A 55,000-nucleotide genomic window follows, 5' to 3' on the forward strand; every position below is an offset into this window, starting at 1 on the left:
TTGGAACATTTAGAAAACCTATGGAATGCCGTCCTTGCCCAAGCTGAACAGAAAATCTCGAAACCGAGCTTTGATACTTGGCTGAAATCAACAAAACTTCTTGCACATAGTGGCACAAAAGTGACGATTTCCGCGCCTAACTCTTTTGCCCGCGATTGGCTTGAACAATACTACATCCATATGATTACAGGAATATTAAACGAGTTAACTGGAGAGGATCTAGTCATTAATTTTGTTGTCCAGAAAGATCAGGCCGCAGATGACTTTGAACTACCGCCCCCAATTACTCAAGCAAAATCAAGTGAACACCATGACATTACCCCAGGTATGCTCAATCCGAAGTACACATTTGATACATTCGTTATTGGTTCCGGTAACCGCTTTGCCCATGCAGCGAGCTTAGCTGTAGCGGAGGCACCTGCAAAAGCTTACAACCCGTTCTTTATTTATGGGGGGGTAGGTTTAGGAAAAACTCACTTAATGCATGCAATTGGACATTATGTAAAAGAACACAATCCGACAGCAAATGTCGTCTATTTATCATCCGAAAAATTCACAAATGAGTTTATTAACTCAATCCGTGATAATAAAACAATCGATTTTCGAAATAAATACCGCAATGTTGATGTACTGCTAATAGATGATATTCAGTTTTTGGCTGGTAAGGAATCGACACAAGAGGAATTCTTCCATACATTCAATACACTGCATGAAGAATCAAAGCAGATTGTCATCTCAAGTGACCGTCCTCCAAAGGAAATTCCAACTTTAGAGGATCGTTTGCGTTCACGCTTTGAATGGGGATTAATTACTGATATTGCACCACCTGATTTAGAAACGCGTATAGCGATTTTACGTAAAAAAGCAAAAGCAGACGGACTTGATATTCCGAATGAGGTCATGCTTTATATTGCCAACCAGGTTGATACAAATATTCGTGAACTTGAAGGGGCATTGATTCGCGTTGTGGCCTATTCATCCTTGGTAAATATGGATGTTTCGCCTGAACTTGCTGCGGAGGCTTTAAAAGATATTATGCCAAATTCAAAACCGCGCATGATTTCTATTTTGGATATTCAGACAGCAACTGGGGAGCATTTTAGTATTCGACTGGAAGACTTTTCGGCAAAACGCCGTACAAAATCCATTGCTTTCCCAAGACAAGTTGCGATGTACTTATCTCGTGAGTTAACCGATTTTTCTTTGCCGAAAATTGGTGAAGAGTTTGGAGGCCGTGATCATACAACAGTGATCCATGCCCATGAGAAAATCTCTTCTTTACTTAAAACAGATCAGCAGCTTCAGCAGGATATTAAACAAATTCGTAGTATGTTAGGTAAATAAACTCTGTGTATAACTTTATCTTTTTCACACAAGACTATTCACAACTTATCAACATGTGGATAGCGCTCTCTACCTGTGTAAAATGGGGGTTATCCACAAATTCACAGGCCCTATTACTATATCTATTAATATCTTTAAATAAATAATTAATTATATAAGAGAGGTAAACTAATGAAATTTACTATTTTACGTGATCGTCTTTTAGCAGGATTAAACGATGTAATGAAAGCTGTAAGTTCTAAAACGACGATCCCTATTTTAACGGGGATTAAAATCGATGTTACAAACGAAGGTATGACGTTAACTGGTAGTGATGCAGACATTACAATCCAGACATTCATTCCTGTAGAAGAAAATGGCGAACAAATTATGGATATTACACAAACAGGCTCTATTGTGCTACAAGCTCGAATGTACAATGAAATTATCCGTAAATTGCCTACTAATGAAGTAGAAATCGAAATTACAAACGGCTATGCAACAATCATTCGATCAGGTAAATCAGAGTTCCATCTTATCGGCTCAGATGCAACGGAATATCCACAGTTACCTGAAATTGCTGCTGACCGCCAATTTACGATTCCAACAGATTTATTAAAGTCAGTTATTAGAGAAACTGTATTTGCTGTAGCGACATCGGAAAGCCGTCCGGTGTTGACAGGTGTAAACTGGAAAGTCGAAGGCGATGCATTAATATGCGTTGCGACGGATAGTCACCGTTTAGCTCGTCGTAAAGTGAATCTTGAAAATTTACCAAATGATATTACTTCAGTCGTAATTCCAGGTAAAAGCTTAAATGAATTGAACAAAATTTTAGAAGACACAAATAATCCTGTTCAAATCGTACTGACAAACCAGCATGTATTATTTAAAACAGATGATGTCCTGTTCTTCTCTCGTCTTTTAGAAGGCAATTACCCGGATACATCACGTTTAATTCCGGAAGAGTTTAAAACAATGATTACGATTAACGGAAAATCTTTATTGCAGGCAATTGACCGTGCTTCACTTTTAGCTCGTGAAGATCGCAATAATGTCGTTCGTTTTGAAACACTGGAAAATCAAACAGTCGAAATTTCATCAAATTCACCTGAGATTGGTAAAGTTGAAGAGCAGATCCAAGTGGAAAGCTTAGAAGGTGAAACATTAAAGATTTCATTTAGTGCGAAATATATGATGGAAGCCTTAAAAGCGATTGATGGACAAGATGTAGTAATTGAATTTACAGGTGCAATGCGCCCGTTCATCTTACGTTCTGTTGCAGATGATGCAATACTGCAATTGATTTTACCGGTACGTACTTACTAAAATTCAATAAAAATTCTAGAAGGAATGGTCTTAACTTGCTATTGAGACCGTTCCTTTTTTACTTATGAACAATTTTTAGGTATGATAGAATGATAAGACTTTATTTAAGTGGAGGATGAATTACGTTGAATGAATTAGTAATTGATACAGAATATATAACGCTTGGTCAAGCGCTGAAAATGACAGATGCAATTAGCTCTGGCGGTATGGCAAAGTGGTTTTTAAGTGAACATGAAGTGTTTGTAAATGGAGAAGTGGAAGATCGTCGGGGGAAAAAACTGCGTCATGGAGATGTAATTAATATCCCTGGTGTAGGACGTTACAAAATTGTCGATGCATTTATTCAAAACGGAGAAAATTAATACATGAACATCGAGCGCTTGCAGCTAACAAATTATCGTAACTATGAATCGTTAACACTGGATTTTTCAGATAAAATTAATGTTTTTATTGGGGAAAATGCTCAAGGAAAAACAAATGTAATGGAATCAATCTATGTACTAGCGATGGCCAAATCTCATCGTACCGTGAACGATAAAGAATTAATACGTTGGGATGCGGATTATGGTAAAATAGAAGGTGTGGTAAATAAGCGTTACGGTGGCGTTCCTATCGAATTGACGATTTCAAAAAAAGGCAAAAAGGGCAAAATCAATCATCTTGAACAGACGAAACTAAGCAATTATATCGGACAGATGAATGTAGTAATGTTTGCACCGGAAGATTTGAATATCGTAAAGGGCAGCCCCCAAATTCGCCGAAGATTCATCGATATGGAAATCGGACAAATTTCCCCTGTTTACTTACATGATTTACTAACATTCCAAAAGATTTTGAAACAACGTAATCATTTATTAAAAAAGAATGCGGGAAAACAATCACTCGCATCTGATGTGATGTTTGATATTTATACAGAACAATATGTGCAGGCGGCAATTCAAATTATCCGTAAAAGATTTCAGTTTATCGAGCTTTTACAAGATTGGGCCGAACCGATTCACTTTGGCATTTCGCGAGGATTAGAAAAGCTTGTCATAAAATACCGTCCTGTAACGGGGATGGAAGCAAGCTGGACTGCCGAAGAAATGGTTGATTACTTAACAAAGAAACTAGAAGAAGTGAAACAGCGTGAAATTGAAAGAGGTGTAACACTTATCGGTCCTCATCGGGACGATCTGCAGTTTTTTGTCAATGATTATGATGTTCAAGTATACGGCTCACAAGGGCAGCAACGCACAACGGCATTATCTTTGAAACTTGCCGAAATTGAACTTATCAAACAGGAAACGAAGGAAACTCCGATTCTTTTATTGGATGATGTTTTATCTGAATTGGACGATTACCGCCAATCACATTTATTAAATACAATTCAAGGTGAAGTCCAGACATTCGTTACAACAACGAGTGTAGAAGGTATTCACCATGACACAATACAGCACGCAAAATTGTTCCATGTCACACAAGGAACAATTGAGCAACCATAAGTGCATTGAAATACGTAATTAAGAAGCATACTGATAGTTATGAAAGAGTAGGTGAACAATAGTGGCTTTAGAAGATAATAAAGTCCAGCAATCTTATGATGCGGATCAAATACAAGTATTAGAAGGATTAGAGGCTGTTCGAAAACGTCCTGGTATGTATATTGGTTCAACAAGTTCAAAAGGATTGCACCATTTAGTTTGGGAAATTGTTGATAATAGTATTGATGAAGCGTTAGCAGGTTATTGTACAGGAATCACAGTAACAATTGAACAAGACAATTGGATTCGCGTAGAAGATAACGGTCGTGGTATTCCCGTAGATATTCAAGAAAAAATGGGTATGCCTGCTGTTGAAGTAATTATGACAGTACTTCACGCCGGCGGTAAATTCGGCGGCGGAGGCTATAAAGTATCAGGTGGTCTTCACGGTGTTGGTGCTTCTGTAGTAAATGCATTATCGAGCCAGACGGTTGTTCAAGTACACCGCGATGGTAAAATTCATGAAATCATTTTTGAGCGCGGTCAAACAGTTCAAAAATTAACGGTCATTGGTGAAACAGACCATACAGGTACAACAACTCGATTTAAAGCTGACAGCGAAATCTTTAAAGAAACAACAGTTTATGAATACGATATTTTAGCGACACGTATCCGTGAATTGGCCTACTTAAATCGTGGCATCAGCCTTACGATTGCAGATGAGCGCATCGGACAGGAACGTTCTGAAACATTCCACTTTGAAGGTGGTATTCGTGAATATGTTGAGCATATAAACGAAAATAAAGAACCTATCCATGTACCGATTGATGTGTTAGGCGAAAAAGAAGGCATTACAGTTGAAATTGCTATGCAGTATAATGCAGGCTTTAGCTCAAATATTATGTCCTTTGCAAACAACATCAACACGTATGAAGGCGGTACGCACGAATCAGGCTTTAAAACTGCCTTAACACGTGTTATTAACGACTATGCCCGCAAAGCAAACTTGATTAAAGAATCGGATGCCAACCTTACAGGCGAAGATGTTCGTGAAGGTTTAACGGCAATCGTGTCAATAAAACACCCGGAACCTCAATTTGAGGGTCAAACAAAAACAAAACTTGGAAACTCTGAAGTAAGTCAGATTACAAATGCTTTATTCTCAGACGGATTTGAACGTTTCCTGCTTGAAAATCCATCGGTTGCACGCCAAGTTATCGAAAAAGGTACAATGGCGGCACGTGCGCGTGTAGCAGCGAAAAAGGCCCGTGAATTTACACGTCGTAAATCTGCACTGGAAGTTTCAAGTTTACCAGGTAAATTAGCAGACTGTTCTTCGACAAACCCTGCTGAATCTGAGATTTATATCGTAGAGGGTGACTCTGCCGGTGGATCTGCTAAGTCAGGCCGTGACCGTCATTTCCAGGCGATCTTACCACTGCGCGGAAAAATCCTTAACGTTGAGAAAGCACGCTTGGACCGTATTTTATCTAATGCCGAAATTCGTGCGATGATTACAGCATTCGGTACTGGTATTGGAGAAGAGTTTAATTTAGAAAAAGCACGTTATCACAAAATCGTAATTATGACGGATGCCGATGTCGATGGTGCACATATTCGTGTACTATTGCTTACGTTCTTCTTCCGTTTCATGCGTCCATTAATTGAAGCGGGTTATGTATATGCCGCAAAACCACCGCTTTACCAGGTGAAACAAGGGAAACATGTTGAATACTGCTACTCAGATCAGGAGTTAGAAGATATTTTAAACCGTCTGCCGAAGTTACCAAAGCCTAATGTACAGCGTTATAAAGGTTTAGGAGAAATGAATGCAGCACAATTATGGGATACAACAATGGATCCAGAGCACCGTACTTTAATTCGAGTAGAATTGGATGATGCAATTGAAGCGGATAAAATTTTCGATCACTTAATGGGTGATGAAGTTGCACCTCGTCGTGATTTTATCGAAGAAAATGCAGTATACGTGCAAGACTTGGATATTTAACATCCTTCAGCGGGTTTTAAACACCCGCTAAAGGATGCAATTATGCTTGGACATAATTGATTAGTTAGTGCAATTGGAAGGAGGTCCTTATTTTGTCTGACATTCAGCATGGACATATTGAATCTAGAAATATTACAACAGAAATAAAATCATCTTTCCTAAGCTATGCGATGAGCGTTATCGTTTCGCGTGCTTTACCAGACGTGCGTGATGGACTTAAACCAGTACATCGACGTATTTTATTTGGTATGCAGGAGCTAGGAAATACATCGGATAAACCATATAAAAAGAGTGCCCGTATCGTTGGGGACGTAATGGGTAAATTCCACCCTCACGGTGACTCATCAATTTACGACGCAATGGTACGTATGGCGCAAGATTTCAGCTACCGTTACATGTTAGTCGACGGCCATGGTAACTTTGGTTCAGTTGATGGCGACGGTGCCGCAGCAATGCGTTATACAGAATCACGTATGTCAAAAATCGCGATGGAAATGTTGCGCGATATTAACAAAGATACGATTGATTATGGACCGAACTATGATGGCAGTGAAAATGAACCTTTAGTATTGCCGGCGCGCTATCCGAATCTATTAGTTAATGGTGCTTCTGGTATCGCAGTAGGTATGGCTACAAATATTCCACCACATCATCTTGGAGAAACGATTGATGGTGTATTAGCAGTAGCAGATAATCCAGGCATTACGACAGAAGAGCTAATGGAAATCATTCCAGGTCCTGACTTCCCTACAGGGGGAATTATTCTAGGGCGCAGCGGTATTCGCCGTGCATATGAATCGGGCCGTGGTTCACTGACAATTCGGGCTAAAGTAGAAATTGAACAAGCTTCAAACGGCAAAGAGACAATTCTAGTGCACGAATTACCATATCAAGTAAACAAAGCAAAACTAATTGAAAAAATTGCCGAGTTAGTACGCGACAAAAAAATTGATGGCATTACAAATTTACGTGATGAATCAGATCGTAATGGTATGCGTATCGTCATTGAAGTGCGCCGTGATGCAAATGCAAATGTCGTACTGAACAATTTGTTTAAGCAAACAGCAATGCAATCAAGCTTTGGTGTAAATATGCTTGCGCTAGTTGATGGACAGCCAAAAGTATTAAGTCTAAAAGAAGTGCTTTATCATTACTTAGAACACCAGAAAGTAGTTATTAAACGTCGTACTGCATTCGAGCTTCGAAAAGCAGAGGAACGTGCACATATTTTAGAAGGTTTACGTATTGCGCTTGATCATATTGATGAAATTATTTCTATTATCCGAGCTTCTCGCAGTGGTGAAGAAGCAAGACCTCAATTAATGGAGCGCTTTAATTTATCTGAACGCCAGGCACAGGCAATTTTAGATATGCGTCTTGTGCGTTTAAGCGGATTGGAACGTGAAAAAATTGAGGCTGAGTACCAGGAACTTCTAAAGTTAATCGATGAATTAAAAGCGATTTTAGCTGACGAAGCAAAAGTAGTCGAAATTATCCGTACAGAAATGACGGATATTAAAGAGCGTTACAGTGATAATCGTCGTACAGAAATTACAGCTGGCGGCCTAGAAATGATTGAAGACGAAGATTTAATTCCTCGTGAAAACTCGGTACTGACATTAACACATAACGGGTATATTAAACGTTTAGCTGCAAACACGTATCGCTCACAAAAACGTGGTGGCCGTGGTGTGCAAGGTATGGGGACGAATGAAGATGACTTCGTAGAACATTTATTATTCACTTCTACACACGATACAATTCTTTTCTTCACCTCAAAAGGGAAAGTATTCCGTGCAAAAGGATATGAAATTCCGGAGTTCGGTCGCCAAGCGAAAGGACTGCCAATTGTAAACTTATTAAATATCGATAAAGGTGAGCATGTTACTGCAATGATTCGCGTAACAGAGTTTAAAGAAGATGCTTACTTTATCTTTACTACAAAAACAGGGGTAACGAAACGTACACCTGTTGATCAGTTTGCAAATATCCGTACAAATGGTTTAATCGCCATTACATTACGTGAAGACGATGATTTAATTTCTGTTCACTTAACGGATGGCACAAAGGAAATTATTATCGGAACAAGCGATGGTATGTTAGTACGATTTAAAGAGGACGATATTCGTTCTATGGGTCGTTCAGCTGCCGGGGTACGCGGTATTAAACTCCGTGAAGGTGACTTTGTAGTAGGAATGGAAATTCTTGAGCCAGGTCAGGAAATTTTAGTTGTCACTGAAAATGGTTACGGTAAACGTACACCTGAATCTGAATACCGTTTACAAAGCCGTGGCGGGTTAGGTCTTAAAACGATGCAAATTACTGATAAGAACGGTAAAATGTGCGCGGTAAAGGCTGTGGATGGATCAGAAGACATTATGTTAATTACGATTAATGGTATGTTAATTCGTATGGACGTAAATGATATATCTGTAATTGGCCGTAGTACACAGGGGGTTCGTTTAATCAGACTTGCTGAAGGCGAATATGTAGCAACTGTTGCGCGGGTGAAAAAAGAAGATGATGCTCCGGATGATGATGAAGAAATCGATTCTGAAACTGAGGGAGAGTCAAATTCAGCTATAGAAGAGTAATTTAAAAAGTAATCTAGTTAGTTTAGACTATCTAGATTACTTTTTTTGGTTGTAATTTATTTCCCATTCGTTATAATTAACGTTAATATGAAAAAATTAGTAGTTATTTAGAAAGAATAAATCATTTAATGAGAATTTATTCTTACTTAATAACCAAAAACGAGCTTAAGGGGTTGTGAAATTGGAAGCAATATTGATAAGAGTTGGGGAATTGCGATTAGGTAAAGTAATTGCTGAAGATATTTTTGCCAATACACAATATCCGATTATCTATAAAAATACAAAAGTAAAACCAGAGCATTTACGCGTGTTTGAATTATTTAATTTAAAAACAGTATTAGTACATAATGAAATCAAAGTTGAAGAAACCGAGATAATTGAAGAAAAGTTAGATAATCCCACAGTAGCAATACCGATTCAGCAATCTACAAGTTTCGAAAAATCTTATCTTGATGGAATGGGACAATTGAAAAAGGAATTTTCAAATTGGGAAGCCGGCGGAAGAGTAGATCTGGCAAAGGTAAGAAACATAATGATTCCTTTAATGGATAAGGTTTTAGAAAATCGCTCTTATATATTTGATCTGAATAGTTATTCGAATGCAAAGGATTATTTATACCATCATTGTATTGCTACAGGATTAATAGCTGCGGTCATTGCTAGGAAAATGGGATATGAGCGAGGGGATACAATTCAGCTGGCTATCGCCGGAATGTTGGCGGATAGTGGAATGTCGAGAATTCCTTCACGTATACGGGATAAGAAAAGCGTTTTAACAGAATCCGAATTTGGGGAAGTAAGAAAACATCCTTACTATAGTTACTTACTAATTAAAAACGTAACAGCTATAAAGGATATTATGAAAGTAGCTGTTTATCAGCACCATGAACGTTTGGATGGCAGCGGTTATCCAAAAGGTGATCGTATCGGATCTATTTCGATCTTTGCCCAAATTATTGCGGTAGCAGACGTATTCCATGCGATGACCAGTGAACGTATGTATCGTTTAAAACAATCTCCTTTTAAAGTAATCGAGATGATTAAGGAAGAGGATTTTGGAAAGTTTGATATTAAAGTTGTTCAAGCTTTAATGAATATTGTCGTTGATTTACCAATAGGAACGAAAATTGAGTTATCGAATTTAGAGCTGGGTGAAGTAATGTTCAACAATAAATATTCACCTACACGTCCACTTGTAAAATTAACACGTACAGGAGAAATTGTAGATCTTTCTTCTAATAGAAGCTTCTATATTTCACGTGTCATTACTCAAGGATATAAATCGAACTAATTAATCGTTAGGGGGTTGTTTCTTTACTTAAAGAAATGACCCCTTATTAAATTAGTTTTGCCTGGATAAATTAACTCAAAATAAAAATAGAAAATCATTCAATAAAGTGTTGACGATTTGAAAATCAAATGTTATTATATTAAAGGTCCTTACAAGATAACATCTTTTGAAAGATAAATATTGAAAAAGTGTTGACTTAAGTTAAAGGGTAGTGTAGCATAGTAAAAGTTGTCGCATGAAAGAGAAATGCTTCAATAGCAAAAAGACTTTTCGTTAAAAAGTGTTGACAAATAACGCGGAATAATGATAAGATATAAAAGTTGTCACCGAGGCAACACAATGAACCTTGAAAACTGAACAAGCAACGTTAATGAAACAAGCTTCTTAAATGAAGCAAACAATAGATTCCAACTTCTAACGAAGTTGGATCGCTAGCAAAGCAAATGAGCTTTCAAACTACTTTTATGGAGAGTTTGATCCTGGCTCAGGACGAACGCTGGCGGCGTGCCTAATACATGCAAGTCGAGCGGGAATTTTATTGGTGCTTGCACCTTTAAAATTTTAGCGGCGGACGGGTGAGTAACACGTGGGTAACCTACCTTATAGATTGGGATAACTCCGGGAAACCGGGGCTAATACCGAATAACACTTTTTAACACATGTTTTGAAGTTGAAAGACGGCATCTCGCTGTCACTATAAGATGGACCCGCGGCGCATTAGCTAGTTGGTGAGGTAACGGCTCACCAAGGCAACGATGCGTAGCCGACCTGAGAGGGTGATCGGCCACACTGGGACTGAGACACGGCCCAGACTCCTACGGGAGGCAGCAGTAGGGAATCTTCCACAATGGACGAAAGTCTGATGGAGCAACGCCGCGTGAGTGAAGAAGGATTTCGGTTCGTAAAACTCTGTTGCAAGGGAAGAACAAGTAGCGTAGTAACTGGCGCTACCTTGACGGTACCTTGTTAGAAAGCCACGGCTAACTACGTGCCAGCAGCCGCGGTAATACGTAGGTGGCAAGCGTTGTCCGGAATTATTGGGCGTAAAGCGCGCGCAGGTGGTTCCTTAAGTCTGATGTGAAAGCCCCCGGCTCAACCGGGGAGGGTCATTGGAAACTGGGGAACTTGAGTGCAGAAGAGGATAGTGGAATTCCAAGTGTAGCGGTGAAATGCGTAGAGATTTGGAGGAACACCAGTGGCGAAGGCGACTGTCTGGTCTGTAACTGACACTGAGGCGCGAAAGCGTGGGGAGCAAACAGGATTAGATACCCTGGTAGTCCACGCCGTAAACGATGAGTGCTAAGTGTTGGGGGGTTTCCGCCCCTCAGTGCTGCAGCTAACGCATTAAGCACTCCGCCTGGGGAGTACGGTCGCAAGACTGAAACTCAAAGGAATTGACGGGGGCCCGCACAAGCGGTGGAGCATGTGGTTTAATTCGAAGCAACGCGAAGAACCTTACCAGGTCTTGACATCCCGGTGACCACTATGGAGACATAGTTTCCCCTTCGGGGGCAACGGTGACAGGTGGTGCATGGTTGTCGTCAGCTCGTGTCGTGAGATGTTGGGTTAAGTCCCGCAACGAGCGCAACCCTTATTCTTAGTTGCCATCATTCAGTTGGGCACTCTAAGGAGACTGCCGGTGATAAACCGGAGGAAGGTGGGGATGACGTCAAATCATCATGCCCCTTATGACCTGGGCTACACACGTGCTACAATGGACGGTACAAACGGTTGCCAACCCGCGAGGGGGAGCTAATCCGATAAAACCGTTCTCAGTTCGGATTGTAGGCTGCAACTCGCCTACATGAAGCCGGAATCGCTAGTAATCGCGGATCAGCATGCCGCGGTGAATACGTTCCCGGGCCTTGTACACACCGCCCGTCACACCACGAGAGTTTGTAACACCCGAAGTCGGTGAGGTAACCTTTTGGAGCCAGCCGCCGAAGGTGGGATAGATGATTGGGGTGAAGTCGTAACAAGGTAGCCGTATCGGAAGGTGCGGCTGGATCACCTCCTTTCTAAGGATTTTTCGGAATCATTCCCTTGGGGAATGAAACATTAACGGTTGCTGTTCAGTTTTGAAGGTTCATTCTTAAATGAATGGAACACTTCAAAACACTCGTTCTTTGAAAACTGGATAAAACGACATTGAAAGCAATAAATCAAATTTCTATTTTATAGATTTTTAAACAAGTCAAGCAATTGACGTGTAAACTTAAATCTTGGATTATATCCAAGTGTTAACTTTTGGTTAAGTTAATAAGGGCGCACGGTGGATGCCTTGGCACTAGGAGTCGATGAAGGACGGCACTAACACCGATATGCCTCGGGGAGCTGTAAGTAAGCTTTGATCCGGGGATTTCCGAATGGGGGAACCCACTATCTTTAATCGGATAGTATCTTCACGTGAATTCATAGCGTGTTGAAGACAGACGCAGGGAACTGAAACATCTAAGTACCTGCAGGAACAGAAAGAAAATTCGATTCCCTGAGTAGCGGCGAGCGAAACGGGAAGAGCCCAAACCAAAGAGCTTGCTCTTTGGGGTTGTAGGACACTCTATACGGAGTTACAAAAGAATGAACTAGACGAAGCGACTTGGAAAGGTCCGCGAAACGAGGTAAAAGCCCTGTAGTCAAAAGTTCATTCCCTCCAGAGTGGATCCTGAGTACGGCGGAACACGTGAAATTCCGTCGGAATCCGGGAGGACCATCTCCCAAGGCTAAATACTACCTAGTGACCGATAGTGAACCAGTACCGTGAGGGAAAGGTGAAAAGCACCCCGGAAGGGGAGTGAAATAGATCCTGAAACCGTGTGCCTACAAGTAGTTAGAGCCCGTTAATGGGTGATAGCGTGCCTTTTGTAGAATGAACCGGCGAGTTACGATTACGTGCGAGGTTAAGTTGAGAAGACGGAGCCGCAGCGAAAGCGAGTCTGAATAGGGCGAATTAGTACGTGGTCGTAGACCCGAAACCAGGTGATCTACCCATGTCCAGGGTGAAGGTGAGGTAACACTCACTGGAGGCCCGAACCCACGCACGTTGAAAAGTGCGGGGATGAGGTGTGGGTAGCGGAGAAATTCCAATCGAACCTGGAGATAGCTGGTTCTCTCCGAAATAGCTTTAGGGCTAGCCTCGTGATTGAGAATACCGGAGGTAGAGCACTGTTTGGACTAGGGGGGCATCTCGCTTTACCGAATTCAGACAAACTCCGAATGCCGGATATTTATACACGGGAGTCAGACTGCGAGTGATAAGATCCGTAGTCAAGAGGGAAACAGCCCAGACCACCAGCTAAGGTCCCCAAGTAATCGTTAAGTGGAAAAGGATGTGGCGTTGCTTAGACAACCAGGATGTTGGCTTAGAAGCAGCCATCATTTAAAGAGTGCGTAATAGCTCACTGGTCGAGTGACGCTGCGCCGAAAATGTATCGGGGCTAAACGATTCACCGAAGCTGTGGATGCATACTTTGAGTATGCGTGGTAGGAGAGCGTTCTAACAGCGTTGAAGTCTGACCGGAAGGACTGGTGGAGCGGTTAGAAGTGAGAATGCCGGTATGAGTAGCGAAACATGGGTGAGAATCCCATGCACCGTATGACTAAGGTTTCCTGAGGAAGGCTCGTCCGCTCAGGGTTAGTCGGGACCTAAGCCGAGGCCGATAGGCGTAGGCGATGGACAACAGGTTGATATTCCTGTACCACCTCCTCACCGTTTGAGAAATGGGGGGACGCAGTAGGATAGGGTAAGCACGCCGTTGGTTGCGCGTGTTCAAGCAGTAAGGCGTGTATGTAGGCAAATCCGCATACTATAACGTTGAGCTGTGATGACGAGCTCGTATGAGCGAAGTTCCTGATTTCACACTGCCAAGAAAAGCCTCTATCGAGGTGAGAGGTGCCCGTACCGCAAACCGACACAGGTAGTCGAGGAGAGAATCCTAAGGTGTGCGAGAGAACTCTCGTTAAGGAACTCGGCAAAATGACCCCGTAACTTCGGGAGAAGGGGTGCTTCTTTGGGTGCATAGCCTAGAGAAGCCGCAGTGAATAGGCCCAGGCGACTGTTTAGCAAAAACACAGGTCTCTGCAAAACCGTAAGGTGACGTATAGGGGCTGACGCCTGCCCGGTGCTGGAAGGTTAAGAGGAGCGGTTAGCGCAAGCGAAGCTGTGAATTGAAGCCCCAGTAAACGGCGGCCGTAACTATAACGGTCCTAAGGTAGCGAAATTCCTTGTCGGGTAAGTTCCGACCCGCACGAAAGGCGTAACGATCTGGGCACTGTCTCAACGAGAGACTCGGTGAAATTATAGTACCTGTGAAGATGCAGGTTACCCGCGACAGGACGGAAAGACCCCGTGGAGCTTTACTGTAGCCTGATATTGAATTTTGGTACAACTTGTACAGGATAGGTAGGAGCCAGAGATCTCGGAGCGCCAGCTTCGAAGGAGGCGTCGGTGGGATACTACCCTGGTTGTATTGAACTTCTAACCCATGCCCCTTAGCGGGGTAGGAGACAGTGTCAGGCGGACAGTTTGACTGGGGCGGTCGCCTCCTAAAAGGTAACGGAGGCGCCCAAAGGTTCCCTCAGAATGGTTGGAAATCATTCGTAGAGTGTAAAGGCATAAGGGAGCTTGACTGCGAGACCTACAAGTCGAGCAGGGTCGAAAGACGGGCTTAGTGATCCGGTGGTTCCGCATGGAAGGGCCATCGCTCAACGGATAAAAGCTACCCCGGGGATAACAGGCTTATCTCCCCCAAGAGTCCACATCGACGGGGAGGTTTGGCACCTCGATGTCGGCTCATCGCATCCTGGGGCTGTAGTCGGTCCCAAGGGTTGGGCTGTTCGCCCATTAAAGCGGTACGCGAGCTGGGTTCAGAACGTCGTGAGACAGTTCGGTCCCTATCCGTCGTGGGCGTAGGAAATTTGAGAGGAGCTGTCCTTAGTACGAGAGGACCGGGATGGACATACCGCTGGTGTACCAGTTGTCTTGCCAAAGGCATCGCTGGGTAGCTATGTATGGACGGGATAAGTGCTGAAAGCATCTAAGCATGAAGCCCCCCTCAAGATGAGATTTCCCATTACGCAAGTAAGTAAGACCCCTGAAAGACGATCAGGTAGATAGGTTCGAGGTGGAAGTGCGGTGACGCATGCAGCTGACGAATACTAATCGGTCGAGGACTTAACCACATTTTATTGCGCAATTCAATGAAACGTTTATCCAGTTTTGAAAGAATGAAATTCTTTCATAGTGAAGTGATGATGGCAAAGAGGTCACACCCGTTCCCATACCGAACACGGAAGTTAAGCTCTTTAGCGCCGATGGTAGTTGGGGGCTTCCCCCTGTGAGAGTAGGACGTCGCTTCGCACATGTAAACCCACTGAGAAATCAGTGGGTTTTTTGTTATAAAATACTTATTTTCCCTCCTTAAGAAGAAAACCGCAGATAATACAATATTCCGAATTATTTTATTTTTTAAAGAATCTTGACAGTGATGTCCCTCGGAGGTAACCTTACAATAATATTCTTTTATAAATAGGAGGCATTCTTAACAATGTGGGAAACAAAATTTGCTAAAGAAGGTTTAACATTTGATGATGTACTATTAGTACCAGGACACTCTGAGGTGTTACCGAAAGATGTTAATTTGTCTGTAAATCTAACTGACAGCATTAAGTTAAACATTCCGTTGATCTCTGCAGGTATGGATACTGTAACCGAATCGAAAATGGCAATTGCAATGGCTCGACAAGGTGGAATTGGTATTATTCATAAAAACATGAGTATTGATGAACAAGCAGAAGAAGTCGAGAAAGTAAAACGCTCTGAAAACGGCGTTATTACAAATCCTTTCTTCCTTACACCAGAACATCAAGTTTTCGATGCAGAGCATTTAATGGGCAAGTACCGCATTTCAGGTGTCCCTATTGTAAATAACATGGAAGATCAGAAGTTAGTTGGTATTATTACAAACCGTGATTTACGCTTCATTTCAGATTACTCATTAAAAATCGATGATGTAATGACAAAAGAAGATTTAATCATTGCTCCTGTAGGAACAACTTTAGAAGATGCTGAGAAAATTCTTCAGCAATATAAAATTGAAAAGTTACCGATTGTTGATGAAGCAGGAAAGCTAACTGGCTTAATCACAATCAAAGATATCGAAAAAGTAATTGAGTTCCCAAATGCAGCGAAAGACAGCCATGGCCGATTAGTTGTAGGAGCGGCGGTTGGTGTTTCTAAAGATACAATGATGCGTATTGCGAAGCTAGTGGAAGCGCAGGTGGACATCGTTGTAATTGATACAGCACATGGTCATTCTCAAGGCGTTTTAAATACAATTAAAGACATTCGTGCAGCTTACCCGAACTTGGATATTATTGCAGGGAATGTTGCAACAGCTGAAGGAACACGTGCATTATTCGAAGCTGGTGCCGATGTTGTAAAAGTGGGGATCGGTCCTGGTTCTATTTGTACAACTCGTGTTGTAGCTGGTGTTGGTGTACCACAAATTACAGCAGTTTACGATGCAGCATCAGTTGCCCGTGAATTAGGCAAAACAATTATTGCTGATGGCGGTATCAAATATTCAGGAGATATCGTAAAAGCTTTAGCTGCAGGTGGACATACTGTAATGTTAGGTTCATTATTAGCAGGAACATCTGAATCTCCAGGTGAAACGGAAATTTTCCAAGGACGTCGCTTTAAAGTATACCGTGGAATGGGTTCACTAGGTGCAATGGAAAAAGGTTCTAAAGACCGTTACTTCCAAGAAGATGCGAAAAAGCTTGTACCAGAAGGAATTGAAGGACGTTTACCATACAAAGGACCTTTAGCAGATACAATTCACCAATTAGTTGGTGGTGTACGTGCCGGAATGGGTTACTGCGGTGCACCAGATTTAGAACATTTGCGTGAAAAATCACAGTTCATTAAAATGTCGGGTGCAGGCTTACGTGAATCACATCCACATGATGTACAAATCACGAAAGAATCACCAAACTACTCTTTACAATAATTACCAGGAAACTTTCAAACGTTACTATCGTCAAATTGAAGATAGTAACGTTTTTTTATTAACAGAAGGTCACATACAACTACTTATGTATGATAAAATGACGTTAGACAAGAAAAAAATTTGGAGGTAGCTTTGTGAAGAAGGTAAGAAAGCAAACGGTATTAAGCATTGTCTTAATTCCGATTTTAATACTTAGCATGCTGGCGATGACACCTGCTAAGACAAACGCAGCGACGGATTTAGGGTTAACGGTAGATGCAGCAATTTTAATTGATGCAGACACAGGAAAAATACTATATGAGCAAAATGCAGAGACAGCTTTAGGTATTGCAAGTATGACGAAAATGATGACAGAATATCTATTACTTGATGCAATCAAAGAAGGCTCAATTTCATGGGATCAACAATATAATGTAACTGATTATACATATAAAGTTTCCCAAAACCGTTTATTGAGTAATGTGCCGTTACGTGCTGATGGTACGTATACGATTAGAGAGTTATATGAAGCAATGGCAATCTATTCTGCAAATGCTGCTACAATTGCGATTGCAGAAACAATTGCAGGTACAGAAAAAGAATTCCTGAAATTGATGGATAAAAAAGCTGAAGAACTTGGCTTAGAGAATTACAAGTTTGTAAACGCAACAGGTTTGAATAATGCTGATTTACAAGGCATGCATCCAGAAGGTACTGGAGAAAAGGATGAAAATGTTATGCCTGCTCGTTCTGTAGCAAAATTAGCGTACAACTTATTAAAAGATCATCCTGACATGTTAGAAACAGCAAAAATTCCGAAGAAAATATTCCGTGAAGGAACTTCGGATGCAATTAGTATGTCCAACTGGAACTTCATGCTACCAGGCCTTGTATATGAATATGAAGGTGTAGACGGGTTAAAAACAGGAACAACAGATTTTGCCGGTCATACGTTTACAGGTACAGCTAAACGCGGTGATACACGTTTAATCGCTGTTGTGATGAAGGCAGTGGATTCAAATGGTGTAGGCTCTTATAAAGCACGTTTTGATGCGACAGCGAAGTTATTCGATTATGGATTTGGTCAATTTTCTAAAGTAGAACTTCTTCCAGGTAACTATGTATTTGAAGAGCAAAAAACAATTCCTGTTACTAAAGGGAAAGAGGATTCTGTCAAAATCGGTGTGAAAGAGCCGGTTTCTGTAATGGTTAAGACGAGCGAAAAAGATTCATATGTTCCGACATTGACGTTGGACAAGAAGGAAATTGAAGCAGGAATTGAGAAAGAACAAGTAGTAGGACAGGCAGTACTTGCACCTACAGAAGGTATAGATTTCGGCTATATTGATGGCAATCCTATTGTAGCAGATGTTGTGACGACAGAATCGGTAGAACGTGCAGGGAAAATATCATTAATGTTCCAAGGTATCGGAAGCTTTTTCGGTAATTTATGGAATGGTGTGTTTGGATTTGCAGGTAATTTAATTAAATAATGAATGAGCCTTTCTATAAGTAAACACTTGTAGGAAGGCTTTTTTTTCGTCCAAAGGAATTTTTTCGAATGGGACAATTTGTCGATAAACCATGCAAAACATACATTGATACATGGAGGGATTAATCATGTGTGGAATATCAGGTTGGATCGATTACTCGACTCACTTAGTAAATGAAGAATCAATGATTAAAAAAATGACGAGGACGCTTTTACACCGAGGTCCGGATAGTGAAGGATACTTTATAAGCAAACATGCTTTACTAGGCCATAAACGGCTTGCAATAATTGATTTAGTGACAGGTAATCAGCCGATGACCCGCGGGGAATTGACAATTGTGTATAATGGGGAAGTTTACAATGCAAACGAACTTCGTGAACAGCTTAAAAATTTGGGTCATTCCTTTTATACAACATCCGATACAGAAGTCATTTTAATGGCGTATGTTGAATGGAAAGAGCGCTGTATGGAGTACTTAAATGGAATATTTGCTTTTGCCGTATGGAATGAGCAGGAGCAATCGTTATTCCTATGTCGTGACCGGCTAGGGGTAAAGCCGCTGTTTTATTATGAGCTTCCGGATGGGCTATTGTTCAGTTCTGAAATAAAAGGGATACTGGCACATCCTGCTGTGAAGGCAGAAGTAGATGCAGAAGGGCTTGCTGCATTATTCAGTCTTGGTCCATCCCGTATTGTAGGGCATGCTATATTTAAAGGAATTAAGGAAGTTAAGCCCGCATACGCAATGGTGGTGCGGAGCGGTTTCAGAAAAAGTTGGCAGTATTGGGACATTGAAAGTAAACAACATGAACATTCAGAGGCAGAAACGATTGAAACTGTCCGGGAACTCGTAACAAATGCGATTATTCGTCAACTAATAAGCGATGTGCCGCTAAGTACAATGCTATCAGGCGGACTCGATTCAAGTATCATTACGGCAGTTGCTGCCCAACAACTTGCAAAAGAACAGAAAACATTAGCAACGTATTCCGTAGCATTTGAGGAAAATGACTATCATTTCACAAAAAACTCGTTTCAAACGTCACAGGATGAATACTGGATCGGAAAAATGCAACAGGCGTTTCAGACAAAGCACCGACAAGTGACGCTGACTCAACAGGAATTAGTAGATGGTTTAGAACAGGCAATGCGTTTAAAAGACATGCCGAGTATGGCGGATATTGATAGCTCATTTTATTTATTCTGTAAAGAAATGAAAAAAGAACATACTGTGGCGCTATCAGGTGAATGTGCTGACGAAGTCTTTGGTGGTTATCCATGGTTTTATGAAGGAAAAAGAGAAACGCTTTTCCCGTGGCTTCGTTCTACAAAGGAACGTGAACAGTTATTTAAATCAGATTGGCAAAAACGCCTGCAGTTACCGCAGTTTATGCAAAGTACTTATGAAGAGGCAGTAAAGGGTATGCCGTCATTTATAGGGACAAAAGAAGAGCAGGAACGCCAGCAGCTGTTTTATTTAAATAACCAGTTCTTTATGCAGACGTTATTGGAAAGAAATGACCGGATGACGATGGGTGCAAGTATGGAAGTACGTGTACCGTTTGCCGATCATACAATAATTGAATATGTCTGGAATATTCCTTGGGAAATGAAAAACAGCGGCGGAATGGAAAAGGGAATTTTACGAAAGGCATTTCAGGATATTTTACCGAAGGAAGTTGTGGAACGTAAGAAAAACCCGTATCCGAAAACATACCATCCTAAATATACAGAACTCGTTCACAATCGGTTGGAGCAAATTTTACGGCAGAAGCACTCAGTTCTTCATGAATTGTTTGAGAAGGAGCAGTTAGAACGACTGCTTGCTACAAACGGTCAATCGTTTCAAATACCTTGGTTTGGCCAGTTAATGGCGGGACCACAACTCATCGCGTATTTTATACAATTACATGATTGGGTCGAACAATATCGCATCAATATTATTTCAGCATAAAGAGGCGTACCTATACGGAACGTCTCTTTAAAATTCCCTTTATATTAACTTTTTGAAATCCCCCAAATTGCCATTAGCTGATGGATATTCGGTTCAATATCTTGAAGTTGCAAATTACCAAACCCTAATAGAAATGTTCTTTTTGAGTAATGCTGCTCAGTTAAATAATAATTAGATAACGGTAAAATATGAATACCATGCTTGCGGGCGAGCTGTTGTAGTTCCCGTTCAGATTTCTCATGACGGAATGCAACAAGAATGTTCGTACCGGCAGCATCCCCGGATATTGTTATTTGAGAGTAATGATTTGAAAACACTTCAATACATTTATCGTGTTTTTTACGGTAAATTTTACGCATCCGATTTAAATGTTTGGCAAAGTGCCCATCCTTCATAAAATTCGCTAAAATATGCTGTTCAAACCGAGGAACAGTAGAAGAATAGTAATTGAAATGCTCCTGATAGCGTTGAACGAGTGTTGGTGGCAAAACGAAAAAAGCAACACGCAATGATGGCATCAATGATTTAGTAAAGGTACTTAAATAAATGACCCGGTCATTTACATCAAGTCCTCTAAGTGCCGGAATTGGCTTTCCAATATAGCGAAATTCACTGTCGTAATCATCTTCAATTATAAAGCGGTCCGGTGTTTTAGCTGCCCAATTTAATAATTGTGTCCGTCGATTAGCTGAAAGAACCGCACCAGTCGGAAATTGGTGTGAAGGTGTTATGTAAACGACATTTGCATTGGACTTCTGTAATTGTTCCACCACAATTCCATCTGTATCAACAGAAATTGGAATAGCGAGCTGACCTAACTGATGACGGGGAATAGGTGAATAACCTGGGTTTTCAAAGGCAAGCTTTGAATCAGCATCTAAAATTTTTAAAATCATAGGCAGTAATTGCTCAGTACCTGAGCCAATGACGATTTGCTCTGGCTGGCACTCAATTCCGCGTGATTGATGTAAATAGTTCGCAATTTCGATACGCAATGCAAGCTCACCTTGACGTTCCCCTGTTTGAAGTAAATGTTTAAAAGGCTTATCGAGCACGTCTTTTGCGTATTTTCTCCATATCGTAAAAGGAAAAGCTTCCTCATCAATTTTTGCAGAAGAGAAATCAATTTTATATTCTGTAGTTTCCGCTGTTTTTTTTATTTCATTGTTCGATATATCACTTTGGCGGTAAGGTAATGAATCTATCTCTTCAACAAAATAACCGACACGGGGTTTTGACATAATATAACCTTCCGCCAGCAATTGAGAATACGCAAGTTCGACGGTTGTTTGACTTATATTAAAAAATTCCGCAAGTTCCCTTTTGGAAGGTAGACGTACACCAACAGCCAGCTGGTTGTTAGTAATTGCATTTTTTATGCCGATATACAGTTGTTCATATAGCGGAATTGTATGATCTTTATGAAGTTGAAAGAAAAGCATCGTCATTTCCTCCTTATGTAACCTTAATGAAATTTAAATTTTAACTAATATAGAAAGTGTCAGAAAAGTATAGCATGATGTAGAAAATTAGTGAATGTTTTCATCAGAACTTGCAAATGTATGTGGTTTTATAGTACAGTATGGTTAAATTTATAAATGAATTCGATGATAGGAAGTAGTAGCAAGCACGTTTTTTTTAGAGAGTCAGCGGTCGGTGGAAGCTGATAAAAGCACTTGTGAATCCGTCCTTGAGATGCTTTTTCCGAAATAATAGTAGGTGGAAGCCGGCTTACCAAAGTCGTTAATTGTTAAGAGGAATAGATTTTTCTATTCAATTAGGGTGGCAACGCGGGTAGCTCTCGTCCCTTTCATAGGGATTGAGGGCTTTTTTGTATTTACTCCGCTAATACATTAACGCGTTAAAGTGCTCAAGATCATCATTTCATAAATTTGAGGAGGAAAAATTATGTTAGATATTAAACGCGTCCGCGACAATTTTGAAGAAGTAAAACGTATGCTTCTTACACGTAATGAGGATTTAGGAAATCTGGACAACTTTGAAAACTTAGATACAAAACGTCGTGAATTAATCGCCAAAACAGAAGTATTGAAAGCAGAGCGCAATAAAGTTTCTGAACAAATTTCTGTTATGAAGCGCAACAAAGAAGATGCAACAGAAGTGATTGCACGTATGCGTGAAGTAGGCGATGAAATTAAAGCATTGGATGCTGAGTTAAACGCAATTGAAGATGAATTTAAAAATATGATGATGCGTTTGCCGAATATCCCGCATGAATCAGTACCTGTTGGCACAGAAGAAGATGACAACGTGGAAGAGTACACTTGGGGCGATGTACCGGCATTTAATTTTGAAACGAAGGCACACTGGGATATTGCAAAAGATTTAGATATCGTGGACTTTGAGCGTGGAGCTAAAGTTACGGGAAGCCGTTTCTTATTCTATAAAGGTTTAGGTGCACGTTTAGAGCGTGCTTTACTGAACTTCATGATGGATCTTCATTCAGATCAGCATGGCTATACAGAAATGTTGCCACCGCAAATCGTTAACCGCGATTCACTAACAGGAACAGGCCAATTACCGAAGTTTGAAGAAGACGTATTTAAATTAGTCCGTGAAGAAGATGAAATGGATTATTACCTGATTCCAACTGCTGAAGTTCCGGTAACAAACTTCTACCGTGATGAAATTTTATCAGCAGATATGCTTCCGCAAGCTTTCTCTGCATTCAGCGCTAACTTCCGTTCAGAAGCAGGATCTGCAGGTCGTGATACACGTGGACTGATCCGTCAGCACCAGTTCAACAAAGTAGAATTAGTGCGCTTCGTTAAACCGGAAGAGTCTTATGAGCAACTTGAAATTTTAACTGGTCATGCTGAAAAGGTATTACAACTATTAGGTTTACCATACCGCAAATTAAAAATGTGTACAGCAGATTTAGGTTTCACAGCTGCGAAGAAGTACGATTTAGAAGTATGGATTCCTGCTCAAAACATGTACCGTGAAATTTCTTCATGTTCAAACTTCGAAGATTTCCAAGCGCGTCGTGCCAATATTCGTTTCCGTCGTGAAGCAGGTGCAAAACCGGAATTCGTTCACACGTTAAACGGTTCAGGTCTAGCAATTGGTCGTACAGTAGCAGCAATTCTGGAAAATTACCAACAAGAAGATGGTTCTGTTGTTATTCCAGAAGTGTTACGTCCATATATGGGTGGCTTAGAAGTCATTACTGTAAAATAGTTTAATGTAAATTAAAAAGTGTGTTGAATTAACAATTTCAACACACTTTTTTTCTTTACTGCGCTAAAAATATTTCAGAAAATTTAGTAATTTGTTTTACAAAACGAGAATATTTTGTTATATTCGAGAAAATAGGATATTGGATACAATATTTTAAGATTAATAGAATTTATTGAATAAAGTTTTTAAGAACATCATATTTTGCACGTGTAATATGTTGTTCAAGCAATTGGCATGTAAGCTCAATATTATTGTTAGCCAAAGCTTCCACCATTAAATCATGTTCACTAATGGAAGTGGCAATTTGGTTAGGTAAAAGATGTGGTGTTTGCTGAGGGAAACCGGTCCACAAATTTTCAATAATGCTATTTAATTTTCCCCAAGGACAATCTTTTATTAACAGATGATGAAATTGAATATTAAGTTGAACATATTCATCTGTATCATCCGTTTTCTTCATTTTCTCGTTAAGTTCACGCAATTGAGTTACTAGTTGTGGTGACATTGTTTTCAAACTTTCAGCAGCCGCCATCGGTTCAAACTTTGCTCGTAAAAAATAAATCTCTTCCAGTTCGTGTATTGTAAATTGTTTGACGACAGCTCCTTTATGCGGCTCAACTGTGACATAGCCTTCAGCAGCCAACTGTTTTATCGCTTCTCGGATTGGCATTCTGCTAACGTTTAATGTCTTCGCCAATTCATCCTGTACGAGGCGTTCGCCAGGCTGCAGCTGACCTTTTATAATCGCTTCGCGCAAGATCCGGTAAATTTTCGAGGGTAATGTTTCGGCAGTTAAATCATGATCAAATTTCATAAAAACACCTCATTATGTGTTGTATTTTGGATCCAATATACAATATACAGAACGACTATGCAAATTTTAAAGGGGGATGTTGCCATGGAACAACAAATTCAAATTGGATGGCATGGACGGTTTTATGAAGACTTTGAAGTAGGCGATAAAATTGCACATGCGTTAGGCAGGACTGTTTCACAGACCGATAATAGCTGGTTTACACAGCTGACGCAAAATACAAATCCGATTCATTTTGATCATCATTATGCACAGCAGACAGAGTTCCAAAAGCCGATTGTGAATTCCGCATTTACAATTGCTCTAGTAACTGGGCAGTCTGTTTCAGATATTTCACAGAATGTAATGGCAAACCTGGGGTGGGATGAGGTACGGCTCCCACACCCGGTTTTCGAAGGGGATACCATTTACTCCTATACAGAAATTTTATCGAAAAGAGAAAGTGCTAAGCGAAATAATGTAGGAATTATCGAAGTGAAAACAACCGGCTACAATCAGGACGGGCAAATTGTCATTCACTTTAAGCGCACGATGATGATTTATAAAAAGGGCTTTGCACCAAACATTATGAAGCCTTTAATTGATCAAGTAATCTCACAGAAAGGAAAGTGACGAATGGAATATATTCAAGTTTCATATGAATATGAAGAGAAAATTGCGATTGTTACGTTAAACCGACCGGAAATGCGACATGCATTTAACACGGAAATGGCGAAGCAGCTGTTAACTGTATTTCAGTCTTTTAATGAGCAGCCGATACGCGTCGTGATTTTAACTTCCTCTACTGAAAATGCTTTTTGTTCAGGTGCGGATTTAAAAGAGCGTAAAGGGATGAGTGAGTCTGAATGGACAGAACAGCATCATTTATTTGAACAAATGTTCCAGGCAGTAGCCAATTGCAGGCAACCTACTATTGCTGCGATCAATGGCTATACGCTTGCAGGAGGGTTTGAACTTGCATTGAATACGGACTTAATCGTTGCCGGTAAAAATGCAAAAGTAGGGCTGACCGAGGTCACTCGAGGTATTATGCCGGGCGGAGGAGGAGCACGGTTACTGCCAAAACGTATACCGCTCCATATTGCAAAAGAATGGCTGTTTACAGGGCGGATTGTTTCTGCAGAAGAAGCACAGAACGCAGGGTTATTTAATCGAGTTGTCGAATCAGAAGAAGTAATGAGTACCACAATTGAGTTAGCCAAAAAAATCGCAGGCAATGCACCTTTAGGAGTTCAGGGCGTTAAAAAAGTAGCAGAAATCAGTTCATTGGAAGCATCTGAAGCATTCCGGATTGAAATAGAAACGTACAACGAGGTTATCGCTTCTGAGGATCGAATGGAAGGTATTTTAGCCTTCAACGAAAAAAGAAAACCTAATTTTATCGGACGGTAGGAGGATCTCATATGATGTTAACAGAGAATCTGGCATTTTTAGAAGAACTTCGTGAAGGTGTAAGAGCAGTTTGCAAACGTTTTGATGGTGATTATTGGCGGAAGCTGGATGAGATTGGCGGATACCCGACCGAATTTGTGGAGGCTATTACTCAGGCAGGCTTTTTAGGGGCTTTAATTCCTGAACAGTATGGTGGTTCCGGTTTAGGAATACTGGAAGCATCCGTAATTTTAGAGGAGATTAACCGTTCGGGCGGGAACGCGGGTGCGTGTCATGCACAAATGTATACGATGGGAACGATTTTACGGCATGGTTCTCCTGCACAAAAGGAAAAATATTTGCCGAAGATTGCGGACGGATCGCTTCGTTTACAAGCATTTGGGGTGACGGAACCTAACACTGGTACGGATACAACAAACTTAAAAACCTTTGCAAAACGCGATGGCGACTATTATATCGTGAATGGTCAAAAAGTATTCATTTCACGTGCAGAGCATTCGGATTTAATGATTTTATTAGTGCGTACAACACCGAAAGATCAATGTGTTAAAAAGAGTGACGGCTTGTCCGTGCTAATTGTTGATTTGAATGAAGCAGTTGGAAATGGATTAGAAATAAGAGCAATTAAAACGATGATGAACCATGCGACAACGGAATTGTTTATCGACAATTTAAAGGTGCCGGTGGAAAATTTAATCGGCGAGGAAGGAAAAGGATTCCGCTATATTTTGGACGGAATGAATGCCGAGCGGATTTTAATTGCTGCGGAATGTATCGGTGATGGTCGCTGGTTTATTGAACGGGCAACGAATTATGCAAAAGAACGCGTTGTTTTTGATCGTCCGATCGGTCAAAACCAAGGAATACAATTTCCGATTGCCCAGGCGCATATTCATATTGAAGCTGCAGACTTAATGCGCATAAAAGCTGCGGAACTTTATGATCGCCAGCAAGCATGCGGGGCAGAGGCCAATATGGCGAAGTTACTTGCAGCAGATGCATCATGGGAGGCGGCCAATGTAGCGATTCAAACATATGGTGGCTTTGGCTTTGCGGCAGAATATGATATTGAACGGAAATTTAAAGAGACACGTCTTTATCAAGTAGCTCCAATTTCAACAAACTTGATTTTATCATACGTCGGAGAACATATATTAAAACTTCCAAAATCTTATTGAGGTGAAAATCATGCACTTTCCAAAGCAAGTTGAAATTATTGAAGTAGGTCCACGCGACGGTTTACAAAATGAATCGCGCTTTGTACCAACCGAGGAAAAAAAACAGTTAATCAAGCAATTATATGAAGCGGGTTTTCAACGTATTGAAACGGCTTCATTTGTCCATCCGAAAATTGTCCCGCAAATGGCAGATGCACAGGAAATTACAGTATTTTGTAATGAATTGGGGATGGAATATATCGCTTTAACCCCAAATATGAAGGCGCTGGAACGTGCAATTGATGCAGGTGTACCGCAGATTGCGGTATTCGTCGGGGCTAGCGAGACATTCAACCAAAAAAATATTAAGCGTTCCATTGAGGAGTCTTTGACGGAATGCAGCGAAATGTTCCGGCATGCAAAAGCTCAGCAAAAGTTCATTCGCGGCTATGTGTCGATGTGTTTTAGTTGCCCGTATGAAGGGGCCATTTCCTATGAGCAAGTAAAGCGGGTCGTAGCACAATTTGTAAATGATGGGGCTGACGAGATTTCAATTGGTGATACGAATGGACAGGCAAATCCGCGCATCGTGTATGAACGGTTCAGCGCATTGAAAAGAGATTTCCCGGATACAACATTTGTGGCTCATTTCCATGATACAAACGGTTTTGCCTATGCAAATATTATTGCTGCATTAAATGCGGGAATTGAAAAGTTTGATAGCTCGATTGCAGGACTTGGCGGTTGTCCGTTTTCACCTGGAGCTACAGGAAATGTAGCAACAGAGAAAGTAGTGGAGTTGTTTGAAGCGATGGAAATTAAAACAAATATCCGCCAGGAAAAATTAAAGGATGTGGCAAATTTCGCTTACAGCTTAGTTTAAGGAGGTCTGAAATTGAAACCATTGCAAGGGATACGTGTTCTTGATATGACAACAAATATTTCAGGGCCGACATTAACAATGATTTTAGCCGATTTAGGAGCAGAAGTGATCAAAGTAGAAAAGCTGAGCGGTGACGAGGCCAGAAAGATGGAGCCTAAATTTCAGGAAGACGGCGTGTATTTTTTGAATATTAACAGGCAAAAAAAATCGGTCACGCTCAACATGAAAGAGGATTCAGATTGCGAAAAGTTAATGGAACTTATAAAAACAGCAGATGTCTTCGTGGAAAATTACCGGTTAGGTGTAGCGCAAAAACTAGGGATTGATTATGAAGCGGTAAAGAAAATCAATCCAAAACTAATCTATTGTTCACTCTCTGCATATGGCCAAAACGGTCCAAAGAAATCGTATCCGGGCTATGATGCCATTATGCAAGCGGAAACAGGGATTATGAGTATTACAGGAAGTACCGATTTAGCAAGGGTTCCAGTATCTTTAATTGATCAGGGAAGCGCTATGTGGGGGGCACTTGGTGTTGTATCTGCCATTTTACAGCGCCACAAAACAGATGAGGGCAGCCTTGTTTCAACCTCTTTGTATGAGACCGGCGTATTTTGGGCGAACTATCATTTGCTTTCAACAAAGCTAACAGGTGAAAATCCCGAAAAACTCGGTTCCAATCATGGGGCATTTGCGCCTTATGGGGCATTTCAAACTGCAGATATTGCCATCATGATCGGCATTTCGAACAATAAATTATTCGAAAAGCTTTGCGAAGTATTGCAAAAACGTGAATGGATTGAAGATGCCCGCTACCGTACAAACGAAGAACGTGTTAAAAATCGTTTGCAGCTTAGTAAGGAAATTGAACAAATTACAAAGAAGGAAAAAAGTGAGGAACTTATTCAAGCACTGGAAGCTGGTGGTGTACCAGTAGCCCAAGTAAAAACAATGAAAGATGTACTTGTAGATCCGCAGCAAATAGAAAATAAACTGATTGTGCGTCTGCCACATATACGTGATAAGGAAATGTACGCAACAAGAATTCCGCTAACGATTTCAAACTGTGATTTAACACCTACCGCACCTGCACCATTGTTAGGAGAGCATAATGAAGAACTGTTAGGGAGGGATTATGTTCATGACATTAAGTGAGCAGTTGGCGCAATATATTGTGGATGTACGTTTTGATAATATACCGCAGGATGTTGTGCAGTTTACAAAGCTATGTATCGTCGACTATTATTCGTCTTTACTGAAAGGTAAGGAAGCTGAACCGGTTCGTATGATGGAACAAGTAGCACAAGTACTTGGCGGGGAAAAGCAGGCGACGGCAGTTACAGGATTGAAAACGAGCATAACAAATGCGGCTTTCATTAATGGCGGTGCAAGTCATGTAATAGAGCTCGATGATATTCATAAAGCATCCATTGTGCATGCGGCAACTGTTATTATGCCGGCAGCAATCGCAATAGCAGAATGGAAAAATTTATCCGGAAAACAATTGATCGAGGCTATTATTGTTGGCTATGAAGTGGCATTTCGCGTTGGAGAAACGGTGACGCCTTCCCATTATTACTACTTTCATAATACGGCAACTTGCGGTACATTCGGCGCGGCTGCAGCAGTGGCAAAATTATTAGGATTATCCAAAGAACAAATTGTCCAAGCATTTGGTTCTGCCGGCACCCAAGCTGCGGGATTGTGGGAATTTATCGAGGACGGTGCCATGAGCAAGCAATTGCATCCTGGTAAAGCGGCGATGAATGGTATTTTAAGTGCCATGTTAGCACAGCAAGGTTTTACTGGAGCAACAGCCATTTTGGAAGGGCGTAGAGGATTTTTTGAAGCAATGAGTGACGAGTACGATGTAATGCGTATGACCGAAAAATTAGGTCAGCAATACAAAATTACCGAAAATGCCTTCAAAGTCCATGCCTCTTGCCGTCATACACATGCCGCAATGGACTTGGCGGTTGAACTGCATAAAAAAGTAGAAAAGAATGGCATCGATTCTATAAAGTCAGTCGAAGTGAGAGCATATCAGGTGGCGCTGGATATTACGGATGCAAAAAATCCGCAAACAATCTATGCGGCGAAATTCAGTATGCAATTTTGCGTTGCTTTAGCGTTATTGACCGGAGAAGGAGGATTTGATGCCTTTAATGCAGATACATTGGAGGATCCGGGCATTCGAAAGCTGATGGAAAAGCTGATCGTGTCTGTAGATGAAGAGATTAACAGTCAATACCCGCAAGAATGGGGTGCAAAAATCCAAATTCATTGGCAGGATGGTTCTAGTGATGTTGTGCAAAGCAGGTTTCCTAAAGGAGATCCGGAAAATTCATTAACCGAGCACGACTTTATTAATAAATTTAATAGTTTAGTGCCTTTAGACGAGGCGCATAAAGAAAAAATTATTCATGATTTATTACATTTAGAAACGATTCAAGTACAGCAGTTAATCCGTACATTACATCCCGTACAGCATATTTCGATTGTGTAGCAGCTATTCAATTTTCAGAAAAATGAAGGGTGAGTGAGCGCATGTGTGAGACGAAGGGAAGAGTTGCCGAAATGACATCCCCGCTGGAACTCGTATTTAAGGAGTATCCTTTGGTGGAGCCGGCACCAGGAGCGGTAATTGTAAAAATCATTCAAACGAATATTTGCGGTTCCGAACTGCATATATGGAAAGGGCATCATCCGGTCATTCGCAGTGGTGCTTTAGGGCATGAAATGATCGGGGAAATCCATGCGTTAGGTGAAGGAGTCGAAACGGATTTCGCGGGTACTCCTGTAAAAGTCGGGGACCGAATTGTAAGTGCTTACTTTTTAACTTGCCGTAAATGCCCGCCTTGTCAGCATGGACAATTTAACTTATGTGAAAATGCCTATAAGTATTGGCGTTTACCGACAGAGGAAGCACCGCATTTCCATGGGACATTCGGTACGCATTATTATATTCATTCTGATCAGTATTTTTATAAAGTACCAGATAATATATCAAACAGTGTTGCAGCAAGTGCCAACTGTGCTTTATCCCAAGTGTATTTTGGACTGGAGCAAGGAAATGTTGTCTCTGGTGAAACGATTCTCATTCAAGGTGCGGGCGGACTTGGTTTAAATGCGATTGCTATCGCGAAAGAAAAACAACTGAAGGTTATCGTCGTAGATGGTGTTGAAAGCCGTTTAGATCAGGCAAAGGCATTTGGTGCAGATGAAGTGATTTTAATGTCGGATTTTCCTGCTGTTGAACAACGCGTTGCACATATTATGTATCTTACGGGAAATCGCGGTGTGGATGTTGCCCTCGAAGTAGCAGGTGTCCCTCAGGCTTTTGCTGAAGGTGTGGAGTATATTCGTGCAGGCGGCCGCTACATTGTAATCGGCAATATTTCACCTGGACAAACGGTCGCATTTGATCCAGGTTATTTAACACGTAAAGCAATTCAAATTATTCCGGTTCTTCGCTATAATCCGTGGTATTTAAAAAAGGCTCTCGACTTCCTGGAGCGCAATATTGACCGCTACCCGTTTGAAACATTACTGGATGCAAGCTTTAGTTTTGAAGAGATTAAAAAAGCGTTGGATGAATCCGCAAAACGTACGGTTACACGTGCCACAATTATTCCGACTTAAAAATATAAACCTTGAAAGGTGGTGACGGTGGATTTTCGCTTGCAATGCTGATAGTAGTAGAAGTCTTGTAAAAAAGTAAATACATTATGGGAGGAATTACGATGTGTAATAAAAAAGTATACGTGCTTGATACAGGGACAATGAAAATGGATAAGAACTATATGATTGCCATGCACAATCCAGCAAGCATCAATAATCCGAATCCGCCAGCCGAGTTTGTCGAGTTTCCCGTTTATGCAGTACTGATTGACCACCCAGAAGGAAAAATTTTATTTGATACAGGCTGTAACCCGGACGGAATGGGAGATGATGGGCGTTGGCCTGAAGGGGTTCAGCAGCTTTTCCCTGCCTTCCAAAGTGAAGAATGTTATTTAATCAACCGTCTTGAACAATTAAAGGTTCGTCCGGAAGACATCAAATATGTCATTGCCTCACACTTGCACTTAGACCATGCAGGATGCCTGGAATTATTCACAAACGCAGAAATCATTGTTCATGATACGGAATTGTCGAATGTAATGAAAACATTTGCGATGACGCGAAATATGGGCGCCTATATTTGGGGCGATGTCATGGCATGGATTCAAAAAGAACTGCGCTGGCGTACGATTAAACCACATGAAAAAGAAGTGCCTCTAGTAGAGGGCATTAAAATTTTGAACTTTGGTCCAGGGCATGCGTACGGTATGCTGGGCTTGCACATTGAACTCCCGGGTCACGGAAATGTTTTACTTGCATCAGATGCACTATACACAGCAGAGAGCTACGGTCCACCCGTTAAACCACCAGGAATTTTGTATGATTCAGTAGGCTATAACTCTACTGTTGAAAGAATTCGAGAGTTTGCTACCCGTAATGATTCGGAAATTTGGTTCGGACATGATTCCAATCAATTTAAATCCTTTATCAAATCGACAGAAGGCTATTACGAATAATAAATTTGCACCCTAAGTAAGCCTTACTTAGGGTGTCATTGTCATAACGGAGGGAAGAATATGCAAAAAATAGGATCTGTACTCAATGGAGAGCACCGTCTTCAAGAAGAAAAGACTATGGATGTTTTGAATCCTTATAATCAGGAAACTATCGCAACAATTGCTTGTGCATCAATTGAAGATGTACATGAAGCAATCGAAGTCGCACAGCAAACATTTAATACAACGATGCGCAAAATGCCTGCACATGAACGCAGCCGCATCTTACGTAAAGCTTCACTGTTACTTGAAGAGCGGAGCGAGCAGTTTGCGAAAACGATTTCTTTGGAAGCCGGAAAGCCGATAAATGAAGCACGGGGAGAAGTAGCACGAGCTATTCAAGTGCTGCTGTTTGCAAGTGAAGAGGCAAAGAGGTTGGCAGGAGATCAAATTCCAATGGACAGTGCAATTGGCGGCGAGCATCAAATTGGTATCGCAAAACGCGTCCCTTTAGGGGTAATTGCTGCCATTACACCATTTAATTTCCCATTAAACTTAGCTTTGCATAAAATTGCTCCAGCTATTGCGGTTGGAAATACAGTCGTTTTGAAACCGGCAGAGAAAACGCCGCTTTCTTCCATTTTACTGTATGAGTTATTGCAGGATGCGGGATTGCCAAAGGGAGCGCTAAATATACTTCAAGGCCCTGGCACGGAATTAGTGGAGCCATTGGTGAAGCATCCTTACGTTAAAAAGGTAACCTTTACAGGGAGCGGAAAAGTAGGCTGGCATATTCATGAACTGGCCGGGAAAAAGCCGGTAACGCTTGAGCTCGGTTCCAATGCACCGAACATTATTTTTGCGGATGCAAATTTAGAATACGCAGCTTCTACTATTACGATGTCCGGTTTTACATTTGCCGGTCAGGCATGTGTTTCCGCTCAGCGTATATATATCGAGCAATCTGTTTATGACCAGTTTGCCCAATTGCTTCAGGAAAAAGTCGAAGCGCTAGTAATAGGAGATCCTGCTGAAGAACAAACACAGCTCGGGCCTATGATTACAGAAGAAGCGGCGATCCGCGCAGCAAACTGGATTGAAGGAGCGGTATCACAAGGGGCAACAATTCGTACGGGTGGAAAAAGAATCGGCACATTACTCGAGCCAACAATTTTGGAAAATGTCACAAAGTCGATGCAGGTTGTTTGTATGGAAGTGTTTGCCCCAATGGTTGCGCTCATACCGTTTACTGAGGAAGATGAAGTGCTGGCCGCTGCAAATGATTCGGAATACGGATTACAGGCGGGTGTATTTACTTCGGATATTAACCGTGCACTTAAGTTCGCCGATGAGCTGGAAACTGGAGGCGTATGGATTAATGAATCTTCGGTACGACGTTTTGACCATATGCCATATGGCGGGATAAAAGAGAGCGGTACTGGAAAGGAAGGAATACGCTACGCAATTGAAGGGATGTCAGATTTAAAATTTATTGGTATTAAGCTAATTTAAGGAGGACATCATCATGAAAATTCGTTCTGCCATATTACGCTCATCCGGAGTAACAAAACCTTATGCGGAAAGTAAGCCAATTCATATTGAAGAAATAGAGTTGGATGCACCCCAAGAAGGCGAAGTATTGATTCAGATTAAAGCGGCAAGTCTTTGCCATTCGGATTTATCTGTTATTAACGGGAGCCGTCCACGACCTTTACCAATGGCATTAGGTCATGAAGCAGCTGGTATCGTGAAGGAAGTAGGGCCTGGAGTTGTGAACTTTAAGCAAGGAGATAAAGTAATCTGCGTATTTGTGCCAAGTTGCGGGCATTGTGTACCTTGTGCAGAGGGTCGTCCGGCATTATGCGAACCGGGGGCAAAGGCAAATGGAGACGGAACTTTAATAGGGGGCGGAGTTCGTTTACATGCAGGAACTGAAAAAATCGGTCATCACGTTGGGGTATCTGCCTTTTCAGAGTATGCAGTCGTATCGCAAAATTCCCTCGTAAAAGTGGAAGGAGACTTGCCGTTTGAAAAACTGGCGCTGTTTGGTTGTGCGGTAATTACAGGAGTAGGGGCTGTAGTAAATACAGCAAAAGTCCAGCTTGGGAAAACAGTAGCAGTCGTCGGTTTAGGCGGAATTGGTTTGAGTGCACTGCTCGGTGCTATCGCAGCAGGTGCCAGGGAAGTGATCGCCATCGATATTAATGATAAAAAGCTGCAGCAGGCGAAGGAATTGGGGGCAACAGCCGTCTTTAATTCGAAGGACGCAGATATAGTCAAACAAGTGAAGGCCTACACAAATGGCGGCGTTGATTATGCCTTTGAAACAGCGGGTGTTGTCCCTGCTATGGAAGTGGCATATGCCATTACAAAACGTGGGGGTACGACAACGACAACAGGACTGCCACATCCGGAACATCAATTTTCGTTCCCTTATGTAACGTTAACAGCAGAAGAAAAAACGTTAAAAGGTTCTTATATTGGAAGCTGTGTGCCTTTAAGAGATATTCCGCATTATTTGCATATGATGAAATCGGGAAAATTACCGGTTGATCAGCTGTTATCAAATATTATTACGCTTGATGAAATTAATGAAGGCTTTGATCTATTGGCAACAGGTGATAATTCCCGAATTATTATTAAAATGGATTAATGGAAAAAAATATAATAAAACGACGACACATTTATTCGGTAATGTGTCGTCGTTTTTGTAAGGCAAGCAGTACATAAAGCACAATCCAAATACTAACGATAACCCCTATTAAACTCGCTAAATAACCAGCTGCCCCAAATGCATCATATAACCATTGAAGAGGCGTCCCTTTTACAGGGCGGTTTAGAAACATAAAATTTGTATGGAAATGGGCATTGTATACATAAACAGGCGGAACTGTGACTAGCAGAAATAATACAGATCGCCAAATATCCGGAAAATATGTTACCAGCTGCCTTTCAAAAATCAAAGCCGCCACAACTACAACGAGCAGTGCATGAAATATGAAGCTGTGAAAATGCAAAAAGCCGCCAACCGGATCAATTGTCCATCCGGGGAATAAAAGTGCAATCGCAGCTCCGGGCAATGTTAGTGTATATAGTAATGTAGCTGTTGTCCGAGTTGGGAAATAGGCATGCCAGCCAATAATGGAAATGCCAAAACCGCACAAATGGAGCGGGGGACTCCAATATGAATATTGGTTTGTTACGAGTAAATAAAGTTGCTTCGCTATTTCTAAAAACAGCAACAGCCAAAAAACCGATTTTTGTAAAAGATGTTGCTTTTCATGAGAAGAATAATGATAAAAATATAACGAAATAACTAAAAAACTAGCAATAAAAATAAGCCACATTATATGAATCGAATCAAAAATGGAAAATCCGTTCATTGCCCACACCTTACTTTTCGGATTGTTGTTTTCTTGCTAACTTCTCTGCTTTTTTACGGTCGCGAAGCGCTTTGAAAAAGTCCGTTAAAATTTGTCCGCATTCTTCCGCCATAACACCTTCCGTAACGGAACATTCATGATTAAAACGCGGATCATTGAGCAGACGGTATAATGAGTCGACACAGCCTGCCTTTATATCACGGGCCCCGTAAACAACCCGTGGTACGCGTGACTGTAAAATAGCTCCTGCACACATCGGACAAGGTTCAAGCGTAACGTACAAAGTAGTCTCTTCTAAACGCCAGCTGCCTATTTTGCTGCAAGCTTCTTGAATAGCCATGCTTTCTGCGTGTGTCAGTGCATTTTGGGTTGTTTCGCGTAAATTATGTGCACGTGCAATAATTTCATCTTTATATACAATAACTGCGCCGATCGGTACTTCTCCAAGGGCAGCAGCTTTTTTCGCTTCTTCCAATGCTTCCTGCATGTATTGGTGATCTTTATTTTCGAGCATTCATCTATCACTCCTTAAATCCTAGTTTAGCATGCCGGTGAATACTTGGGCGACAAGAAATAAATCATGCTATGATGAAAGAAAAGTTTGAAGGAGTACAGCGATGAAGTCATTTCAGACCGTGAAAGAAGTAAATGAGTATTTTGAAAAAGCATTGGCTGATCTGGATAAAGAGTATGAACAGAAATTATTGATGATTGAGAAAAATGGACAACAAGTAACTATGACTTTGAAAAAGCAATATGAACAGCAAAAATCAGCCATCGCACAGCAGCACGAGCATGAAGAAAATAAACTTAATCAAAATCGCGAGCAAGCAATCGAAAAAATTGAAATGTTATTCGCCAATAAAAGAAAAGTTATATTGGAAAACTATAAAGTTACTTATGAAGAAGAAAAGAAAAACTATCACGTCAATAAAATTGAACTTCTTGAGCAAAAACAAGCGGAAGAACGCAGGAAGTTTCAATTTTATCATGAACAGCAGAAAGTGCTTTTAACACAGATTGCACAAGCAACGGATCTTTCAGAGGCAATGGAACAGTCAATGGATAATTTACATCAGGAGTTAACCGACATCTTGATTATATATAAACAGCAATTCGATGAAGCGGAGCAGCTGTTTGAAGAAAGCTGTCACGTGCTGGAACAACAGCGTGATGAGGCAATCGAAAACCTAATGGATAATGAAGCAGCATCACAAAGCCAGCTAGACGATCAGTTATTCGAGGCATTACAGAATCTGTCCGAAAAAACAGAGAAACACTATGAACAAATCGAACAAAGCTTTATGGAAAAAGAACAGTCTCTTCAGGAAATGGTATTTGCCCAGCAAGAAAAAATAAATGATGATTATGATGAGCATCGTGAAAAGTTATTTGAATTACAGGAGCACGCGCTGGCACAATTTGATTACTAGAAAATAGCTATGCATGAATTCGTTAAAATAGAATTGTTTGCTTTGTTGTCTAAAGAACGTTGTGATAAAATTAAAAGCATTGACTATAAAAAGAGAAGGAGCACTTCTAATGTCTGTGCCATTTATAACAGTAGAAGGTCCGATTGGTGTTGGGAAGACCTCATTATCTAAGGCCGTATCACAAACGTTTGACTATCATTTATTAAAAGAGATTGTAGATGAAAATCCATTTCTCGGTAAGTTCTATGAAGATATTAGTGAGTGGAGCTTCCAAACGGAAATGTTTTTCCTGTGCAATCGCTATAAACAATTATCTGATATCCATGAAATTATTGAAGCACAAGGGCCAGTAGTGGCTGATTATCATATATTTAAAAATTTGATCTTTGCAAAGCGTACTTTAAAGCCTATCGAGTATGAAAAGTACGAGTCGATCTACCGAATTTTAACTGCTGATATGCCAAAGCCAAATATGGTCATTTATTTACATGCAAGCTTAGACACATTAATGAAACGAATCGCTATGCGCGGTCGTGAAGTGGAAAAAAATATTTCCCGTGATTATATGGAACAACTTTCAAGCGATTATCATCAATTTATCGGACATTTTGAAAAGATGCATCCAGAAATTCCTGTCATCTCATTAAATGGAGATGAGCTTGATTTTGTGAAAAATGAAGAAGATTTAAAATATGTACTACGACTAGTAGAAGAAAAGTTACAACAAAGGAGTTTGCATCAGAAATGAACTTAAGAGAGAAGTACAATATTCCTGCTAATGCAGTGATTACAATTGCAGGAACAGTCGGTGTCGGAAAGTCAACAATGACAAAAGCATTATCACATAGCTTAAACTTCCGTACATCTTATGAAAAGGTTGATACAAACCCTTATTTAGATAAATTTTATGATGATTTCGAAAAGTGGAGCTTCCATTTGCAAGTATATTTCCTTGCTGAACGTTTTAAAGAACAGAAGCGTATTTTTGAATATGGCGGGGGCTTTATACAGGACCGGTCTATTTACGAAGATACAGGTATTTTTGCGAAGATGCATTATGACAAAGGTACAATGACACCGACAGATTATGAAACATATACAAATCTTTTTGATGCAATGGTGATGACACCATATTTCCCGCACCCGGATCTGCTTGTATATTTGGAAGGTCCGATTGATGATGTAATTGGGCGTATACAGGAACGTGGACGCGAGATGGAACAGCAAACGCCTCATTCGTACTGGGAAGAAATGCACGGACGTTATGAAGACTGGATTAACAACTTCAATGCATGTCCGGTATTGCGTATTGATATTAACGATTACGATTTAATGAAAAACCCTGCACAAGTAGAGGATGTCGTAGCACGTATCGGTTATATGCTAGAACAAACAAGCCATTTACGAAAATAATAAAAAAGGACTGATTTCTGTAGGATAGCGGAAATCAGTCTTTTTTATTTTGTCCAAACGATAATAAAAATAGGTGCCATAATGAGCAGAAAGACGAAGAAGCTCCATACAACTTGTTTACTTGTCGTCATATTTTTAGGTTTCATACTGATGGATTCGTAAAGCTCGTTCACTGCACGCTGTTCTCTTTCATAAAGCATCCTCTGAAAAGAAGCGTAGTTATCTATATATGATGCCGGGTTTTCAAAATGAAAGCGAATCGCACGTATATCATCCGTAACATCTTTATCTTGATGCATATACGTGATTGTAGGGGCAAGACCGCCTGTCAGCCGGGCAGTAACTTGTATATCGAAGGTCTTCATCTTATAAGTTGTCTTCCCACTTTCATCTGTTACCGTTTCAATGAGCGTGTTGTTCAGTATAGTTCCCTCCTTTCCTGTAGTAATAGTATTCCCAATATCAGTATATTTGTAACGATTTTAAAAAATATTGCGAAGAAAAAGTTGTATCGTTTATGCTTTAAGTAATTACAAATTTTTACGATTTGTAACATTATAGCGAAAAGGGGATGGGAATATGACTTTATCGATGGTAGATCGCTTACGGGCATTACCAACGACAGCGATTTCCGATGCAACAGGGGGACATACGAATGTAGCATCGGCAATTAAACCGCTTGCTGAACACTTTAAAATTGCCGGACAAGCGAGAACGGTACGCCTGCCGGACGGGGAAAATGGTGCGGTACTAGAAGCAATAAGTCAGGCAGAAAAAGGGGAAATTTTAGTCATCGATGCTAAAGGCAATACGAATCGTGCTGTAGCAGGGGATTTTGTTATGCAGCTTGCGCAAGGTGTCGGTGTGCAAGGTTTTGTAGTGGACGGGGTTATTCGCGATATAGCAGCTGCAATTGAAATTGATTTTCCGGTATTTGCATTAGGTACAACAGTAGCAGCAGGCAATAAACATGGCGGCGGAACAGTAGGCATAGCCGTATCTGTAGGAAATGTGGCTGTTCAAACAGGTGATTATGTAGTTGGTGATAGTGATGGCGTCGTTATTATCCCTCAGAAGGATGTTGAGCAGATTATTGAGGCTGCAGAAGCAAAAGTAGCAAAAGATGAAGAGCGGGCACATGAAGCACTACATAACGGGGAAGCATCAATCCGTGCTTATTTAGCAAAAGTAGTGAAATAAAAAATGGCGTAGTGAATCTATCGTTCACTACGCCATTTTCTAATTTTATTTTAAGTTCGCAGCTTGGTATTCAGCAAATTGCTTCTCGTCGAAACGTTTTTCCCATTTCGCCATAACAAGTGCTGCCAATGTGTTACCTACTACGTTTACTGCTGTACGAGCCATATCTAAAATACGGTCAATACCTGCAATGAATGCTAAACCTTCAAGTGGAATACCTACAGAACCTAATGTTGCAAGAAGGACTACGAAAGATACCCCTGGAACACCCGCAATACCTTTAGATGTTACCATTAATACAAGCATTAATGTAATCTGTTCCATAATTGAAAGGTCAATACCGTACATTTGCGCAATGAAGATTGCTGCAATCGCCTGGTAAAGAGTAGAACCGTCTAAGTTGAATGAATAACCTGTTGGGATTACGAATGATACGATATCTTTCGGTGCACCCATTTTTTCTGTTTTTAACATAATACGAGGTAATACTGTTTCAGATGAAGAAGTAGTATAAGCCAGTAATAGCTCGTCCTTAATCATACGAATTAATTTAAAGATATTGATACCGAAAATACGGGCAGTAAGACCTAATACAACAATTACGAAGAAAATCATTGTTGCATATACTAAAATCGCCAGTTTTCCTAATGGTATAAGGGATTCCACACCAAATTTGGAAACGGTTACACCTATAAGTGCAAATACCCCAATTGGTGCGAATTTCATTACTAAGTTTGTGACCCAGAACATGGCGTCTGCAGTACCTTGGAAGAATGCGAGCACTGGTTTTCCGCGATCACCAATTGCTGCTACACCTAAACCGAAAATTACAGAGAAGAAAATAATTGCTAGCATATCGCCTTCTGCCATTGCATTTACAATGTTTTTAGGAACGATGTCTACAATAATTTGGATTTTGCTTTTGTCTTCTTCAGCTTCCGTTGTTTCTACATAAGAAGAAATATCAGATTTCTCTAATGCATTCATATCAATACCAGCACCTGGTTGGAATAGGTTAGCTGCTAATAAACCAACAACAATCGCAACTGTTGTAATTACTTCGAAGTAAATAAGTGTTTTACCGCCAAGACGACCTAATTGTTTTATATCACCAGTTCCGGCAACACCAACGATTAGTGTCGAAATAATAATCGGTACTACGATCATCTTAATTAAGTTTAAGAAAATATCGCCAAGTGGCTGTAAGTAAGACTGTGCAGTTTCGTTACCAAAGAACACAGCACCTACGATAACACCGAGTACAAGACCGATTAAAATTTGCGCGGCTAAACTAATTTTAAACTTTTTCAAAATATAGTTCCTCCTAAAAAATCAGATTCAGGACTAGCCTAAAACTAATTTTATTAGATACATACAAAATCCGACAAAATCCGACTAATCCACTTTACTAATAATTTCTGAATATAAAACTTGGATGAATTTTTTTATGTTTACTTTTGCTTTACGTTGCTCATTATTCTCTATTTGATTCATTAAATAACGAATATCCGTTAAGTCAAAATAGCGTGGGGTATAATACTCAAATTCAGAGTTTGTATAATCGACAATCCCTAAGTTCGCCAAGTTAATCATTGCAGCTAATATAGTTCGGCGTACACGTTGTTCAATCGCTTTACTTTCTTTTACAATTTCATCCTGCGTATTTTTGGTCAGCATGGCAACACGTTCATATACTTCCTTTAATGGAGGGAGCGGCGCAATTTTATGCTTTTCGATTAATAGCTGTTCAATAATTTTAATAATATCTTCACTGCCGACTTCGGCGACAATTCCCATATCATTTAAGATGGACTGAATATGTTCCCGTGCCGTCTTTTTAGTATGCGTCACATCTGTAATATCAAAATTTGTCAGGGACTGACGAATAACTTGCAAAGAATTTCTTAATAAGTATTGCTCAGTTGTCCGTTTTAATACCATTTGTACTTCAACTTTATTAATAGGCTTATGAATAAAAAATTCAATTCCTTTTGAATAGCCTTCAGCGACCATTTCTTTATTAACAACTTGTGAGATCATAATAAACTGACCTTTAAATCCATTTTGTTGAAGGCGTTCAATTGTTTCAATTCCATCCAACTTCGGCATCAGTAAATCGATTAATACAAACTCCGGCTGCATCATTAAAATTTGGGGAATGGCATCCAGACCGTTTTTTGCCTCTCCAATGACAGCTCCTAGTTCACAGTCATTAATAATATTACTGAGCATTACACGGCTTGCTCGGTCATCATCTACTATAAAATAGCGCATTAGTAATTCTCCTTTTGAATATTTTTTGTAGGAATTTGCACAACAAAACAAGTCGACGTATCACTTGTTACGTGAATATTTCCTTCAAGATTTTCAACAATTGTTTTTGTATGGGAAAGACCAATTCCTGTAGAACCTTTGCCCTGTACATTAAACTTGGATGTATAGCCTGCATCAAAAATGATAGGAATGAGTGCCGCATCAATACCAACTCCATTATCTTCTACAATAAAAGAAGTCATATCCTGTTCGACTGCAACATTCAACGTAATAAATCCGCTTTCATCAATTGCCTCCACAGCGTTTGCCATTAAATTATTCAAAATAGCAAATAGTGCAATATGGTCTTTTGTTTGAAAATCATCTGGGCAAATTAATGTAAAGGAAATCGATTTATTTAAGTAGGCAGCATAATTTTCATTTGCTTCCACAATAAAACTTAGTAAATCAGACAACAGAAAATTTGACGGATAGTTTCTCGTCGTAATTTTAGAGAGCCCGGCATGAATACGCTCATTGTCTTTTTTTACTTCATGGATTTCCTGGGCAATATGTAAAGCTTCAGAAGCTAGCTGCACTTCATTTGTTTTTAGCTTTTTGTAAAGCTGATAACTGTTAGCTGTTAGCTGCTCGATTTGGGTCATCGTTTTTTGAAGATACAATGCTTCTACATATAGCTCTGAATGAATCGTCATGAGCTGTTTCAGCTGTTTTTTCTGTTCCGACATCGTAATCATGCTGTAAATGCCCACAACAAAATAGCTGCGTAACAATCCAACGAGGATAAACAATAAAAAAGAAGTAAACGTTTCCTGATCAGAAACAAGCAGAATGTCCGTTAATACATGTTCAATCGTGTTCGATATTACTTCAAATGCTGTTCCCAATAAACCGAGCGTAAGCGGTTGTTTTTTTAACTCGTCCAGCGGAATTAGTTTGAAACATAGCGCAAAAACTATATAGAAAGCACCTGCCGGCAAATGTTCAATAATATGAGTAAGGAAGCTTTGTCCATAAATAAAAATATCCAGTAATGAACGACCGACAATGACGATTAGTGCTGTCAATAAACCAGTAGATACAATTGGTAATGGACGAATCAGTAAAGCGAAAAAGAAAATAATGCTCCCTAAACCGAAACGAAAAGGTCCTTCTTCAAAAGGAATTATTTTAATTTCGCCACCAATAGCCGTCAATATGCCGACGAGTAGCATAAATAAGAATAGTTTAGTTGTTTTAATATGTGGCTGAGTCGATCCCAATTTTGATATACCGCCCTTTACATACATGACATAGTACTTAATTGTACAAGAAAGTTGTCTATAAATACAAAAAAGTACTATTTCCAACGAATAGAAATAGTACTTTAAAGTGAATTTAGATATAAAAAAACCGCTCAACTAATATAGCGGATGAAAGTTCAAAAATGGAGGAGGTAGAGGGATTCGAACCCCCGCGCGGTGTTACCCGCCTGTCGGTTTTCAAGACCGATCCCTTCAGCCAGACTTGGGTATACCTCCAAATATAAGATGTCTTTTCGACAAAGATTAATTTACCATGGAATGAGTTTTACGTCAATAAAATTTGGACAAAAAATCTCTAAATTTTTTCGTGTTGGAAAAAAATAATTAAAGCAATTCATTGCAATTTGATAGCTTGCTTAGTATACTAATACTTGCCGTGCTAGATGGGGAGGTAGCGGTGCCCTGTAACTTGCAATCCGCTCTAGCAAGATTGAATTCCTTTTCTGAGGCTGTCCGTATTGTTTGGTCTGCCTTTTGCACGTAGTGTTGACGGTTGGGTCCTGCGCAATAAGTACCCATGAACCATGTCAGGTCCGGAAGGAAGCAGCATTAAGTGGTATCACTTATGTGCCGCGGGGTAGCCTAACCCGAGCTGGCGACAAGAGTAACGCTTATGTGCGGCAGTCGAAGAAAGGTGCACGGTATTAAATTACCATTTCAAACGCATCCATCATTTATTGGTGGGTGCGTTTTTTATATCAAAAAAGAGAGTTTAAAGCCCTCATTTCAAAAGAGTTTGTACTTACTTTATGCTATACTGGATATATGTATTTATAATTGGAAGGGAGAGGGGAAAGGTTGACATATCAAGCGTTTTATCGTGTTTATAGACCTCAGTCATTTAGAGAAATGTCAGGTCAGACACATGTAAAGAGGACCCTTCAAAATGCTCTCCTCGCAAGCAAGACAACACATGCCTATTTATTTTCCGGTCCTCGAGGAACAGGGAAAACGAGTACTGCAAAGATATTCGCAAAAGCATTGAACTGTGAAAATGCCCCGGCAAGTGAGCCATGTAATGAATGCCCTACGTGTTTAAGTATTACTGAAGGTTCACATACGGATGTAATAGAATTTGATGCTGCTTCCAATTCAAGAGTGGAAGAAATGCGCGATATTATCGAAAAAGTCCGTTTTGCCCCGGCTAATGCTCGCTTTAAAGTGTACATTATAGATGAGGTGCATATGCTTTCTACGAGCGCATTCAATGCATTATTAAAAACACTTGAAGAGCCACCTGAGCATGCGGTGTTTATTTTAGCGACAACAGAGCCTCACAAACTACCAGCAACAATTATTTCCCGCTGTCAGCGATTTGATTTTAAACGACTTTCTTCTATAGATATAGTAGAGCGTATGAAGGTTGTATTGGAAGATATCGGTATGGGCTATGATGAGCAGGCATTAAAGGCAATTGCTCAAGCTGCAGCGGGAGGTATGCGTGATGCATTAAGTTTACTTGATCAGGTTGTTTCATTTAGTAGTGAACATGTTCAATTGGACGATGTACTACTTGTAACAGGTTCTGTAAGTCAGGATGCATTTTACGATATTGCGATTTCACTACAGGAAAAGGATGTTGCCCAAGTATTAGGCAGTGTCGAAAACTTAATTGCAGATGGGAAAGAACCATTACGCCTTGCGGAAGACTTTATTACTTTCTTCCGGGATATGCTTCTTTTAAAGACAGATGGTACGTTAGAGGAATTATTGGAGTTTATTTCACCGGAAGAAAAGTTTTTGTCATTAGCGGGACAGTTTGAAGTTAATACACTTTACGGTTTTATCGATATTTTGGCAAAGACCCAGCAAGAAATGCGCTTTTCGCATCATACGAAAATATATTTAGAAACGGCCCTTTTAAAAATGGCCCAATATAAAGCTTCACCACAAGCGACGGCAGCAGTCGATCCAGCAATTGAAGGTAAGGTAGCTTCACTTGAAAGTCGGTTAGGGCAACTGTCTCAACAGCTTCAAAGTGGTGGAGGGGGAGCACCTGTTCAACAAAAAGAACAGGCCCGCCAGCGTGTACGTCCGCAAGGAAATCAGTATAATGCTCCAACAGGCCGTATTCAGGAAGTATTAAAGACTGCAACAAAACCTGACCTGCAAAAAGTGAAATCTGCTTGGGCGGGTGGTTTGGCAAGCTTGCAAAAATCACAGGCAGCTTTATTGGCAGATGCAGAGCCTGTAGCCGCAAATGCAAGTGCTTTTGTGATAAAATTCAAGTATGATATACATTGTCAAATGGTAGCTGACAACAATGCACTTGTTTCATTGTTTACACAGCAGATCGCCTCGGAAATAGGGATTCAATATGAACTTTTATGTATCCCGGAGCCGGCTTGGATTCGTTTGCGTGAAAACTTTATAAATGAAAATGGCCTAAATCAAAAAAAATCACCATCGGATGAAGTGAATGCGGTGGAGGATTTAATAGAAGAGCCCCCTTTCCTTGACGATGTTCAAGTAATGGAAGCGCAAGATCCGCTCATTACAGAAGCCGAAAAACGTTTTGGAAAAGACTTTGTTGAGGTTATCGAAGAATAAATACACACTTTAAGGAGGAAATAAGATGCGTGGTATGGGTAATATGCAAGGCATGATGAAAAAAATGCAAAAAATGCAAAAAGAAATGATGGAAGCACAAGAGGCTTTAAATGCACAGTTATTTGAAGGTGCAGCAGGTGGCGGTATGGTGAAAGTAGTAATGAATGGCCAACGTCAAATGCTTGAAGTAAATTTAGATGAGTCTGTAGTAGATCCGGAAGATATCGAAATGCTGCAAGATTTAATCGTTATTGCAACAAACGAAGCATTGAAAAAAGTTGAAGAGACAACAAATTCTACAATGGGCAAATTCACACAAGGAATGAACCTACCTTTCTAAGTTGAATCAAGTAGAACGTAGCGCACATCTCAAATATTGGGATGTGCCTTTTTAAAGAAGGGGGAACAGAATGCATTATCCAGAGCCGATATCTCGATTAATAGACAGTTTCATGAAGCTGCCGGGCATAGGTCCGAAAACAGCTGCTCGACTGGCATTTCATGTATTAACAATGAAAGAAGATACTGTATCGACATTTGCAAAAGCGCTTGTTGATGCAAAACGTAACTTACTCTATTGCTCTCAATGTGGTCATATAACAGATATCGATCCTTGTCATATTTGTTCAGATAAACAACGTGATGTATCAACAATTTGTGTTGTGCAGGATCCGAAAGATGTAATAGCTATGGAGAAGATGCGTGATTATCAAGGTCTTTATCATGTATTGCACGGTGCAATTTCACCGATGGACGGTATAGGGCCTGAAGATATTAATGTAGCTTCGTTATTGGGGCGCTTGCATGACGAGCGTGTACAAGAGTTAATTTTAGCGACGAACCCGACAATAGAAGGGGAAGCGACAGCAATGTATATTTCCCGCCTTGTTAAACCATCAGGAATTCGCACTACACGTATCGCACACGGATTACCTGTTGGCGGAGATTTAGAATATGCGGATGAAGTAACATTATCAAAAGCGCTGGAAGGTCGACGCGAGTTGTAATATAGGAGGAAGCCTCATGTTATTTTCTCGGAAAGGGAAACTCAAAAAAGAATTCGATGAGAAACTAGTTTCTTCTATTAAAGAGACAAAAGAAGCTTTACAAAGTGCGAAGGTAATTGAAGAATTGACCGACGATTATAACTTAAATGTAATTGCCGAACGAAAAAGAGCAGAAAGCATACATTATTACTTATATAAAGAAGCACGTGTACGTCGTGTACTAATTAAATAATCTTTTAGAAATAAGAAGCGAAGCAGTTGCATATGTTACCACTAAATAAAAAAGGATGGTGCTATGCAATACATAGTTTTAGCTATGGTCTGTTTTGTTGTCTTGTTTCTTTTTTTATTAAATAAAAACGCAAGGGGTAAAGTGTGGGAGTACTTTGCCTGGTTCTGGTTTAAAATTGCAGTTGTTATCGTTGTACTGTTTTTAGGGAACTTAATGATCGGGGCAGCAGGGCTTCTTTTTTATGTGCCAATCAATTTCTTTTCAGTCCTTACAATAGCAATCTTAGGTATTCCCGGTATGATGTGTGTAACGTTACTAATATTATTTAAATAAAAATAATAAAAACTATTGCTAAGTGAATAATATCGTGATATATTATTATAAGTCGCAACGACAACAACGAATATCGAAAAAACATTTTAAAATAAATGTTGACATAACACTAGAAGAATGTTAAGATATAAAAGTTGTCAATTAAACGACGCAATGAACCTTGAAAACTGAACAAGCAACGTTAATGAAACAAGCTTCTTAAATGAAGCAAACAATAGATTTCAACTTCTAACGAAGTTGGATCGCTAGCAAAGCAAATGAGCTTTCAAACTACTTTTATGGAGAGTTTGATCCTGGCTCAGGACGAACGCTGGCGGCGTGCCTAATACATGCAAGTCGAGCGGAAATTTTATTGGTGCTTGCACCTTTAAAATTTTAGCGGCGGACGGGTGAGTAACACGTGGGTAACCTACCTTATAGATTGGGATAACTCCGGGAAACCGGGGCTAATACCGAATAACACTTTTTAACACATGTTTTGAAGTTGAAAGACGGCATCTCGCTGTCACTATAAGATGGACCCGCGGCGCATTAGCTAGTTGGTGAGGTAACGGCTCACCAAGGCAACGATGCGTAGCCGACCTGAGAGGGTGATCGGCCACACTGGGACTGAGACACGGCCCAGACTCCTACGGGAGGCAGCAGTAGGGAATCTTCCACAATGGACGAAAGTCTGATGGAGCAACGCCGCGTGAGTGAAGAAGGATTTCGGTTCGTAAAACTCTGTTGCAAGGGAAGAACAAGTAGCGTAGTAACTGGCGCTACCTTGACGGTACCTTGTTAGAAAGCCACGGCTAACTACGTGCCAGCAGCCGCGGTAATACGTAGGTGGCAAGCGTTGTCCGGAATTATTGGGCGTAAAGCGCGCGCAGGTGGTTCCTTAAGTCTGATGTGAAAGCCCCCGGCTCAACCGGGGAGGGTCATTGGAAACTGGGGAACTTGAGTGCAGAAGAGGATAGTGGAATTCCAAGTGTAGCGGTGAAATGCGTAGAGATTTGGAGGAACACCAGTGGCGAAGGCGACTGTCTGGTCTGTAACTGACACTGAGGCGCGAAAGCGTGGGGAGCAAACAGGATTAGATACCCTGGTAGTCCACGCCGTAAACGATGAGTGCTAAGTGTTGGGGGGTTTCCGCCCCTCAGTGCTGCAGCTAACGCATTAAGCACTCCGCCTGGGGAGTACGGTCGCAAGACTGAAACTCAAAGGAATTGACGGGGGCCCGCACAAGCGGTGGAGCATGTGGTTTAATTCGAAGCAACGCGAAGAACCTTACCAGGTCTTGACATCCCGGTGACCACTATGGAGACATAGTTTCCCCTTCGGGGGCAACGGTGACAGGTGGTGCATGGTTGTCGTCAGCTCGTGTCGTGAGATGTTGGGTTAAGTCCCGCAACGAGCGCAACCCTTATTCTTAGTTGCCATCATTCAGTTGGGCACTCTAAGGAGACTGCCGGTGATAAACCGGAGGAAGGTGGGGATGACGTCAAATCATCATGCCCCTTATGACCTGGGCTACACACGTGCTACAATGGACGGTACAAACGGTTGCCAACCCGCGAGGGGGAGCTAATCCGATAAAACCGTTCTCAGTTCGGATTGTAGGCTGCAACTCGCCTACATGAAGCCGGAATCGCTAGTAATCGCGGATCAGCATGCCGCGGTGAATACGTTCCTGGGCCTTGTACACACCGCCCGTCACACCACGAGAGTTTGTAACACCCGAAGTCGGTGAGGTAACCTTTTGGAGCCAGCCGCCGAAGGTGGGATAGATGATTGGGGTGAAGTCGTAACAAGGTAGCCGTATCGGAAGGTGCGGCTGGATCACCTCCTTTCTAAGGATTTTTCGGAATCATTCCCTTGGGGAATGAAACATTAACGGTTGCTGTTCAGTTTTGAAGGTTCATTCTTAAATGAATGAAATACTTCAAAACACTCGTTCTTTGAAAACTGGATAAAACGACATTGAAAGCAATAAATCAAATTTCTATTTTATAGATTTTTAAACAAGTCAAGCAATTGACGTGTAAACTTAAATCTTGGATTATATCCAAGTGTTAACTTTTGGTTAAGTTAATAAGGGCGCACGGTGGATGCCTTGGCACTAGGAGTCGATGAAGGACGGCACTAACACCGATATGCCTCGGGGAGCTGTAAGTAAGCTTTGATCCGGGGATTTCCGAATGGGGGAACCCACTATCTTTAATCGGATAGTATCTTCACGTGAATTCATAGCGTGTTGAAGACAGACGCAGGGAACTGAAACATCTAAGTACCTGCAGGAACAGAAAGAAAATTCGATTCCCTGAGTAGCGGCGAGCGAAACGGGAAGAGCCCAAACCAAAGAGCTTGCTCTTTGGGGTTGTAGGACACTCTATACGGAGTTACAAAAGAATGAATTAGACGAAGCGACTTGGAAAGGTCCGCGAAACGAGGTAAAAGCCCTGTAGTCAAAAGTTCATTCCCTCCAGAGTGGATCCTGAGTACGGCGGAACACGTGAAATTCCGTCGGAATCCGGGAGGACCATCTCCCAAGGCTAAATACTACCTAGTGACCGATAGTGAACCAGTACCGTGAGGGAAAGGTGAAAAGCACCCCGGAAGGGGAGTGAAATAGATCCTGAAACCGTGTGCCTACAAGTAGTTAGAGCCCGTTAATGGGTGATAGCGTGCCTTTTGTAGAATGAACCGGCGAGTTACGATTACGTGCGAGGTTAAGTTGAGAAGACGGAGCCGCAGCGAAAGCGAGTCTGAATAGGGCGAATTAGTACGTGGTCGTAGACCCGAAACCAGGTGATCTACCCATGTCCAGGGTGAAGGTGAGGTAACACTCACTGGAGGCCCGAACCCACGCACGTTGAAAAGTGCGGGGATGAGGTGTGGGTAGCGGAGAAATTCCAATCGAACCTGGAGATAGCTGGTTCTCTCCGAAATAGCTTTAGGGCTAGCCTCGTGATTGAGAATACCGGAGGTAGAGCACTGTTTGGACTAGGGGGGCATCTCGCTTTACCGAATTCAGACAAACTCCGAATGCCGGATATTTATACACGGGAGTCAGACTGCGAGTGATAAGATCCGTAGTCAAGAGGGAAACAGCCCAGACCACCAGCTAAGGTCCCCAAGTAATCGTTAAGTGGAAAAGGATGTGGCGTTGCTTAGACAACCAGGATGTTGGCTTAGAAGCAGCCATCATTTAAAGAGTGCGTAATAGCTCACTGGTCGAGTGACGCTGCGCCGAAAATGTATCGGGGCTAAACGATTCACCGAAGCTGTGGATGCATACTTTGAGTATGCGTGGTAGGAGAGCGTTCTAACAGCGTTGAAGTCAGACCGGAAGGACTGGTGGAGCGGTTAGAAGTGAGAATGCCGGTATGAGTAGCGAAACATGGGTGAGAATCCCATGCACCGTATGACTAAGGTTTCCTGAGGAAGGCTCGTCCGCTCAGGGTTAGTCGGGACCTAAGCCGAGGCCGATAGGCGTAGGCGATGGACAACAGGTTGATATTCCTGTACCACCTCCTCACCGTTTGAGAAATGGGGGGACGCAGTAGGATAGGGTAAGCACGCCGTTGGTTGCGCGTGTTCAAGCAGTAAGGCGTGTATGTAGGCAAATCCGCATACTATAACGTTGAGCTGTGATGACGAGCTCGTATGAGCGAAGTTCCTGATTTCACACTGCCAAGAAAAGCCTCTATCGAGGTGAGAGGTGCCCGTACCGCAAACCGACACAGGTAGTCGAGGAGAGAATCCTAAGGTGTGCGAGAGAACTCTCGTTAAGGAACTCGGCAAAATGACCCCGTAACTTCGGGAGAAGGGGTGCTTCTTTGGGTGCATAGCCTAGAGAAGCCGCAGTGAATAGGCCCAGGCGACTGTTTAGCAAAAACACAGGTCTCTGCAAAACCGTAAGGTGACGTATAGGGGCTGACGCCTGCCCGGTGCTGGAAGGTTAAGAGGAGCGGTTAGCGCAAGCGAAGCTGTGAATTGAAGCCCCAGTAAACGGCGGCCGTAACTATAACGGTCCTAAGGTAGCGAAATTCCTTGTCGGGTAAGTTCCGACCCGCACGAAAGGCGTAACGATCTGGGCACTGTCTCAACGAGAGACTCGGTGAAATTATAGTACCTGTGAAGATGCAGGTTACCCGCGACAGGACGGAAAGACCCCGTGGAGCTTTACTGTAGCCTGATATTGAATTTTGGTACAACTTGTACAGGATAGGTAGGAGCCAGAGATCTCGGAGCGCCAGCTTCGAAGGAGGCGTCGGTGGGATACTACCCTGGTTGTATTGAACTTCTAACCCATGCCCCTTAGCGGGGTAGGAGACAGTGTCAGGCGGACAGTTTGACTGGGGCGGTCGCCTCCTAAAAGGTAACGGAGGCGCCCAAAGGTTCCCTCAGAATGGTTGGAAATCATTCGTAGAGTGTAAAGGCATAAGGGAGCTTGACTGCGAGACCTACAAGTCGAGCAGGGTCGAAAGACGGGCTTAGTGATCCGGTGGTTCCGCATGGAAGGGCCATCGCTCAACGGATAAAAGCTACCCCGGGGATAACAGGCTTATCTCCCCCAAGAGTCCACATCGACGGGGAGGTTTGGCACCTCGATGTCGGCTCATCGCATCCTGGGGCTGTAGTCGGTCCCAAGGGTTGGGCTGTTCGCCCATTAAAGCGGTACGCGAGCTGGGTTCAGAACGTCGTGAGACAGTTCGGTCCCTATCCGTCGTGGGCGTAGGAAATTTGAGAGGAGCTGTCCTTAGTACGAGAGGACCGGGATGGACATACCGCTGGTGTACCAGTTGTCTTGCCAAAGGCATCGCTGGGTAGCTATGTATGGACGGGATAAGTGCTGAAAGCATCTAAGCATGAAGCCCCCCTCAAGATGAGATTTCCCATTACGCAAGTAAGTAAGACCCCTGAAAGACGATCAGGTAGATAGGTTCGAGGTGGAAGTGCGGTGACGCATGCAGCTGACGAATACTAATCGGTCGAGGACTTAACCACATTTTATTGCACAATTCAATGAAACGTTTATCCAGTTTTGAAAGAATGAAAATTCTTTTACATAGGCTTGTTTAAAGCCCAATATAGTGAAGTGATGATGGCAAAGAGGTCACACCCGTTCCCATACCGAACACGGAAGTTAAGCTCTTTAGCGCCGATGGTAGTTGGGGGCTTCCCCCTGTGAGAGTAGGACGTCGCTTCGCACATGTAATCCCACTGAGAAATCAGTGGGTTTTTTGTCGTTTAATTTAAAGAATTAAAATATACTCAACTTTAGCTTTTAAACAATGGTAACTGCAATGTATTCAGAAAGGAAGTAAAGATAATATGCTGAGTGTAAACGGAGAAAATAGAATGGAAATGTTTCTTAAATTTTTCAGCTTAGTACACCATGTATTCAATTTAAAAACGCTCCCTTAAAGAAGGAAGCGCTCTGAATCACTCATCTTGATAGCTTAAAGATTGTTCATGGTATTCAAGAAGAGCCTGAGTTAATTGTTTAGAAAACTTTTCTTCAATATATGCTGCGATGTATAGCTTTTTGTCGACATCCAATTGCGCAGAACGAAAAAGCTTTTGGAAAAGGGTCGCCTTTTTTTGTTGCGAGTACTGTTGGATTGCCTCATTTTGCAAACGGCTGAGCACAATTTGTTCTATTGCTTTTTCTCTAATACGAATTGCGATATCCTCTTTATTCGAAGCCACGATTTCCTCGACTTTCTTTTTCAATTCAGCATTTTCCTGTTCAAGTTTTTTTGTAGTTTCTTGGATCTCCTCCAATCCCTGTGAAGGTTCTGGGGGGAGGGCTTTGATTTCTTGTTTGAAGAAATCATAGTTTAAACTTAGCTGCATTTGCTCAGTTTCTTCATCTTGTTCCATTTTAAACAAACCTGTTTTCATAATCTGTTCCAGTGCCTGGCTCATGGCATTGAGTCTATATTCAATATTATCGGGCATTCCAACTTCTGTTGAGGAAGGAGTTCTTTTTTTGATAATGTGGCCATCTTTATTAATACGTAACAGCTGCTTTAACCCTTTTACACGATACTCGTCTTTTAAAAGCAAAATCATACGCAATTTTAAAACGGCTTTAAAGTCCAAACGAATAACAGATGCTGTAGTGGGATTTGACGCTTCACCATCAAAAAGATACTCTTCAAACGGTTTAATATAGTAACGTATCTGAGCATCAGTAACATTAAACCAGCTGGCAACTTCAGGTGTGGAATAGTATTTCTTTTCAATAAGGTTGGACAAATAAGGTTCCGATAAAAAAAATTGTTCAGTTGGTGTTTCTTTAATAACTAAATATAGCGGGTCATCTGCAAAAATTTCTTTAATACGTTTTTCTATCGAAATCGTTTGTTCCATCTTTTCTTCTCTCCTGTTCTACGGGGAATTTTTCTATTCTATGCTTTGCTAAATTTACTTCTCTACTTTTTTCTATTCTTAATGGTTCGGTTTTATACCAATTTTTTAAAAAAGAGAAAGAAAAGATGCTCTATAAGTTAATCAAACAGTTTTTTCCAAAGTTTAATAGTGAATTTTAATTAAGGTATTGATAGGATTATTTTATGGACTAATGAATTTACGGAATACAGATGAACAACTTGTTAAAGTTATACAGAAAGAGTTGATCTTATTGGGGATAGTATTAGGAGAAGAAATTATAAAATTGAGGAAGCTCCGAAACATTACACAAAAACAACTTTGTAAAGATGTTTGTTCACAAGCAACAATTAGCCTTATTGAAAAGGGAAAAATGATACCGGGTATTGATATTCTGTTATTACTATCTCTTAAGTTAAATATACCGATTACACATTTCGCTAATATCATCTATTTAGAAAATAACAACTTAGAAAAAGATTTATTAAATCAGGTAGAGACTTTGCTTTCTTATATGGAGTATGAAAAAATATATGATCTAGCCAGCAATGAACTTAATTCTGAAACAGAAAATAACTGGTACCAATACTATTTTAGATGGTTATATTATTTAAGTGGGTATCACACAAAAAAAGTGACAATTGATGAGGCATTACTGCAAATAACAAAACTACTTCAAGAGACACCGGATTATGAATTGAATAAAAATTATTTATTAGCACGTATTCAAAATTCATTGGCCGTTTTATATTCATTGAAGAAGGAATACAGAAAGTCGATGTTCTATTATAATAAAATCGACCTGAATATTTTAGGCAGCAACTTTTTGTTTGATTCTAATACCTTCAAACTAAAAGTTATTTTTAATAAAGTAAAAACTACTTATGATATGGAATTTTACAAAGATGCTATTGAAATAGCGAAAATAGGTATTGCCGAATCGGTTAAAACTGAAAAAATGACGTATATGGGAAACTTCTATTACTATCTCGGACAGTGTTATGAGAAGCTTGGATATTCAGAAGAAAATATTAAATATCAAT

40 protein-coding genes, 1 tRNA gene, 6 rRNA genes, 1 other RNA gene and 1 other annotated feature (1 of these 49 cut by a window edge) are annotated in these 55,000 nt (G+C 41.0%); of the genes, 38 read left to right on the plus strand and 10 right to left on the minus strand.

The annotated features are described in order from the left end of the window. The 13 genes from dnaA (at window position 1) to asnB (ending at window position 20,444) form a co-directional block, all read left to right on the plus strand. Window positions 1-1,344, plus strand: a complete 1,344-nt coding sequence (gene dnaA, locus AC0VXV_RS00005) for a chromosomal replication initiator protein DnaA (RefSeq protein ID WP_475529835.1) — start codon at window positions 1-3, stop codon at window positions 1,342-1,344. A gap of 171 nt (window positions 1,345-1,515) precedes the next feature. Beyond that, window positions 1,516-2,652 (plus strand): DNA polymerase III subunit beta, encoded by a 1,137-nt coding sequence (gene dnaN, locus AC0VXV_RS00010; RefSeq protein ID WP_079523597.1) that lies wholly within the window; start codon window positions 1,516-1,518, stop codon window positions 2,650-2,652. Between the two features lie 125 nt (window positions 2,653-2,777). Beyond that, window positions 2,778-3,014: a S4 domain-containing protein YaaA gene (gene yaaA / locus AC0VXV_RS00015; protein ID WP_079523598.1), complete on the plus strand. Its 237-nt coding sequence runs from the start codon at window positions 2,778-2,780 to the stop codon at window positions 3,012-3,014. Window positions 3,015-3,017: 3 nt separating this feature from the next. Next, entirely contained in the window at window positions 3,018-4,136 is a 1,119-nt protein-coding gene (recF, locus tag AC0VXV_RS00020; RefSeq protein ID WP_475529836.1) for a DNA replication/repair protein RecF, read from the plus strand. A 61-nt stretch (window positions 4,137-4,197) separates the two neighbouring features. Then, complete coding sequence (gene gyrB, locus AC0VXV_RS00025; protein WP_475529837.1) at window positions 4,198-6,123, plus strand: DNA topoisomerase (ATP-hydrolyzing) subunit B; 1,926 nt, start codon at window positions 4,198-4,200, stop codon at window positions 6,121-6,123. A 92-nt stretch (window positions 6,124-6,215) separates the two neighbouring features. Further along, on the plus strand, window positions 6,216-8,717 hold the full coding sequence (gene gyrA, locus AC0VXV_RS00030) for a DNA gyrase subunit A (RefSeq protein ID WP_475529838.1): 2,502 nt from the start codon (window positions 6,216-6,218) through the stop codon (window positions 8,715-8,717). Between the two features lie 175 nt (window positions 8,718-8,892). Further along, the gene (locus AC0VXV_RS00035; protein WP_475529839.1) at window positions 8,893-10,008 is read left to right on the plus strand and encodes an HD-GYP domain-containing protein; all 1,116 of its coding nucleotides are present in this window, start codon (window positions 8,893-8,895) and stop codon (window positions 10,006-10,008) included. A gap of 461 nt (window positions 10,009-10,469) precedes the next feature. Continuing rightward, window positions 10,470-12,026, plus strand: a 16S ribosomal RNA gene (locus AC0VXV_RS00040). 231 nt (window positions 12,027-12,257) lie between these two features. Continuing rightward, a 23S ribosomal RNA gene (locus AC0VXV_RS00045) occupies window positions 12,258-15,186 on the plus strand. A 62-nt stretch (window positions 15,187-15,248) separates the two neighbouring features. Next, window positions 15,249-15,364 (plus strand): 5S ribosomal RNA (rrf, locus tag AC0VXV_RS00050). The 16S, 23S and 5S rRNA genes sit together here, the layout of an rRNA operon. A 187-nt stretch (window positions 15,365-15,551) precedes the next feature. After that, window positions 15,552-17,018, plus strand: a complete 1,467-nt coding sequence (gene guaB, locus AC0VXV_RS00055) for an IMP dehydrogenase (RefSeq protein WP_079523464.1) — start codon at window positions 15,552-15,554, stop codon at window positions 17,016-17,018. Window positions 17,019-17,152: 134 nt separating this feature from the next. Next, the gene (locus tag AC0VXV_RS00060; RefSeq protein WP_475529840.1) at window positions 17,153-18,490 is read left to right on the plus strand and encodes a D-alanyl-D-alanine carboxypeptidase family protein; all 1,338 of its coding nucleotides are present in this window, start codon (window positions 17,153-17,155) and stop codon (window positions 18,488-18,490) included. Between the two features lie 127 nt (window positions 18,491-18,617). Next, a complete protein-coding gene (gene asnB / locus AC0VXV_RS00065) occupies window positions 18,618-20,444 on the plus strand; it encodes an asparagine synthase (glutamine-hydrolyzing) (RefSeq protein ID WP_475529841.1) in 1,827 nt (608 codons plus the stop codon). A gap of 44 nt (window positions 20,445-20,488) precedes the next feature. Here the strand turns inward: asnB and pdxR are convergent, their stop codons facing one another. Continuing rightward, entirely contained in the window at window positions 20,489-21,892 is a 1,404-nt protein-coding gene (gene pdxR, locus AC0VXV_RS00070) for a MocR-like pyridoxine biosynthesis transcription factor PdxR (protein WP_475529842.1), read from the minus strand. Between the two features lie 150 nt (window positions 21,893-22,042). Then, window positions 22,043-22,256 (plus strand) — a binding site (T-box leader). Window positions 22,257-22,352: 96 nt separating this feature from the next. Here pdxR and serS point away from each other — a divergent pair. Beyond that, window positions 22,353-23,645 carry a serine--tRNA ligase gene (serS, locus tag AC0VXV_RS00075; protein WP_475529843.1) on the plus strand — a complete coding sequence of 431 codons (1,293 nt, stop codon included), beginning with the start codon at window positions 22,353-22,355 and terminating at the stop codon, window positions 23,643-23,645. A 169-nt stretch (window positions 23,646-23,814) separates the two neighbouring features. Here serS and AC0VXV_RS00080 read toward each other — a convergent pair whose 3' ends face one another. After that, window positions 23,815-24,459: a GntR family transcriptional regulator gene (locus tag AC0VXV_RS00080; protein ID WP_475529844.1), complete on the minus strand. Its 645-nt coding sequence runs from the start codon at window positions 24,457-24,459 to the stop codon at window positions 23,815-23,817. A gap of 84 nt (window positions 24,460-24,543) precedes the next feature. On the opposite strand from AC0VXV_RS00080, the gene AC0VXV_RS00085 reads away from it, so the two are divergent. The 10 genes from AC0VXV_RS00085 to AC0VXV_RS00130 all read left to right on the plus strand — a co-directional run bounded on the left by AC0VXV_RS00085 (window position 24,544) and on the right by AC0VXV_RS00130 (window position 35,100). Then, window positions 24,544-25,071 (plus strand): MaoC family dehydratase, encoded by a 528-nt coding sequence (locus tag AC0VXV_RS00085; protein ID WP_475529845.1) that lies wholly within the window; start codon window positions 24,544-24,546, stop codon window positions 25,069-25,071. Between the two features lie 3 nt (window positions 25,072-25,074). Next, window positions 25,075-25,851, plus strand: coding sequence for an enoyl-CoA hydratase/isomerase family protein (locus tag AC0VXV_RS00090; RefSeq protein ID WP_475529846.1), 777 nt, complete (start codon window positions 25,075-25,077; stop codon window positions 25,849-25,851). Between the two features lie 11 nt (window positions 25,852-25,862). Next, window positions 25,863-27,029 carry an acyl-CoA dehydrogenase family protein gene (locus AC0VXV_RS00095; RefSeq protein WP_475529847.1) on the plus strand — a complete coding sequence of 389 codons (1,167 nt, stop codon included), beginning with the start codon at window positions 25,863-25,865 and terminating at the stop codon, window positions 27,027-27,029. Between the two features lie 10 nt (window positions 27,030-27,039). Further along, entirely contained in the window at window positions 27,040-27,891 is an 852-nt protein-coding gene (locus AC0VXV_RS00100; RefSeq protein ID WP_475529848.1) for a hydroxymethylglutaryl-CoA lyase, read from the plus strand. A 12-nt stretch (window positions 27,892-27,903) separates the two neighbouring features. Then, on the plus strand, window positions 27,904-29,046 hold the full coding sequence (locus AC0VXV_RS00105) for a CaiB/BaiF CoA transferase family protein (protein WP_475529849.1): 1,143 nt from the start codon (window positions 27,904-27,906) through the stop codon (window positions 29,044-29,046). Beyond that, complete coding sequence (locus AC0VXV_RS00110; protein ID WP_475529850.1) at window positions 29,033-30,397, plus strand: MmgE/PrpD family protein; 1,365 nt, start codon at window positions 29,033-29,035, stop codon at window positions 30,395-30,397. The genes AC0VXV_RS00105 and AC0VXV_RS00110 overlap by 14 nt, the downstream gene beginning before the upstream one ends. Window positions 30,398-30,438: 41 nt before the next feature. Further along, complete coding sequence (locus AC0VXV_RS00115) at window positions 30,439-31,533, plus strand: zinc-binding dehydrogenase (protein WP_475529851.1); 1,095 nt, start codon at window positions 30,439-30,441, stop codon at window positions 31,531-31,533. A 101-nt stretch (window positions 31,534-31,634) separates the two neighbouring features. Continuing rightward, a complete protein-coding gene (gene ahlS, locus AC0VXV_RS00120; protein ID WP_413080177.1) occupies window positions 31,635-32,468 on the plus strand; it encodes an AhlS family quorum-quenching N-acyl homoserine lactonase in 834 nt (277 codons plus the stop codon). Between the two features lie 60 nt (window positions 32,469-32,528). Beyond that, the gene (locus AC0VXV_RS00125; RefSeq protein WP_475529852.1) at window positions 32,529-33,959 is read left to right on the plus strand and encodes an aldehyde dehydrogenase family protein; all 1,431 of its coding nucleotides are present in this window, start codon (window positions 32,529-32,531) and stop codon (window positions 33,957-33,959) included. A gap of 13 nt (window positions 33,960-33,972) precedes the next feature. Continuing rightward, window positions 33,973-35,100, plus strand: a complete 1,128-nt coding sequence (locus tag AC0VXV_RS00130) for a zinc-dependent alcohol dehydrogenase family protein (RefSeq protein WP_475529853.1) — start codon at window positions 33,973-33,975, stop codon at window positions 35,098-35,100. A 31-nt stretch (window positions 35,101-35,131) separates the two neighbouring features. Here AC0VXV_RS00130 and AC0VXV_RS00135 read toward each other — a convergent pair whose 3' ends face one another. Both AC0VXV_RS00135 and tadA read right to left on the minus strand, forming a co-directional pair. Next, window positions 35,132-35,830, minus strand: a complete 699-nt coding sequence (locus AC0VXV_RS00135) for a TMEM164 family acyltransferase (protein ID WP_475529854.1) — start codon at window positions 35,828-35,830, stop codon at window positions 35,132-35,134. 10 nt (window positions 35,831-35,840) lie between these two features. After that, window positions 35,841-36,344: a tRNA adenosine(34) deaminase TadA gene (tadA, locus tag AC0VXV_RS00140; protein WP_475529855.1), complete on the minus strand. Its 504-nt coding sequence runs from the start codon at window positions 36,342-36,344 to the stop codon at window positions 35,841-35,843. Window positions 36,345-36,447: 103 nt separating this feature from the next. Here tadA and AC0VXV_RS00145 point away from each other — a divergent pair, with 103 nt between their 5' ends. From AC0VXV_RS00145 to AC0VXV_RS00155, 3 genes are all read left to right on the plus strand, one after another. Further along, a complete protein-coding gene (locus AC0VXV_RS00145; RefSeq protein WP_475529856.1) occupies window positions 36,448-37,263 on the plus strand; it encodes a hypothetical protein in 816 nt (271 codons plus the stop codon). A 109-nt stretch (window positions 37,264-37,372) separates the two neighbouring features. Then, window positions 37,373-38,011: a deoxynucleoside kinase gene (locus AC0VXV_RS00150; protein ID WP_475529857.1), complete on the plus strand. Its 639-nt coding sequence runs from the start codon at window positions 37,373-37,375 to the stop codon at window positions 38,009-38,011. Beyond that, window positions 38,008-38,676 (plus strand): deoxynucleoside kinase, encoded by a 669-nt coding sequence (locus tag AC0VXV_RS00155; RefSeq protein WP_475529858.1) that lies wholly within the window; start codon window positions 38,008-38,010, stop codon window positions 38,674-38,676. The genes AC0VXV_RS00150 and AC0VXV_RS00155 overlap by 4 nt, the downstream gene beginning before the upstream one ends. Window positions 38,677-38,720: 44 nt before the next feature. Here AC0VXV_RS00155 and AC0VXV_RS00160 read toward each other — a convergent pair whose 3' ends face one another. After that, entirely contained in the window at window positions 38,721-39,041 is a 321-nt protein-coding gene (locus tag AC0VXV_RS00160; RefSeq protein ID WP_475529859.1) for a sodium:proton antiporter, read from the minus strand. Between the two features lie 214 nt (window positions 39,042-39,255). Here AC0VXV_RS00160 and AC0VXV_RS00165 point away from each other — a divergent pair, with 214 nt between their 5' ends. Further along, complete coding sequence (locus AC0VXV_RS00165; RefSeq protein WP_475529860.1) at window positions 39,256-39,876, plus strand: RraA family protein; 621 nt, start codon at window positions 39,256-39,258, stop codon at window positions 39,874-39,876. Between the two features lie 45 nt (window positions 39,877-39,921). Here AC0VXV_RS00165 and AC0VXV_RS00170 read toward each other — a convergent pair whose 3' ends face one another. From AC0VXV_RS00170 to AC0VXV_RS00185, 4 genes are all read right to left on the minus strand, one after another. Next, window positions 39,922-41,190, minus strand: a complete 1,269-nt coding sequence (locus AC0VXV_RS00170; protein WP_475531375.1) for a cation:dicarboxylate symporter family transporter — start codon at window positions 41,188-41,190, stop codon at window positions 39,922-39,924. An 81-nt stretch (window positions 41,191-41,271) separates the two neighbouring features. Then, window positions 41,272-42,150, minus strand: coding sequence for a response regulator (locus AC0VXV_RS00175; protein ID WP_475529861.1), 879 nt, complete (start codon window positions 42,148-42,150; stop codon window positions 41,272-41,274). After that, a complete protein-coding gene (locus AC0VXV_RS00180) occupies window positions 42,150-43,412 on the minus strand; it encodes a sensor histidine kinase (protein ID WP_475529862.1) in 1,263 nt (420 codons plus the stop codon). Before AC0VXV_RS00180 ends, AC0VXV_RS00175 begins: the two co-directional genes overlap by 1 nt. A gap of 165 nt (window positions 43,413-43,577) precedes the next feature. Next, a tRNA-Ser gene (locus tag AC0VXV_RS00185) sits at window positions 43,578-43,670 on the minus strand. 158 nt (window positions 43,671-43,828) lie between these two features. Here AC0VXV_RS00185 and ffs point away from each other — a divergent pair. The 9 genes from ffs to rrf (AC0VXV_RS00230) all read left to right on the plus strand — a co-directional run bounded on the left by ffs (window position 43,829) and on the right by rrf (AC0VXV_RS00230) (window position 52,771). Further along, an RNA gene (gene ffs / locus AC0VXV_RS00190) (signal recognition particle sRNA large type) lies at window positions 43,829-44,096 on the plus strand. A gap of 156 nt (window positions 44,097-44,252) precedes the next feature. Next, window positions 44,253-46,004 carry a DNA polymerase III subunit gamma/tau gene (gene dnaX, locus AC0VXV_RS00195; RefSeq protein WP_475529863.1) on the plus strand — a complete coding sequence of 584 codons (1,752 nt, stop codon included), beginning with the start codon at window positions 44,253-44,255 and terminating at the stop codon, window positions 46,002-46,004. A 25-nt stretch (window positions 46,005-46,029) separates the two neighbouring features. After that, the gene (locus tag AC0VXV_RS00200; protein ID WP_008408640.1) at window positions 46,030-46,344 is read left to right on the plus strand and encodes a YbaB/EbfC family nucleoid-associated protein; all 315 of its coding nucleotides are present in this window, start codon (window positions 46,030-46,032) and stop codon (window positions 46,342-46,344) included. Between the two features lie 70 nt (window positions 46,345-46,414). Further along, a complete protein-coding gene (recR, locus tag AC0VXV_RS00205; RefSeq protein ID WP_079523431.1) occupies window positions 46,415-47,011 on the plus strand; it encodes a recombination mediator RecR in 597 nt (198 codons plus the stop codon). Between the two features lie 16 nt (window positions 47,012-47,027). Next, the gene (locus AC0VXV_RS00210) at window positions 47,028-47,243 is read left to right on the plus strand and encodes a YaaL family protein (protein ID WP_079523430.1); all 216 of its coding nucleotides are present in this window, start codon (window positions 47,028-47,030) and stop codon (window positions 47,241-47,243) included. A gap of 63 nt (window positions 47,244-47,306) precedes the next feature. Further along, window positions 47,307-47,576 (plus strand): pro-sigmaK processing inhibitor BofA family protein, encoded by a 270-nt coding sequence (locus AC0VXV_RS00215; protein ID WP_079523429.1) that lies wholly within the window; start codon window positions 47,307-47,309, stop codon window positions 47,574-47,576. A 275-nt stretch (window positions 47,577-47,851) separates the two neighbouring features. Further along, a 16S ribosomal RNA gene (locus tag AC0VXV_RS00220) occupies window positions 47,852-49,408 on the plus strand. A gap of 231 nt (window positions 49,409-49,639) precedes the next feature. Then, window positions 49,640-52,568, plus strand: a 23S ribosomal RNA gene (locus tag AC0VXV_RS00225). An 87-nt stretch (window positions 52,569-52,655) separates the two neighbouring features. After that, a 5S ribosomal RNA gene (rrf, locus tag AC0VXV_RS00230) occupies window positions 52,656-52,771 on the plus strand. Window positions 52,772-53,006: 235 nt separating this feature from the next. Here rrf (AC0VXV_RS00230) and AC0VXV_RS00235 read toward each other — a convergent pair. Further along, a complete protein-coding gene (locus AC0VXV_RS00235) occupies window positions 53,007-53,939 on the minus strand; it encodes a DNA primase (RefSeq protein ID WP_475529864.1) in 933 nt (310 codons plus the stop codon). Window positions 53,940-54,210: 271 nt separating this feature from the next. Between AC0VXV_RS00235 and AC0VXV_RS00240 the strand changes: the two genes are divergently transcribed. Next, window positions 54,211-55,000, plus strand: the 5' portion of a protein-coding gene (locus tag AC0VXV_RS00240; protein WP_475529865.1) for a helix-turn-helix domain-containing protein. Its footprint extends 89 nt past the window's final position; the window shows 790 of its 879 coding nt (coding positions 1-790); the start codon lies at window positions 54,211-54,213; its stop codon lies off the right edge, out of view.

The organism is Solibacillus sp. iso_87 (assembly GCF_056173085.1).

Excerpts from the sequence above, each read along its gene's own strand:
- dnaN (WP_079523597.1), top strand. The coding sequence starts at position 1,516 with ATGAAATTTACTATTTTACGTGATCGTCTTTTAGCAGGATTAAACGAT.
- recF (WP_475529836.1), top strand. The coding sequence starts at position 3,018 with ATGAACATCGAGCGCTTGCAGCTAACAAATTATCGTAACTATGAATCG.
- guaB (WP_079523464.1), top strand. The coding sequence starts at position 15,552 with ATGTGGGAAACAAAATTTGCTAAAGAAGGTTTAACATTTGATGATGTA.
- asnB (WP_475529841.1), top strand. The coding sequence starts at position 18,618 with ATGTGTGGAATATCAGGTTGGATCGATTACTCGACTCACTTAGTAAAT.
- pdxR (WP_475529842.1), bottom strand. The coding sequence starts at position 21,892 with ATGACGATGCTTTTCTTTCAACTTCATAAAGATCATACAATTCCGCTA.
- serS (WP_475529843.1), top strand. The coding sequence starts at position 22,353 with ATGTTAGATATTAAACGCGTCCGCGACAATTTTGAAGAAGTAAAACGT.
- AC0VXV_RS00080 (WP_475529844.1), bottom strand. The coding sequence starts at position 24,459 with ATGAAATTTGATCATGATTTAACTGCCGAAACATTACCCTCGAAAATT.
- AC0VXV_RS00085 (WP_475529845.1), top strand. The coding sequence starts at position 24,544 with ATGGAACAACAAATTCAAATTGGATGGCATGGACGGTTTTATGAAGAC.
- AC0VXV_RS00090 (WP_475529846.1), top strand. The coding sequence starts at position 25,075 with ATGGAATATATTCAAGTTTCATATGAATATGAAGAGAAAATTGCGATT.
- AC0VXV_RS00095 (WP_475529847.1), top strand. The coding sequence starts at position 25,863 with ATGATGTTAACAGAGAATCTGGCATTTTTAGAAGAACTTCGTGAAGGT.
- AC0VXV_RS00100 (WP_475529848.1), top strand. The coding sequence starts at position 27,040 with ATGCACTTTCCAAAGCAAGTTGAAATTATTGAAGTAGGTCCACGCGAC.
- AC0VXV_RS00110 (WP_475529850.1), top strand. The coding sequence starts at position 29,033 with ATGACATTAAGTGAGCAGTTGGCGCAATATATTGTGGATGTACGTTTT.
- AC0VXV_RS00115 (WP_475529851.1), top strand. The coding sequence starts at position 30,439 with ATGTGTGAGACGAAGGGAAGAGTTGCCGAAATGACATCCCCGCTGGAA.
- ahlS (WP_413080177.1), top strand. The coding sequence starts at position 31,635 with ATGTGTAATAAAAAAGTATACGTGCTTGATACAGGGACAATGAAAATG.
- AC0VXV_RS00125 (WP_475529852.1), top strand. The coding sequence starts at position 32,529 with ATGCAAAAAATAGGATCTGTACTCAATGGAGAGCACCGTCTTCAAGAA.
- AC0VXV_RS00130 (WP_475529853.1), top strand. The coding sequence starts at position 33,973 with ATGAAAATTCGTTCTGCCATATTACGCTCATCCGGAGTAACAAAACCT.
- AC0VXV_RS00135 (WP_475529854.1), bottom strand. The coding sequence starts at position 35,830 with ATGAACGGATTTTCCATTTTTGATTCGATTCATATAATGTGGCTTATT.
- tadA (WP_475529855.1), bottom strand. The coding sequence starts at position 36,344 with ATGCTCGAAAATAAAGATCACCAATACATGCAGGAAGCATTGGAAGAA.
- AC0VXV_RS00145 (WP_475529856.1), top strand. The coding sequence starts at position 36,448 with ATGAAGTCATTTCAGACCGTGAAAGAAGTAAATGAGTATTTTGAAAAA.
- AC0VXV_RS00150 (WP_475529857.1), top strand. The coding sequence starts at position 37,373 with ATGTCTGTGCCATTTATAACAGTAGAAGGTCCGATTGGTGTTGGGAAG.
- AC0VXV_RS00155 (WP_475529858.1), top strand. The coding sequence starts at position 38,008 with ATGAACTTAAGAGAGAAGTACAATATTCCTGCTAATGCAGTGATTACA.
- AC0VXV_RS00160 (WP_475529859.1), bottom strand. The coding sequence starts at position 39,041 with ATGAAGACCTTCGATATACAAGTTACTGCCCGGCTGACAGGCGGTCTT.
- AC0VXV_RS00165 (WP_475529860.1), top strand. The coding sequence starts at position 39,256 with ATGACTTTATCGATGGTAGATCGCTTACGGGCATTACCAACGACAGCG.
- AC0VXV_RS00175 (WP_475529861.1), bottom strand. The coding sequence starts at position 42,150 with ATGCGCTATTTTATAGTAGATGATGACCGAGCAAGCCGTGTAATGCTC.
- AC0VXV_RS00200 (WP_008408640.1), top strand. The coding sequence starts at position 46,030 with ATGCGTGGTATGGGTAATATGCAAGGCATGATGAAAAAAATGCAAAAA.
- recR (WP_079523431.1), top strand. The coding sequence starts at position 46,415 with ATGCATTATCCAGAGCCGATATCTCGATTAATAGACAGTTTCATGAAG.
- AC0VXV_RS00210 (WP_079523430.1), top strand. The coding sequence starts at position 47,028 with ATGTTATTTTCTCGGAAAGGGAAACTCAAAAAAGAATTCGATGAGAAA.
- AC0VXV_RS00215 (WP_079523429.1), top strand. The coding sequence starts at position 47,307 with ATGCAATACATAGTTTTAGCTATGGTCTGTTTTGTTGTCTTGTTTCTT.
- AC0VXV_RS00235 (WP_475529864.1), bottom strand. The coding sequence starts at position 53,939 with ATGGAACAAACGATTTCGATAGAAAAACGTATTAAAGAAATTTTTGCA.